This window comes from Zobellella iuensis (assembly GCF_016746085.1).
Classification (GTDB): domain Bacteria; phylum Pseudomonadota; class Gammaproteobacteria; order Enterobacterales; family Aeromonadaceae; genus Oceanimonas; species Oceanimonas iuensis.
Genome location: NZ_JAERTZ010000011.1, coordinates 1 through 51,467, shown reverse-complemented (window position 1 = coordinate 51,467; position 51,467 = coordinate 1). Strand labels below are relative to the sequence as shown.

General features: G+C 63.6%; 32 protein-coding genes, 1 pseudogene and 1 CRISPR repeat array. Of the genes and pseudogenes, 25 read left to right on the top strand and 8 right to left on the bottom strand.

Annotated features, from left to right (window positions below; genetic code table 11):
- Positions 1 to 284: 284 nt before the first annotated feature.
- Positions 285 to 1,550: an adenosylmethionine--8-amino-7-oxononanoate transaminase gene (bioA, locus tag JKV55_RS03735; protein WP_202082407.1), complete on the bottom strand. Its 1,266-nt coding sequence runs from the start codon at positions 1,548 to 1,550 to the stop codon at positions 285 to 287.
- Between the two features lie 108 nt (positions 1,551 to 1,658).
- Between bioA and bioB the strand changes: the two genes are divergently transcribed.
- The 15 genes from bioB to JKV55_RS03660 all read left to right on the top strand — a co-directional run bounded on the left by bioB (position 1,659) and on the right by JKV55_RS03660 (position 27,297).
- Complete coding sequence (gene bioB / locus JKV55_RS03730) at positions 1,659 to 2,690, top strand: biotin synthase BioB (protein ID WP_202082406.1); 1,032 nt, start codon at positions 1,659 to 1,661, stop codon at positions 2,688 to 2,690.
- A gap of 270 nt (positions 2,691 to 2,960) precedes the next feature.
- Positions 2,961 to 4,112 carry an 8-amino-7-oxononanoate synthase gene (gene bioF / locus JKV55_RS03725; RefSeq protein ID WP_202082405.1) on the top strand — a complete coding sequence of 384 codons (1,152 nt, stop codon included), beginning with the start codon at positions 2,961 to 2,963 and terminating at the stop codon, positions 4,110 to 4,112.
- Positions 4,109 to 4,867 (top strand): malonyl-ACP O-methyltransferase BioC, encoded by a 759-nt coding sequence (gene bioC, locus JKV55_RS03720; protein WP_237332650.1) that lies wholly within the window; start codon positions 4,109 to 4,111, stop codon positions 4,865 to 4,867. The genes bioF and bioC overlap by 4 nt, the downstream gene beginning before the upstream one ends.
- The gene (bioD, locus tag JKV55_RS03715) at positions 4,860 to 5,543 is read left to right on the top strand and encodes a dethiobiotin synthase (protein WP_202082404.1); all 684 of its coding nucleotides are present in this window, start codon (positions 4,860 to 4,862) and stop codon (positions 5,541 to 5,543) included. The genes bioC and bioD overlap by 8 nt, the downstream gene beginning before the upstream one ends.
- An 85-nt stretch (positions 5,544 to 5,628) precedes the next feature.
- The gene (gene htpX, locus JKV55_RS03710; protein WP_202082403.1) at positions 5,629 to 6,501 is read left to right on the top strand and encodes a protease HtpX; all 873 of its coding nucleotides are present in this window, start codon (positions 5,629 to 5,631) and stop codon (positions 6,499 to 6,501) included.
- Positions 6,502 to 6,649: 148 nt separating this feature from the next.
- A complete protein-coding gene (locus JKV55_RS03705) occupies positions 6,650 to 7,486 on the top strand; it encodes a BrxR family helix-turn-helix transcriptional regulator (protein ID WP_202082402.1) in 837 nt (278 codons plus the stop codon).
- Between the two features lie 94 nt (positions 7,487 to 7,580).
- A complete protein-coding gene (gene cas3, locus JKV55_RS03700) occupies positions 7,581 to 10,301 on the top strand; it encodes a CRISPR-associated helicase Cas3' (RefSeq protein ID WP_202082401.1) in 2,721 nt (906 codons plus the stop codon).
- A 332-nt stretch (positions 10,302 to 10,633) separates the two neighbouring features.
- Complete coding sequence (gene casA, locus JKV55_RS03695; RefSeq protein WP_202082400.1) at positions 10,634 to 12,229, top strand: type I-E CRISPR-associated protein Cse1/CasA; 1,596 nt, start codon at positions 10,634 to 10,636, stop codon at positions 12,227 to 12,229.
- Positions 12,226 to 12,837: a type I-E CRISPR-associated protein Cse2/CasB gene (gene casB, locus JKV55_RS03690; RefSeq protein WP_202082399.1), complete on the top strand. Its 612-nt coding sequence runs from the start codon at positions 12,226 to 12,228 to the stop codon at positions 12,835 to 12,837. Before casA ends, casB begins: the two co-directional genes overlap by 4 nt.
- Positions 12,838 to 12,852: 15 nt before the next feature.
- Entirely contained in the window at positions 12,853 to 13,887 is a 1,035-nt protein-coding gene (gene cas7e, locus JKV55_RS03685; RefSeq protein WP_202082398.1) for a type I-E CRISPR-associated protein Cas7/Cse4/CasC, read from the top strand.
- 9 nt (positions 13,888 to 13,896) lie between these two features.
- Positions 13,897 to 14,631, top strand: a complete 735-nt coding sequence (gene cas5e, locus JKV55_RS03680) for a type I-E CRISPR-associated protein Cas5/CasD (RefSeq protein ID WP_202082397.1) — start codon at positions 13,897 to 13,899, stop codon at positions 14,629 to 14,631.
- Position 14,632: 1 nt separating this feature from the next.
- Positions 14,633 to 15,460, top strand: a complete 828-nt coding sequence (gene cas6e, locus JKV55_RS03675; RefSeq protein ID WP_202082396.1) for a type I-E CRISPR-associated protein Cas6/Cse3/CasE — start codon at positions 14,633 to 14,635, stop codon at positions 15,458 to 15,460.
- Positions 15,461 to 15,489: 29 nt separating this feature from the next.
- A complete protein-coding gene (gene cas1e / locus JKV55_RS03670) occupies positions 15,490 to 16,407 on the top strand; it encodes a type I-E CRISPR-associated endonuclease Cas1e (protein ID WP_202082395.1) in 918 nt (305 codons plus the stop codon).
- A gap of 2 nt (positions 16,408 to 16,409) precedes the next feature.
- Entirely contained in the window at positions 16,410 to 16,703 is a 294-nt protein-coding gene (gene cas2e, locus JKV55_RS03665) for a type I-E CRISPR-associated endoribonuclease Cas2e (RefSeq protein WP_202082394.1), read from the top strand.
- Between the two features lie 84 nt (positions 16,704 to 16,787).
- Positions 16,788 to 26,775: direct repeats of the CRISPR family, unit length 29 nt; unit sequence CCGTTCCCCGCAGGCGCGGGGATAAACCG.
- Between the two features lie 273 nt (positions 26,776 to 27,048).
- A complete protein-coding gene (locus JKV55_RS03660) occupies positions 27,049 to 27,297 on the top strand; it encodes a PA2433 domain-containing protein (protein ID WP_202082393.1) in 249 nt (82 codons plus the stop codon).
- Between the two features lie 70 nt (positions 27,298 to 27,367).
- On the opposite strand, the gene JKV55_RS03655 is transcribed toward JKV55_RS03660, so the two are convergent.
- Positions 27,368 to 27,934 carry a hypothetical protein gene (locus JKV55_RS03655; protein ID WP_202082392.1) on the bottom strand — a complete coding sequence of 189 codons (567 nt, stop codon included), beginning with the start codon at positions 27,932 to 27,934 and terminating at the stop codon, positions 27,368 to 27,370.
- A 141-nt stretch (positions 27,935 to 28,075) separates the two neighbouring features.
- Between JKV55_RS03655 and JKV55_RS03650 the strand changes: the two genes are divergently transcribed.
- Together JKV55_RS03650 and JKV55_RS03645 are read left to right on the top strand one after the other, a co-directional pair.
- The gene (locus JKV55_RS03650; RefSeq protein ID WP_202082391.1) at positions 28,076 to 28,417 is read left to right on the top strand and encodes a DUF4144 family protein; all 342 of its coding nucleotides are present in this window, start codon (positions 28,076 to 28,078) and stop codon (positions 28,415 to 28,417) included.
- Positions 28,418 to 28,436: 19 nt separating this feature from the next.
- Complete coding sequence (locus JKV55_RS03645) at positions 28,437 to 28,832, top strand: septal ring lytic transglycosylase RlpA family protein (protein ID WP_369409617.1); 396 nt, start codon at positions 28,437 to 28,439, stop codon at positions 28,830 to 28,832.
- A gap of 40 nt (positions 28,833 to 28,872) precedes the next feature.
- Here the strand turns inward: JKV55_RS03645 and JKV55_RS03640 are convergent, their stop codons facing one another.
- The 4 genes from JKV55_RS03640 to JKV55_RS20070 all read right to left on the bottom strand — a co-directional run bounded on the left by JKV55_RS03640 (position 28,873) and on the right by JKV55_RS20070 (position 36,220).
- Positions 28,873 to 31,995, bottom strand: a complete 3,123-nt coding sequence (locus JKV55_RS03640) for a transglycosylase domain-containing protein (protein ID WP_202082390.1) — start codon at positions 31,993 to 31,995, stop codon at positions 28,873 to 28,875.
- 253 nt (positions 31,996 to 32,248) lie between these two features.
- Positions 32,249 to 34,027: an ABC transporter ATP-binding protein gene (locus JKV55_RS03635; protein ID WP_202082389.1), complete on the bottom strand. Its 1,779-nt coding sequence runs from the start codon at positions 34,025 to 34,027 to the stop codon at positions 32,249 to 32,251.
- Positions 34,017 to 35,750: an ABC transporter ATP-binding protein gene (locus tag JKV55_RS03630; protein WP_202082388.1), complete on the bottom strand. Its 1,734-nt coding sequence runs from the start codon at positions 35,748 to 35,750 to the stop codon at positions 34,017 to 34,019. Before JKV55_RS03630 ends, JKV55_RS03635 begins: the two co-directional genes overlap by 11 nt.
- 344 nt (positions 35,751 to 36,094) lie before the next feature.
- A complete protein-coding gene (locus JKV55_RS20070; RefSeq protein WP_255511236.1) occupies positions 36,095 to 36,220 on the bottom strand; it encodes a hypothetical protein in 126 nt (41 codons plus the stop codon).
- A gap of 252 nt (positions 36,221 to 36,472) precedes the next feature.
- On the opposite strand from JKV55_RS20070, the gene JKV55_RS03625 reads away from it, so the two are divergent.
- The gene (locus JKV55_RS03625; RefSeq protein ID WP_237332648.1) at positions 36,473 to 37,042 is read left to right on the top strand and encodes a peptide-methionine (S)-S-oxide reductase; all 570 of its coding nucleotides are present in this window, start codon (positions 36,473 to 36,475) and stop codon (positions 37,040 to 37,042) included.
- Here JKV55_RS03625 and mobB read toward each other — a convergent pair.
- The gene (gene mobB, locus JKV55_RS03620; protein WP_202082387.1) at positions 36,993 to 37,538 is read right to left on the bottom strand and encodes a molybdopterin-guanine dinucleotide biosynthesis protein B; all 546 of its coding nucleotides are present in this window, start codon (positions 37,536 to 37,538) and stop codon (positions 36,993 to 36,995) included. The genes JKV55_RS03625 and mobB overlap by 50 nt on opposite strands.
- A gap of 151 nt (positions 37,539 to 37,689) precedes the next feature.
- Here mobB and tamA point away from each other — a divergent pair, with 151 nt between their 5' ends.
- The 3 genes from tamA to JKV55_RS03605 all read left to right on the top strand — a co-directional run bounded on the left by tamA (position 37,690) and on the right by JKV55_RS03605 (position 45,140).
- Positions 37,690 to 39,405, top strand: a complete 1,716-nt coding sequence (gene tamA / locus JKV55_RS03615) for an autotransporter assembly complex protein TamA (RefSeq protein ID WP_202082386.1) — start codon at positions 37,690 to 37,692, stop codon at positions 39,403 to 39,405.
- Positions 39,402 to 43,088, top strand: a complete 3,687-nt coding sequence (gene tamB / locus JKV55_RS03610) for an autotransporter assembly complex protein TamB (protein ID WP_237332647.1) — start codon at positions 39,402 to 39,404, stop codon at positions 43,086 to 43,088. Before tamA ends, tamB begins: the two co-directional genes overlap by 4 nt.
- Positions 43,089 to 43,325: 237 nt before the next feature.
- Entirely contained in the window at positions 43,326 to 45,140 is a 1,815-nt protein-coding gene (locus tag JKV55_RS03605; RefSeq protein ID WP_202082385.1) for a PglL family O-oligosaccharyltransferase, read from the top strand.
- A gap of 86 nt (positions 45,141 to 45,226) precedes the next feature.
- On the opposite strand, the gene JKV55_RS03600 is transcribed toward JKV55_RS03605, so the two are convergent.
- Positions 45,227 to 47,212 carry a HAMP domain-containing methyl-accepting chemotaxis protein gene (locus JKV55_RS03600; RefSeq protein ID WP_202082384.1) on the bottom strand — a complete coding sequence of 662 codons (1,986 nt, stop codon included), beginning with the start codon at positions 47,210 to 47,212 and terminating at the stop codon, positions 45,227 to 45,229.
- A gap of 355 nt (positions 47,213 to 47,567) precedes the next feature.
- On the opposite strand from JKV55_RS03600, the gene JKV55_RS03595 reads away from it, so the two are divergent.
- From JKV55_RS03595 to JKV55_RS03580, 4 genes and pseudogenes are all read left to right on the top strand, one after another.
- Complete coding sequence (locus JKV55_RS03595) at positions 47,568 to 48,506, top strand: PfkB family carbohydrate kinase (RefSeq protein ID WP_202082383.1); 939 nt, start codon at positions 47,568 to 47,570, stop codon at positions 48,504 to 48,506.
- 15 nt (positions 48,507 to 48,521) lie between these two features.
- The gene (locus tag JKV55_RS03590; RefSeq protein WP_202082382.1) at positions 48,522 to 49,631 is read left to right on the top strand and encodes a carbohydrate porin; all 1,110 of its coding nucleotides are present in this window, start codon (positions 48,522 to 48,524) and stop codon (positions 49,629 to 49,631) included.
- Positions 49,632 to 49,688: 57 nt separating this feature from the next.
- On the top strand, positions 49,689 to 51,053 hold the full coding sequence (locus JKV55_RS03585; RefSeq protein ID WP_202082381.1) for a sucrose-specific PTS transporter subunit IIBC: 1,365 nt from the start codon (positions 49,689 to 49,691) through the stop codon (positions 51,051 to 51,053).
- 169 nt (positions 51,054 to 51,222) lie between these two features.
- A pseudogene (locus tag JKV55_RS03580) lies at positions 51,223 to 51,467 on the top strand (glycosyl hydrolase family 32); the annotation flags it as partial.

Sequence of the window (51,467 nt, the reverse complement as noted above, 5' to 3'; positions counted from 1 at the left end):
ATGGGCCTGCATGCAGACTGAAACGGCGTTCGATTCCGCTTTGCTGTTCAGTGAAGAGCACATGAAATCTTGATTTTAAACAGAGTATCTACGGCCAACCCGGCGTCCGTCGTAGGGTCGAATTTATTCGACCAAACCCCGGCGCCGTGGCCGGGTAGTCCATTGAAATGGACCCTTGTTAGAAATACCGGCGAGCCGCCTGCGCTCCGGGGAATGGCGTGCGCCTTAAATGCCGGAGTATTGCACCTATTTTAGTGGACCACCTCCCAGCGGTGCGCCGGCACCTACTGCCCGGCGATGACCTTCATGGCGCTGGTCAGCCGGCTGAGCTCGTCGGGTTTTATGATGTAGGGCGGCATAACGTAGAACAGCTTGCCGAAGGGGCGGATCCACACGCCCAGCTCCACCAGTTGCTTTTGCACCTCGGCGACGTTGAGGGAGTCTTTCATCTCGATCACGCCGATGGCGCCCAGCACCCGCACCTCCGCCACCCGGGGTAGCTCCCGCGCCGGTGCCAGTTCGCGTTTGAGCTGGGCTTCGATGGCCTGGATGCGCTCTTGCCAGGGGGAGGCGAGCAGCAGTTCCAGGCTTGCCAGGGCCACGGCGCAGGCCAGGGGATTGGCCATAAAGGTGGGGCCATGCATCAGCACCCCGGCCGGGCCGTTGCAGATGGTGTCGGCCACCGCTTGCGTGGTGATGGTGGCCGCCATGGTCATGTAGCCGCCGGTGAGCGCCTTGCCGATGCACATGATGTCCGGCCTGATGCCGGCCCACTCGCAGGCGAACAGCTTGCCGGTGCGGCCGAAGCCGGTGGCGATTTCGTCGGCGATCAGCAGCACCTCGTAACGGTCGCACAGCTCCCGCGCGCCTTTCAGATAATCCGGATGATAGAAGCGCATGCCGCCGGCGCCCTGTACCACCGGCTCCAGGATAAGGGCCGCCAGCTCCCGGTGGTGTTCGGCCAGCACCGCTTCCAGCGCCTGCAGATCGGCCGGATCCGGCTCGCCGTCGAAGGGGCTTTGGGGGGTGGGCACGAAAATATGTTCCGGCAAAAAGCCCTTGTACAGGCTGTGCATGCCGCCGTTGGGGTCGCACACGCTCATGGCGCCGAAGGTGTCGCCGTGGTAGCCGCGGCTGAGCGCGGCGAAGCGGGTTTTGGGCGTGCCCCGGCCGTGCCAGTACTGGATGGCCATTTTCAGCGCCACCTCCACCGACACCGAGCCCGAGTCCGCCAGGAAGAAGCGATCCAGCCCCGCCGGCAGCACCTGGCCCAGCGCCCGGCACAGTTGGATGGCGGGATCGTGGGTGAGGCCGCCGAACATCACATGGGACATCTTCGCCAGCTGCCCGGTGGCGGCGGCGTTCAGCTCCGGCACATTGTAGCCGTGCAGGCAGGCCCACCAGGACGACATGCCGTCTATCAGCTTGCGGCCGTCCGCCAGCTCCAGGTAAACGCCGCCGGCGCGCTCGACCCGGTAACAGGGCAGGGGTTGGGTGAGGGAGGTGTAGGGGTGCCAGAGGTGGTGCAGATCGAATTCTTGATTGGTCATAATTTAGTCAAATGTAAACTTGTTATGATCTTGATGGTTGACAGGCTAGCATCCGTCCTTACACTAGCCAAGCAAAACACCTCTTGAATTTAAGGATATAGGGTGACCATGAGCCGCCAGAACTGGACCCGCGAGCAGGTGCTCGCCTTGTTTGAACGCCCCTTCTTCGATCTGTTGTTTGAAGCCCAGCAGGTGCACCGAGCCCACTTCGACCCCAACGAGGTGCAGGTGAGCACCCTGCTCTCCATCAAGACCGGCGCCTGCCCGGAAGACTGCAAATACTGCCCCCAGAGCGCCCGTTACCACACCGGGCTGGAAACCGAGCGGCTGATGGAAGTGGAAAAGGTGCTGGAACGGGCGCGGGAGGCCAAGGCCAACGGCTCCAGCCGCTTCTGCATGGGCGCCGCCTGGCGCAACCCCAAGGAGCGGGACATGCCCTACCTGCTGAAGATGGTGCAGGAGGTGAAGTCGCTGGGGATGGAAACCTGCATGACCCTGGGCATGCTGGATTCTTCCCAGGCCGACCGCCTGGCCGAGGCGGGGCTGGACTACTACAACCACAACCTGGACACCAGCCCGGAATTTTACGGCGACATCATCACCACCCGCACCTATGCCGACCGGCTCAACACCCTGGAAAACGTGCGCGGCGCCGGCATGAAGGTGTGCTCCGGCGGCATCGTCGGCCTGGGTGAAAGCCCGGAAGACCGCGCCGGCCTGCTGCTGGCCCTGGCCAACCTGCCGCGCCAGCCCGAAAGCGTGCCCATCAACATGCTGGTGAAGGTAAAAGGCACCCCGCTCGAAAACCAGGAAGACCTGGACGACTTCGACTTTATCCGCACCATCGCCGTGGCCCGCATCCTGATGCCCCAAAGCCATGTGCGCCTGTCCGCCGGGCGGGAAAAGATGAACGATCAGATGCAGGCCCTGTGCTTTATGGCCGGCGCCAACTCCATCTTCTACGGCTGCAAGCTGCTTACCACCCCCAACCCGGACGAGAACAGCGACATGCAGCTGTTCAAACGCCTGGGGCTGCGCCCCAGCGGCGTGAGCCAGAAACCGGACGAGATGACCGAAATCGAACTGCACGAGCAACTGGCCGCCCAGAGCGCGCCCAAGCCGCTGTATTACGAAGCGTAAAAGACAGCTGGAAGCCAGAAGCCGGAAGCTTGAAGCCGTTGCCGGGGCGATGATACAGGCTGCGGGTGTGAGTGGACTCCCGCCTGCGCGGGAGTGACGGGATATGGGACCGCCCCTGTGTTTTGTGTGTCGCCCCTGTGGCTTGCCCGTGACTCCTGCGCTTTGCCGTCACCTCGGCGTCTTTTCAGTCATCCCCGCGAAGGCGGGGATCCAGGGGCTGACGGCTCTATGTAAAGCGGGTTTTATTTCGGTATTTTTTAGGAGAGCCGCATGCCCTTTCACTTAAGCCTGGCCGGCCGCGAAGCGGCGGGGCTGAAACGCAGCCTGCCCCTTATCGACAAGGTGGCGGGCCGGCTGCTGTGGTCCGCCGGCCGCGCTTACCTCAACTTTGCCGGCAACGACTACCTGGGCTTAAGCCAGGCGCCGGAATTGCGTGAGGCCGCCGACCGGGCGGCGCGGGAATTCGGCGCGGGCGCCGTGGCCTCGCCGCTGGTGGTGGGGCACCAGGCCGTGCACCGGGAGCTGGAGGCGGAGCTGTGCGACTGGCTGGGGCTGGAGGCGGTGCTGCTGTTCAGCTCCGGGTTTTCCGCCAACCAGGCGGTGATCAAAGCCCTGCTCGGCAAGGAGCACCTGCTGTGGCAGGACCGGCTCAACCACGCCTCTTTGCAGGAGGCGGGCCTGCTCAGCCCGGCGCGCATGCTGCGCTTTGCCCACAACGACATGGCCGCGCTGGAGGCCAGGCTCAAGCCGGAAGCGGGCCTTATCGTCTCCGAAGGGGTGTTCAGCATGGACGGCGATCTGGGCGACTGGCCGGGGCTGGCGCGCCTGGCCGGGCAGAGCGGCAACTGGCTGATGATAGACGACGCCCACGGCCTGGGCGTGCTCGGCCGGGAGGGCAGGGGCACCCTGGATGAGCTGGGGGTGGCGCCGGAACAGGTGCAGATCTTTATGGGCACCTTCGGCAAGGCGCTGGGGGTAAGCGGCGCCTTTGTCGGCGGCAGCCGCGCGCTGGTGGACTACCTGCTCAATTTTGGCCGCGGCTATGTGTACAGCACCCACCTGCCGCCACCCCAGGCCGCCGCCGTGCTGGCCGCCGTCCGCCTGGCGCGCCGGGCCGACGACCGGCGTGCGCAGTTGAACCAGCTGGTGCGGCAGTTCCGCGCCGGTGTGCAAGCCTTGCCGTTCGAACTGCTGCCCTCCGCCACCGCCATCCAGCCCCTGGTGATCGGCGACGAGGCCCGCACCCTGGCCCTGGCGGCGCGGCTGAAGGAACGCGGCATCTGGGTGGGCGCCATCCGCCCGCCCACGGTGCCGGTGGGCGGCGCCCGGCTGCGCATTACCCTGAGCGCCGCCCACACCCAGGAGGACATCGGGGCCCTGCTCAAGGCCCTGGCCGAGGCCGCCGAGGGAGAACACCCATGATAGAGCTTATCGACAAGCAGAAAGTGGCCGAAGCCTTCGGCCGGGCCGCCCACAGTTACGAGCGGCACAACGAGCTGCAGCGCCGCAGCGGCGAGGATCTGCTGGCCCTGCTGCCGGCCCGCGCCGGCACCGGCCTGGATCTGGGCTGCGGCAGCGGCTGGTTCCTGCCCGCGCTTAAGCAACGGGCCGAGCGGCTGCTGGCGCTGGATCTGTCGCCGGCCATGCTGCAACAGGCGGCGGCCAAGGCACAAGTGGAGCCCATCTGCGCCGACATGGACCGGCCGCCGCTGCCCGAACGCAGCCTGGACTTTATCTTCGCCAACCTCTGCCTGCAGTGGAGTGCCGATCCGGCCGCCTGGCTCGCCCAGTGGAGCGCCCGGCTCAAGCCCGGCGGCGTGATGGTGTTTTCCACCCTGCTGGCGGGCAGCCTGCACGAGCTGGAAGCCGCCTGGCAACAGGTGGACAATCATGCCCATATCAACCGCTTTATCGAGCAGGAACGGCTGGCGGCCCACCTGGCCGCCACCGGCCGGCGCTGGCGCCTGGAGCGGGCCGATATCCGCCTGGCCTATCCCGAGCTGAAGGGGCTGCTGCTGGATCTGAAAGGCATCGGCGCCAACCGCATCAACGGCAATCGCCGCCCCGGCCTGCTCGGCAAAGAGGCCTGGCAGCGACTCAATCTGGCCTATGCTAAAGACCGGCAAGGACAATCTGTGGCCAGCTATCACCTGGCCTATGGAGTGATTTATGGCTAAGACGTTTTTTGTGACCGGCACCGACACCGAGGTGGGCAAGACCTTCGTGACCCGTGCCCTGATGCGGGCGGCCAGGCAGGCCGGCAAAAAGGTGCTGGGCTACAAGCCGGTGGCCTCCGGCTGCGACTGGGTGGACGGCCAGCTCAAGAACAGCGATGCCCTGGGGCTGCAGGCCGAGTCCAGCATTCCGCTGCCCTACGCCATGCACAACCCCTATGCCTTCGCCCCGGCCATCGCCCCCCATATCGCCGCGCGGGAGGCCAGTGAACTCATCAGCATTGCCCGCATCGGCGAGGGCCTGGCCCGGTTGAAGGAAACCGCCGCCGACTGGATTTTTGCGGAAGGGGCGGGGGGCTGGCGGCTGCCGCTGGACGAGCGGCACTTCCTGTCGGACTGGGTGAAGAAGGAGCACCTGCCGGTGATCCTGGTGGTGGGCGCCCGGCTGGGCTGCATCAACCACGCCCTGCTCACCCTGGAGGCCATCCGCCACGACGGCCTGGTGGTGGCCGGCTGGGTGCTGAACCGGGTGGATCCGCACATGAGCCACTACCGGGATAACGCCAATACCCTTAAGCAATTGATTTCCGCGCCCTTGTTGGGTGAAATACCCTGGCTGGAAGAAGACGGGGCCGAGGGCGCCGACGGCTTTATCGATCTGTCGCCCTTATTGAAATAGGTTGAAATAATTCGCCGGTCTTGTCTTGAAATTTGCTTATTCGGACATATTATGTCGACAGACTTCTTTGTTTAAGGAAAACCCTATGAAACGCATTCTGCTGTTTATTGCCACCAACCTGGCCGTGGTAGTGGTGCTGGGGGTGGTGCTGAACATCCTCTTCTCCGTACTGGGCATTGATCGCAGCAGCATCGGCGGGTTGCTGGTGTTCTGTGCCGTGTTCGGCTTTGGCGGTGCCACCATCTCCCTGTTTATGTCCAAGTGGATGGCCAAGCGTGCCTACGGGGTGCAGGTGATCACCCAGCCCCGCAACGAAATGGAACACTGGCTGGTGAGCACCGTCGCCCGCCAGGCCCAGCAGGCCGGCATCGGCATGCCCGAGGTGGGGGTTTACAACTCGCCCGACATGAACGCCTTCGCCACCGGCGCCCGCCGTAACGATTCTTTGGTGGCGGTGTCTTCCGGCCTGATGTACAGCATGAGCCGGGACGAGGCCGAAGCCGTGCTGGCCCACGAGGTAAGCCACATCGCCAACGGCGACATGGTGACCCTGACCCTGATCCAGGGCGTGGTGAACACCTTCGTGATGTTTTTCGCCCGCATCGTGGCCAACATCATCAGTAGCTTCCTCAGCCGCGGCGACGAAGAAGGCGGCGGCCTGGGCGGCCTGGCCTACTTCGGGGTGGTGATAGTGCTGGAAATCCTCTTCGGCATCTTGGCCTCCATCATCGTGATGTGGTTCAGCCGCCAGCGCGAATACCGCGCCGACGAAGGCGCCGCCCGCATGGTGGGCAAAGAGAAGATGATCGCCGCCCTCGAGCGCCTGCGCCGCGGCCCGGAAACCGAGCTGGAAGGCTCGCTCGCCGCCTTCGGCATCAACGGCAAGCGCCACAGCGAGCTGTTTATGAGCCACCCGCCCATCGAAAAACGCATCCAGAGCCTGCGCGAACTGCGTTAATCCTCTTGTAGTTTGGTCTCTGTTTACCCCGGCCTGGCCGGGGTTTTTTTATGTCCGGGATCAATAAACGGTGGATTGTCAAAAATATGCGATTGCTGTCTGTGCCGCTTTCTGTCTTTAATGGCAAAAAACAAAAAGCACGGACCGCATGATAAAAACCGAACCCCACCGCCGTTACTGGCTGATGGAGCTGATCGTCTATTGGGAAGGGCGGCTCACCGCCAACCATTTGCAGCAGTTCTTCGGCCTGAGCCGGCAACAGGCCAGCAAGGACATCAACCAGTATCTGCAGGATAATACCGGGCAGCTTTATTACTGTGCTTCCCGCAAGGGCCATTTGCCCGCCCCGGCCTTCAAGCCCGCCTTTATTTCCGGCGACGTAGCCGAATACCTGAACTGGATGACAGGCCAGCGCGCTCATGCCATGCCCTCTGATCCCGGCTACCGACTGGAACATGCCATTCTCACCCCGCCACCGCGCAACGTCAGCCCCTGGGTGATACGGCCGCTGGTACATGCCTTGCGCCAGCACCACCGGCTGGAAGTAGACTACGGTGCCGTCAGCAAGCCGGATCGCGACGGCCGTATCATAGTGCCGATCCGTTTCGTCAACACCGGCCGGCGTTGGCACCTGCGTGCCTGGTGCGAAAAGGCCCAGGGCTACCGCGACCTGGTGCTGAGCCGCTTCCACGGCGAGCCGATGCCGGAAGGCCCGCAACAGGCCCCCTTGCCCCCCGACGCCGCCTGGAACACCACCATCACCCTAATACTCAAGCCCGATCCTCGACTCAATCCCGAACAGCAGCAAGCCCTGACCTACGACTACGGCATGACCGGGGGAGAACTGCACCTGCCCACTCGCGCCGCCCTGGCCCAGTACCTGCTCAACGAAATGCAGGTAAGCGTAAAAATGCTCGACGGCAACCCCGCCGCCCAGCAACTGATCCTGGCCAACCACGACGAGGTTAAGCCGTGGCTGTTCTGACCTGTAAACCCAGGCGACATGTGTTTTTGCACAGCATTGGCGGGGGAGGGTAAATGGGCAAGAGTAGGGGCAGAACAAGAAAAAGGAGCAAGGAATGAGAGCCAGCTATTTCCAGTATTGGGGCAAAGCCAGGAAAGACGAACAGCAGCCTGGAGAGGACTACCATCTGCTACCGTATCATTGTTTGGATGTGGCGGCGGTGGGCTGGTGGTTGCTGGATGAAGACAGGCCGCTAACCAGAAATCTGGCCAGTTTTCTGAATATCTCGCCCGGTCAGCTGAGGTTGATATTTACCTTTTCATTGATGTTGCACGATCTCGGAAAATTTGCGTCGGCCTTTCAACATTTGGCCGAATTTACCGGCAGTTCATTGGTCCGTCATCAACCCAAGGCCGGTTATAACAGTCGCCAGGCCCGCCATGATCGACTGGGATATTTTTTCTGGTTGCAGGCCAGTCGTGGTCGTCATCTCGCAGGATCTGATATAGGCCTCAAACAAACCGATCTTGCTCGGGTGAACCCGGCTCTCGATAGCCTCAATACGTTATTCGACGTGGTATTTGGTCATCATGGCTACCCCATCGATTGGGGCAGCCAGCCGAAAATGATGAAGGATTATTGCCACGAGTCGGATATAGACGCTGTCTGTGAATTTATCCGCGATTGTGCGGCGCTGCTGGATGTTGAGTGGCCAGAGCAGAACATGGCCGACAGGGAGTGGCTGGCTCGCTTGCGCCAGATAAGCTGGCATTTGTCCGGTCTCGCCATTTTAAGCGATTGGATTGGTTCGGATACGACGTTTTTTGAATATCAAACGGGTGGCTACACGCTTACAGAGTATTGGCTGCAGGCTAAAGACAAGGCTCAACGAGCCCTGGCAGCAACAGAGCTGAGCAAGCCGGTCAATGTACAGCCGTTTGCATCGGTGCAAACCCATTTTGGTTTCTCGCCTACCCCTCTACAGGCCTGGGCTGAGTCGGTCCCCCTGGCTCCGGGTCCGCAGTTGTTCATTCTTGAGGATGTGACCGGAGCCGGCAAGACGGAAGCGGCCTTGACCCTGACACATCGTCTTTTACAGCAGGGTGAAGCCGATGGCTTCTATTTCGGTTTGCCCACTATGGCAACGTCCAATGCCATGTTTTCCCGAGTGGCTGGCCATTATCGGCAGATGTTGTCGGTGGATGGCGGTTGTCCCAGTATCGTCCTGGCGCACGGTGCCAGGGAAATGAACGAGCATTTTCGTGAAGCGCTCACGCCGACCGAAACTGTCGATACCGCTTATGCGGAAGGTGACGATACCGCCAGCCTTTATTGCAACCACTGGCTGGCCGATTCCCGCAAGAAGGCGTTGTTGGCAACGGTAGGGGTGGGCACCATTGATCAGGCATTGATGGCCGTCTTGCCGCGTAAACATCAACCCCTGCGTCTGCTGGGTTTGCACCGGAAGATCCTGATTTTTGATGAGGTGCATGCGGCGGACACTTTTATGTTTGAGCTGCTCGACGATCTGCTGCGGGTCCATTTACGCCAGGGGGGAAGCGCCATTCTGCTGACCGCAACGCTGGCTCAACGTCAGCGGGAACGGTTGTGCCGGATCTGGCAGCAGGCTGCCGGGGTGACGCCGATGTTATTGCCGGAGAAAAACGACTTCCCGCTGGCAACGCGGGTCAGTATCGAACGGGGGCTGGAAGAAACCCCTGTTGCTACCCGGGAGGCCGTTAGCCGTGAACTGGCGGTGGTTTTTGTTCATAGCGAACAGGATTGTGTGGCACGGATCCTGGCTGCCCGGAAGCGGGGTGATTGCGTGGTGTGGATCCGCAACTCGGTGGATGATGCCATTCGTGCCTATCAAATGCTGGCAACGCAGCTGGGATCTGCCGAAGCCCTGACGCTGTTTCACAGCCGTTTTACCCTAAAGGATCGCAAGGCCATTGAGGATAAGGTTCTGGCTATCTTTGGTAAGCAAGGCGGACAAGCCGAGCGCCATGGCCAGGTTTTGATTGCCACCCAGGTTTTTCAGGAGAGCCTGGATGCGGATGCCGACCTGATGATCTCCGATCTTTGCCCCATTGACGATCTTATCCAGCGTGCCGGCCGCCTGCATCGGCATATACGGGATCAGGCAGGAAATCGCACCGATAAAGCGCAGGATGAGCGCCCGGCGCCCATGCTGCTTGTTCATGCTCCCGAGTGGCAGGAACAGCCCGACGCGGACTGGCTGCTCAGTCAGTTACCCAACACCGAACATGTCTATCGTTCTCCCGGGCGGCTATGGCTGGGGATGCAGGTATTACGGCGATTGGGCGCTATTCGCATGCCTGGCGAGGCAAGAACATTGATAGAAGCCGTTTACGGCGGGGAGGCTCTTGATCGGATGCCGGAGACACTCCAGAAGAAAGAAGGTCACTATTTCGGAGAAATGCGTGGTCAGGCCGCCCAAGCGAAGAGCCAGTTGATCGAGTGGAGCAAGGGCTATAACCAGACCAGCGCCCGTGCCTGGCACGATGACAATATCGAGATCAGCACCCGCTATGCTGACAGGGAAATCGTTCAGGTGCTGATACTGAAACTTGACCCGCAAGGACGGCTGCAACTGTGGGCGGAGGGGGAGCCCTATGCTCTTCAAAACAGCATAGTGAAACTGGCCAAGCATCGTTTTGCCGACAAGTTGACGCCTTTGCCCAGCCAACTGACAGCTGCCTTTGACGCGATCTCGCAACGATACCGACAGGCAAAATTTCTCCAGCCGTGGTTGCCCGAGTCAGATACTCAGTTTGGTTATAGCACCGAGCTGGGTGTGGTACAGGAGCAGTAATCCCCGCTGACGCGGGGAACCTTATTACTGAGTCATGTCAGCACTATTTCAAACGGGTTTATCTCCAGAGTCCTGGAGAACCGCGAAAGGGTACTTGAAAGTGATCGCTATATCTAGACAAGTAATTTATGGACACTTAGGTATTTAGATGTCCAGATGGCTTAATATTTGGGTTTTATGCTTAAACACTATTTCAAACCTTTTGATTTGATGTCTTGGTCTGGGTGTGCTCTACTTGAGTCCGATCCAGCCTCTGGAGAGTCGGAGTCATCAAGGCCGCCCTCTGTTCTATTTGCACTTTTAGTGAAAGATTGCCTTAAGGAGTCAAATTTATGAATTTGATAACCGCTCCCTGGCTGAGCTACCGCTTCAGGGATGGCAGTGAGCGGCAGTCGCCGATCTCCGCCATTGTCGACCCGGAGGTGGTGGACTTTGCCTTGCCCAGGGCTGATTTTCATGGGGCGGCGTACCAGTTTGCCATCGGCCTGCTGCAAACGGTGATGGCGCCCAAGGACAAATATGACTGGCACGAACGCTATCAATCGCCACCCAGCAAGGACGCTCTGGCTGCCAGCCTGGCGCAGGTGGCGCATGCCTTTGAACTGGATGGGGACGGCCCGCGTTTTATGCAGGATCTGGATCCGCTGGACGGTACCAGCCCTGGTCCTGTCTCAGGCCTGCTGATCGAAGCCCCGGGGGGGAATACCCTCAAATTGAACACGGATCATTTTATCAAGCGTGGCATGGCCGAGGTTCTGTCGCCGGAAATGGCTGCGCTGGCCCTTTTTACCCTGCAGATTAATGCGCCTTCTGGTGGTCAGGGGCACAGGACCGGTTTGCGAGGTGGCGGACCATTGACCACCTTGGTGCTGCCTCATGGGGACGATGCCAGTTTGTGGCAAAAACTCTGGTTGAACATACAGAGCCGGGAGTCCTGGGAATACGATGATCCAGACTACCAGAGCGCAGCGCTGTTTCCCTGGCTGGGGCCGACCCGCATCAGCAAAGCCAAGGGCAGCGATATTTATGCCGACGATGTGCATCCGCTTGCCATGTTCTGGGCGATGCCCCGGCGAATTCGCTTGCTGTTCGAGGACCAGGAAAGCATTTGCCAACTGAACCTGAAGTCCAGCCCCCGCCTTTGCCGACAGTACCGCACCAGCAATTACGGTAATAACTATGTGGGTAGCTGGGAGCATCCGCTGACCCACTACCGCTTTAATCCCAAAAAGCCGGATGAAGACTATCTGTCCACCAAGGGACAGCCCGGCGGAATTCAGTACAAGCAGTGGCATAGCCTGAGCTTTGTCGATAGGGAGGAAGGCAGCCTTCCGGCCAAGGTGGTGCAGGATTTTGTACGGGAAAAATCCGCCTTCTTCGATTTCGACTGGGGGGAGGCGCCCAGGCTGTGGGCCTTTGGTTTTGATATGGACAATATGAAGGCCAGGGGCTGGTATAACAGCGAATTTCCGCTGATCCGCCTGGAGCCTGAGCTAAGGGACGTTCTGCTGAGCGAGATTAAAGCCATGCAAAGCCTGGCGCAAGAGGTGCTGTGGCATTGCCGAACCCAGATCAAGGCCGCCTGGTTCGATAAGCCAGCCGATGCCAAGGGTGACACCAGCCATATCGATTTACAGTTTTGGCAACGGACCCAGGGGGATTTTTTCCATATGGTCAAAGCCCTGCTGAATACAACGGATGGCAGGTTAACGCCGGAGACGGCCAGTCATTGGCTCCGGGCACTATCATTCCAGGCCAGGGAGTTGTTTGATGAATTGGCGCTTTCCAACCTTTATCCCGATCGGGACATGTATAAAAAAATCCGCGCCCGGCGTCAGCTCTGTGGCTGGTTGGCGGGCAGTAAACGTATCAAGCAATTTAGCAACGATTATCGACTCGATACCTTAACCAGGGAGCAGGCGTTATGACAGCAACTGAACAACCCGCAACGGTGAAGCCATCCTTTGCCGGTGAAGTGGCATTGATGCGCTGGTGGCAAGCCATGATGTTGCCCGAGCAGGAATTGGCGGCCCTGAATATCCGGCCGGCCCCCACCGTCTATCGGGCAGAGTTGAAACGGGCCGAGACCCCGGAGGCGGTGCTGATGACCCAGGGTTTCAGGGCCCTGTGGCTGGGGTTGCCGGAGTCGGTACGGGAGCGTAAGCCCTGGTCCATGCTCGCCTGGGCCACCCTGGCCGGCGTATTGAGTCACGTCAGGCAGCAGGATGGCGGCCAGAGCTTTGCGGCTTCCCTGGGGAAAATCGATCCCGACACCGACAAGCCGAAGGTCAGTGAGTTGCGTTTTCAACAATTGCAGGGGGCCAGAACAGCGGAGGAGTTTTATCGCCGGCTGCACAGGTTGATAAAGCAGGTAAACGGACAGACCCGGGTGGTCTCATTGGCCAAGGGGATACTGGATTGGTTCGATGAGCACTATGGTCAGGCCGCACTGCGGCCCGACAAGAAGATCGCCGTACGCTGGGCGATGGATTATTACCAGGCCGCCGAGTCAGGGCTGGCAAAAAATAAAGATTAATCAAGGAGAATCACCGTGAGTAAATTTATCCAACTGCACCTGCTGACCTCTTACGCACCTTCCAACCTGAACCGTGATGATCTGGGGCGCCCCAAGACTGCCCGGATGGGGGGGACCGAACGGTTAAGGGTCAGCTCGCAGAGCCTTAAGCGTAATTGGCGTATTTCCGAGCTATTTGAGCAGGCACTGGGCGAGCATATCGGTACCCGTACCAAGCGGCTGGGAATTGAAGTATTCAATCAGCTGACTGAGCTTGGCGTTGCCGAGAAGCAGGCCAAGGCTTGGTCCGCGGAGATTGCGGGGGTGTTTGGCAAGAACAAAAAAGACAGCCTGGAGATTGAACAGCTTGCCCATATCAGCCCAGAAGAGATGCAGGCGGTTAACCAGTTGGTTAAGACGTTGGCCGAAGAAAACAGGGCGCCGGAAAAAGAAGATCTGGCTTTGCTGCGCCGTAATGCAACGGCGGTAGACATTGCCATGTTTGGCCGAATGCTGGCCTCTTCCCCCGAGTTCAATTGTGAAGCCGCCTGCCAGGTCGCGCATGCCATCAGTGTGCACGGGGTGGCGGTAGAGGAGGATTACTTCACCGCGGTCGACGATCTTAACCGGGGTGATACGGATCTGGGTGCCTCCCATATCGGTGAAGCCGCTTTCGCCGCCGCCTTGTTCTACAGCTACATCTGTATTGATAAAGAGCTGTTGGTCAACAACCTGGGCGGTGACCTGGCGTTGGCCGACAAGGCGATTGCAGCACTGGTGGAAGCCTCGGTGAAAGTGTCACCCAAGGGCAAGCAAAACAGTTTTGCTTCTCGGGCCTACTCCTCTTATGTACTGGCAGAAAAAGGCGAGCAGCAACCTCGCTCCCTGTCCGTTGCCTTCTTGAAACCGATTGCCGGAGAAAACCAGGCCGAGGACGCAGTGCGGGCACTGCAACGGCAGGTCGAGAATTTCGACAAGGTCTATGGTGCCTGCGCCGATGCCCGTTATGCCGTTAATGCTCTGGAAGGCGAGGGAAGCTTCGAGCAACTCAAGGCGTTTGTCGCCGACTGAGGAGGCGTTATGCAATATCTGGTTTTTCGTCTTTATGGACCCATGGCCAGTTGGGGTGAAGCGGCAGTAGGTGGAGACAGGCCTTCGGGTCTGGCTCCCAGTCGCTCGGCGGTATTGGGTTTACTGGGAGCCGCATTGGGCATCAAACGCGATGATGCCAGCCGTCTTGATGCGTTACGTGCCAGTATTGGGATTGCCATCAAAGCCTACTCATCCGGCGGTCTGATGCGGGATTATCATACGGCTCAGGTGCCGTCGCAGGAAAAAAAACGCACCTTTTATACCCGTAAAGATGAACTGGGCACGGACAAGGATAAGCTGAATACGGTGTTATCCAGCCGGGATTATCGCAGCGATGACTACTGGGTGGTTGCCGTATGGCAACAGCAAGAAAGTGAGGTCACGCTGGAAGCTCTGGCAAGGGCGTTAACAAAACCGGCATTTATCCCCTATCTGGGTCGTAAGGCATGTCCACTGGCTGCCCCGGTGGCCCCTCTATTGATTGAAGCAGAGCTAAAAGCAGCGCTCGATTCGTCGTTTCCCCCCATATTGGGCAGTTTTGAGCAAGATCGGCGCTGGTTGGACTTGGGCTCAACGGTGACCTATCTGTGGCAGGGCATGGCCGATGATCTGGGGGCGTACGATGGGGTGCAGAGTCGTAATGTATGGGATGAGCCGATAAGCCGAATGCCTTGGCAATTTGCCGCTCGTCAGGAACATCAGCTGATCTTGGTGGAGGAATGACATGTATCTATCCCGAATAACACTGGGTAACAGCCAGGCAGCCAGAGCCGAACTGGTAAAAGCTATGGGCAAGGGGGTTTACGGCCATCATCAGTTGCTTTGGCATCTTTTTACCAGTGAGAAAAAACGCGGTTTTTTATTTCGTCATGAACAGAGCGACGGACGCTTGGCACCATCGGGGGAGCCACTGTTTTATGTGCTTTCCAAGGAAAAGCCGGACAATACAGAGCAGTTGTTTCAGGTGGAAAGCCGGTCATTTTCACCCCAATTAAAGCCGGGTGATGAATTGGGCTTCCAACTCAGGGTAAACCCTACCGTGTGCCGCCAGGGTAAACGTCACGATGTCTTGATGGATGCCCAGCAGCACTGGCTATTCAAGGAGGCAAAACAGCTTTCCCTATCGGCGGTGGGAACCAAGAAGCAGTTGAAGCACCAGTTGCTCGACCTGGCATCTGATGAGGATATTAATCGTTGGAAAACAGTGATTGAAGGCGGCGGCTACCGTGGTGAGCTGGCATCCCGCTTGGGCAGACAGGTAACCATTGATCTGGCGTTAAAAACCATATCCGAGCAAGCATTGCTTGCCTGGTGGCAGCAGCGCAGCAGGCAGATGGGGATCCGATGCCTGGAAAATGACGATAGATTACAAGCCGATGGCTATATGCAGCATGATATTAAAGGGAAGCAGGCAGGGGCTATGTTCAGCTCTGTTAACCTCTGCGGTACCCTCGTGGTGGATGAGCCGGATGTGTTTCTTGCAAGCCTCTATCAAGGCGTGGGTCGGGCCAAGGCATTTGGCTGCGGATTGATGATGATCCGGCGGGTTTAGCCCGCCGTTATTATTCAGGAGCCGACACCATGGCCTTTATTCCCCTAAAGCCCATACCACTCAAAGACAGGGTATCCATGATCTTTTTGCAGTATGGGCAAATCGATGTGCTCGACGGTGCCTTTGTGCTGATCGACAAGAGCGGTGTGCGTACTCATATTCCCGTGGGCTCGGTGGCTTGCATCATGCTGGAGCCCGGTACCCGGGTATCTCACGCTGCCGCCAAGTTGGCGGCGACCGTGGGCACCTTGCTGGTATGGGTGGGCGAGGCGGGCGTCAGACTCTACGCCAGTGGTCAGCCGGGAGGAGCCCGTTCCGACAAGCTGCTCTATCAGGCCAAACTGGCTCTGGATGAAGAGCTGCGCCTAAAGGTAGTGCGCAAGATGTTCGAGCTGCGCTTTGGCGAAGAAGCACCAAGTCGCCGTTCGGTAGATCAGCTAAGGGGAATTGAAGGCAGCCGGGTACGGGCCACTTACGCCATGCTGGCCAAACAGTATGGGGTGAAGTGGAACGGCCGGCGCTACGATCCCAAGGACTGGGCCAAAGGGGATAAGGTCAACCAGTGCATCAGCGCCGCCACCGCCTGTCTCTATGGCATAACCGAGGCAGCCATTCTGGCGGCGGGATATGCGCCGGCCATCGGTTTTATCCACACCGGCAAGCCCCTGTCCTTTGTTTACGATATCGCCGACATCATCAAGTTCGAGACCGTCGTTCCCAAGGCCTTTGAAATAGCGCGCAAACACCCGGCCGAACCCGATCGGGAAGTACGCGTTGCCTGCCGGGACATTTTTCGTAGCAGTAATACCTTGGCGAAGCTGATCCCCCTTGTTGAAGAGGTACTGGCCGCAGGGGGTATCGAGCCGCCACCGCCGCCAAAGGATGCTCAGCCCATCGCCATCCCGGAACCCAAGCCCCTGGGCGAAGACGGACACAGGAGTGGCTGACAATGAGCATGCTGGTGGTCGTGACCGAAAATGTACCGCCCCGCCTGAGAGGGCGCCTGGCGGTGTGGCTGCTGGAAGTGCGGGCCGGGGTTTATGTGGGGGATGTATCCAAGCGTATCAGGGAGATGATTTGGGAGCAGACCACCGAACTGGCCGAGCAGGGCAATGTGGTGATGGCCTGGGCGACCAATACCGAGTCCGGTTTTGAGTTCCAGACCCATGGCGAAAACCGGCGTATGCCGGTGGACCTGGATGGCCTGCGGCTGGTCTCATTTTACCCTGTTGAAAATCAATAAGTTAGAGTTCTTTAACAAAGTGGAATTATTGGTGGCTTTTTCTCGCCTGGAAAAGGTCTGCCAAATCAGTTATATACGTTTAGTCCGTTCCCCGCAGGCGCGGGGATAAACCGGGGTCACAGACTGGACATAAAAACCAGCACCACCGTTCCCCGCAGGCGCGGGGATAAACCGAGAACTCACATGTCTACCATCACCATCTACTGCCGTTCCCCGCAGGCGCGGGGATAAACCGGCTTCACCAGCCAAGATTCTCGCTGGACATAACCGTTCCCCGCAGGCGCGGGGATAAACCGCGGCGGCGTCCACGGCGTACCTGGGCCATGGGCCGTTCCCCGCAGGCGCGGGGATAAACCGGAGCAAATATGGGTGGTGGTGGCAAGGGTGGCCCGTTCCCCGCAGGCGCGGGGATAAACCGGTCGTCCAGTAGCGACTGCGTTTGCTCTACACCCGTTCCCCGCAGGCGCGGGGATAAACCGGAGTTGATCGACCAGGGGTTTCTAACGCCCCCCCGTTCCCCGCAGGCGCGGGGATAAACCGGAGCGGGCCGAGTTCTACCACTACGCCATCACCCGTTCCCCGCAGGCGCGGGGATAAACCGTACATCTCGGAATCCATCACCCATACGGCCTGCCGTTCCCCGCAGGCGCGGGGATAAACCGCCATCGAGGCCTGGGCGCGCTTTATGCCCAGCCCGTTCCCCGCAGGCGCGGGGATAAACCGGGTGTTGTTTGCCGCCTCAAACCGCTGCATGGCCGTTCCCCGCAGGCGCGGGGATAAACCGTTGATTATGATGATCTTCCAGGACCGCGAATACCGTTCCCCGCAGGCGCGGGGATAAACCGGTGCACGGCCTGCTGGTGGCCCGCCGGGGCCACCGTTCCCCGCAGGCGCGGGGATAAACCGTCAACGGTAGTCAGCGCCAGCGCCTTACGCACCCGTTCCCCGCAGGCGCGGGGATAAACCGCCGAGCCAGTTGCGCAAGAAGTGAGCGAAGCACCGTTCCCCGCAGGCGCGGGGATAAACCGCTGACACCCATTCAGAAAGGCGGTCATAGATACCGTTCCCCGCAGGCGCGGGGATAAACCGCTGCGTCAGGCAGCTGTACCGATCATATATGGCCGTTCCCCGCAGGCGCGGGGATAAACCGCCCAGCGCAGCGAATCCCTGGTCAATATGCTGCCGTTCCCCGCAGGCGCGGGGATAAACCGACCACGACGGCCATCGAGAGCAGCTGGAGCTGCCGTTCCCCGCAGGCGCGGGGATAAACCGCACGATATCCGCGAACTGCATAACCTGCGCAACCGTTCCCCGCAGGCGCGGGGATAAACCGCTGATCGCCGGCAGCCTGCAGGACTTTATGCGATGCGCCGTTCCCCGCAGGCGCGGGGATAAACCGTTTGGCAAATGCTGGTCTCGGTCATGCTGCCGCCGTTCCCCGCAGGCGCGGGGATAAACCAATAGAGTCAAAAACTAGCGGGGGCGCAGGCACCCGTTCCCCGCAGGCGCGGGGATAAACCGGTTTCTTCGGCCCGGCGCAGTTTTTCAGTGAGCCGTTCCCCGCAGGCGCGGGGATAAACCGTGCTGGAGAGCGAAATTTATGACGGCATTGCTCCGTTCCCCGCAGGCGCGGGGATAAACCGTTCCGGATGCTGCGTTCGTCCAGCCCCAAATGCCGTTCCCCGCAGGCGCGGGGATAAACCGGAGAACCGGCTGGAAGATGCCAACCGACTGCTCCGTTCCCCGCAGGCGCGGGGATAAACCGCCGATGGCGCCGGCGGCACCCGCACCCACGGCCCGTTCCCCGCAGGCGCGGGGATAAACCGCTGGAGGCCATGCGGCAGGCCTGGGAGGCCTGCCGTTCCCCGCAGGCGCGGGGATAAACCGCCCTTGCCCCGGGTGTGCCGGCCCTGGCTGTGCCGTTCCCCGCAGGCGCGGGGATAAACCGGCCGGAGTCAGTTAAGACTCCGGCCATGTTGGCCGTTCCCCGCAGGCGCGGGGATAAACCGCAAGAATGCCAGCACCAGCTTTTCCGGCTGATCCGTTCCCCGCAGGCGCGGGGATAAACCGCACCAGCAAAATGAGCATCAGGACGCAACAGACCGTTCCCCGCAGGCGCGGGGATAAACCTTACATGCCGCGTCATTCCTGGGTTTCATGCTCCCGTTCCCCGCAGGCGCGGGGATAAACCGCCGGCCCGGCTGGCGCTGAACTTGGCATCTTTCCGTTCCCCGCAGGCGCGGGGATAAACCGACCGTAGCCACCAGCCACGCATATCATTGTGGCCGTTCCCCGCAGGCGCGGGGATAAACCGCTCAAAATATTCAGTAATCATCCTGCTTTCTACCGTTCCCCGCAGGCGCGGGGATAAACCGCGTGCCAACCCCGCCTTGGATTGCCTGCAAATCCGTTCCCCGCAGGCGCGGGGATAAACCGTCGTTCACATTCGCCAAAATGGCTGCGATATGCCGTTCCCCGCAGGCGCGGGGATAAACCGGCGGCCGAATGGCTCAGAAAACCGATATCCTGCCGTTCCCCGCAGGCGCGGGGATAAACCGGGTTTGGTGGCCGCCCTGACCGCCCTGGATAACCGTTCCCCGCAGGCGCGGGGATAAACCGCCGTTGATGCCATCCCGCGCCCGTTGGCTGTAACCGTTCCCCGCAGGCGCGGGGATAAACCGCGAAATCTGCCTTTTTCTCATAGTCATAAAATCCGTTCCCCGCAGGCGCGGGGATAAACCGGTGCGGCAGGTTGACTGCAGCAAACCGCGCATCCGTTCCCCGCAGGCGCGGGGATAAACCGGCACCACTATCACCGGCAACATCCGCATCAACCCGTTCCCCGCAGGCGCGGGGATAAACCGTTACGCTGCACCGTCTTAGCCATTTTTTGGATCCGTTCCCCGCAGGCGCGGGGATAAACCGCAGGAGTGCTGGGAGCTATATCTGGTAACCGTCCGTTCCCCGCAGGCGCGGGGATAAACCGTACAGCATGTCGTCACCGGACGAGGCGCAGCACCGTTCCCCGCAGGCGCGGGGATAAACCGGCTGGCACGTAGAGAGGGGCGTGATTCCAGATCCGTTCCCCGCAGGCGCGGGGATAAACCGGTCAGGCCCACTTCCTGCTCCCAGCGGGACAGCCGTTCCCCGCAGGCGCGGGGATAAACCGAAATTGCCGACGCTACCGGCACTGGCCGTCCTCCGTTCCCCGCAGGCGCGGGGATAAACCGTGTCCTGTTCGTCCCACCAATGAGCACTGACCCCGTTCCCCGCAGGCGCGGGGATAAACCGGCCCAGGGCTTCCTCGGCGAGCAGGCCAAGCTCCGTTCCCCGCAGGCGCGGGGATAAACCGAGATTCAGGCTATGGCTTCAAATTCATCCGCCGCCCGTTCCCCGCAGGCGCGGGGATAAACCGGCCGATGGGGACAATGAAACCCTCCGCCGGATCCGTTCCCCGCAGGCGCGGGGATAAACCGTTCCAGCTGCGCCGAGCGACGACAGTATGTTTCCGTTCCCCGCAGGCGCGGGGATAAACCGGTTTACCAGGCTTACAAGACGGCCTGCCTCAACCGTTCCCCGCAGGCGCGGGGATAAACCGACCGGGTTGCCTATGTGGCCAACGACTACCGGCCGTTCCCCGCAGGCGCGGGGATAAACCGTTTTCCCACGAATCAATGGGTTCTACGCGGAGCCGTTCCCCGCAGGCGCGGGGATAAACCGCCGCCCATGGGAAAGCTGCCAGTGCCCTTGGTCCGTTCCCCGCAGGCGCGGGGATAAACCGGAGATCAGCAATGAAAAAACAATGGGTCAGTGACCGTTCCCCGCAGGCGCGGGGATAAACCGCAAAAATTTGACCGCCTCGTCAGTCTCGTCTACCGTTCCCCGCAGGCGCGGGGATAAACCGTCTATCAATCTTCCTGCGAGCATCGAGGGCTGCCGTTCCCCGCAGGCGCGGGGATAAACCGTGTACTCGCTGGACGGCAAGTGGGCAACATAACCGTTCCCCGCAGGCGCGGGGATAAACCGGCGATGATGTTGGCCACGACACGGTATTTACGCCGTTCCCCGCAGGCGCGGGGATAAACCGGCATGGTCCGCCACACTCGACAGCAAAACCCGCCGTTCCCCGCAGGCGCGGGGATAAACCGTTGCCGTCCTCGTCCCGGTCGATCTTGACCAGCCGTTCCCCGCAGGCGCGGGGATAAACCGAGTGGATAAGCCAAAAAGGCAACGTGACGCTGCCGTTCCCCGCAGGCGCGGGGATAAACCGTGTGATGCGATTCACGGTTTTGTTCTGTGAGTCCGTTCCCCGCAGGCGCGGGGATAAACCGCGCTGCCAGGATGCCGGGCTGTCTGCTCTGGTCCGTTCCCCGCAGGCGCGGGGATAAACCGCGCTTTGTCGACGCTGGCGCCACCGCCCTGCACCGTTCCCCGCAGGCGCGGGGATAAACCGTTGTTGAATTGACAGATTCATATGCTCTCCTTCCGTTCCCCGCAGGCGCGGGGATAAACCGCGCAGGCCGACCACCGCCGAGTTGGGGTAGGTCCGTTCCCCGCAGGCGCGGGGATAAACCGCCACCGCCGCCCAGATCAAGAACCGCCCGTGGCCGTTCCCCGCAGGCGCGGGGATAAACCGCGGGTGAGATCCTGCACCGATGCCTGGCTGATCCGTTCCCCGCAGGCGCGGGGATAAACCGGTGATTGACGCCCACTATATCTCGCCTGCTCACCGTTCCCCGCAGGCGCGGGGATAAACCAGATGACACTGGTGGCCGGCACCTGGTTGCTGACCCGTTCCCCGCAGGCGCGGGGATAAACCGATTTCCCTCAACCGAAAACCCTATGTATATCCCCGTTCCCCGCAGGCGCGGGGATAAACCGCCAGATAACCGTTACACTGGCAGGCATGGCGCCCGTTCCCCGCAGGCGCGGGGATAAACCGGTGATCAAGGAAGAACGAGATACGGAGCGCCACCGTTCCCCGCAGGCGCGGGGATAAACCGGTATGCTCCGCATCCTGGCTGGCGCGTGGGGGCCGTTCCCCGCAGGCGCGGGGATAAACCGTTACGTGATGAACATGCGGGCAGAGCTGCAAGCCGTTCCCCGCAGGCGCGGGGATAAACCGCCCGTATGAGGCTGCTGCAGATGGACACCGTCCCGTTCCCCGCAGGCGCGGGGATAAACCGGCTGGCGCAGAGAGGCTCGACGATCCAGAAACCCGTTCCCCGCAGGCGCGGGGATAAACCGAGCTGGTGAAAGAGGGCAGGATTGACAATATCCCGTTCCCCGCAGGCGCGGGGATAAACCGTTCTCCACCTCGTCGAAATCGTCGATGTCGTCCCGTTCCCCGCAGGCGCGGGGATAAACCGCCATAGCCGCCGTGGAGGCTTGGCTATCGTGGCCGTTCCCCGCAGGCGCGGGGATAAACCGAAAAATACTGCTTGGGAAACTTCCAAGGCGTACCGTTCCCCGCAGGCGCGGGGATAAACCGCGCCGCGACACCATGAGCGGCGGGCGGATCGCCCGTTCCCCGCAGGCGCGGGGATAAACCGGTTGGCGTTTGGGTCTATCAGTTGGCATTGGCCCGTTCCCCGCAGGCGCGGGATAAACCGGGTTGCTTGATGCTGCCACTGAGGAGGCTGGCCCGTTCCCCGCAGGCGCGGGGATAAACCGCAGCGAGACAGTAACGGCATCTGGCGAGTTGCCCGTTCCCCGCAGGCGCGGGGATAAACCGTGCGCTGATGATAATTGCATCGGTGTCAATGACCGTTCCCCGCAGGCGCGGGGATAAACCGCCCCTTGGCGGCGTTGCGGATTTCTTCGGTGTCCGTTCCCCGCAGGCGCGGGGATAAACCGCTCAGTGATGTCGGAATAATAATCTTTTATTACCGTTCCCCGCAGGCGCGGGGATAAACCGGCGGCCGCCAGCGGGCAGGGCGGCGGTGACAGCCGTTCCCCGCAGGCGCGGGGATAAACCGGAGGTGCCGATGAACGCCATCCCCCTGCCACTCCGTTCCCCGCAGGCGCGGGGATAAACCGTGATCTCTTCGTCGTCTTCCAGGTAGTGGATACCGTTCCCCGCAGGCGCGGGGATAAACCGTGCATAAAACCATTACCCTTGGAGCGCTCGGGCCGTTCCCCGCAGGCGCGGGGATAAACCGCCGAACCCGATACGTCATCACCAGCAAGGGCCCCGTTCCCCGCAGGCGCGGGGATAAACCGGACACCAGACAACCACCGTTTTCCGCGCCCCACCGTTCCCCGCAGGCGCGGGGATAAACCGGCGGCGGGCCCGTGGTGGTCCCGGACCGGAGCCCGTTCCCCGCAGGCGCGGGGATAAACCGCCGATTGTTTGAATATTGTGCTAGCCATATCACCGTTCCCCGCAGGCGCGGGGATAAACCGCAATTGCTGAGAGCAAAAACAACAAGCCCCCACCGTTCCCCGCAGGCGCGGGGATAAACCGGTCAGAAGATTAAGGTCTGGACTGAGCAAGAGCCGTTCCCCGCAGGCGCGGGGATAAACCGGTGGTATTGCTTTCAGGGCTTATAGATCATTGCCCGTTCCCCGCAGGCGCGGGGATAAACCGGAGATCGTTGGCGACCTGCTGACCGTTGGGCGCCGTTCCCCGCAGGCGCGGGGATAAACCGCTGATCTTTCAGGTTTGCTATGCGCTCCATCGCCCGTTCCCCGCAGGCGCGGGGATAAACCGCGCTTGATCACCACCTCCATGCCGCCAGCTTCCCGTTCCCCGCAGGCGCGGGGATAAACCGATAGTGGATGCCACGGAGAATGGCGTTACTGCCCGTTCCCCGCAGGCGCGGGGATAAACCGGTGCCGTCCCAAATACCGGCGTAGGTGCGCTCCCGTTCCCCGCAGGCGCGGGGATAAACCGCGTGGACCTTACGCTACCGCGCGGGCTTTTTACCGTTCCCCGCAGGCGCGGGGATAAACCGATGAAAATTGCCTGCCCGGATCTGTCTCCCGACCGTTCCCCGCAGGCGCGGGGATAAACCGGATTTCACTTCCCCCAGCACCCGGTCCATCTCCCGTTCCCCGCAGGCGCGGGGATAAACCGCAAGAAGTCGATTCCCGTGTTGATGGAATCCTCCGTTCCCCGCAGGCGCGGGGATAAACCGCGGTACCGGTCCCCTCCAAATCGGGTTAGGTCCCCGTTCCCCGCAGGCGCGGGGATAAACCGATCGGCATCCACGCGGTTGGCGATCAGGTTATCCGTTCCCCGCAGGCGCGGGGATAAACCGGAGCAGCAGGCCCCGGCCGGTTTCGCCCTGGACCGTTCCCCGCAGGCGCGGGGATAAACCGCTCACCATGGCTCAGCAGCGGGCCATCCATTGCCGTTCCCCGCAGGCGCGGGGATAAACCGGCGGAGAAAACCTGGCACAACAACTGGTCGCCCCCGTTCCCCGCAGGCGCGGGGATAAACCGGTTCTGCATGACTATCTTTCCTTCACCTGGTCCCGTTCCCCGCAGGCGCGGGGATAAACCGACACCGACACGGCACCGAACACGGTTTCCTGCCCGTTCCCCGCAGGCGCGGGGATAAACCGGCAGCCGCCGAGCGACAAACCGGAGTTTAAGCCCGTTCCCCGCAGGCGCGGGGATAAACCGTTACACACGGCTGTTCCGCCAGCGTTGCCGTTCCGTTCCCCGCAGGCGCGGGGATAAACCGCCTCTGACCTACATGGCAACTTTTGCGGGGTGCCGTTCCCCGCAGGCGCGGGGATAAACCGGCGACCGAGGTTTTTTGGCCAGCATCAACGAACCGTTCCCCGCAGGCGCGGGGATAAACCGCTGCATTACCCCGGTGTGACTGTGCTCGCGCTCCGTTCCCCGCAGGCGCGGGGATAAACCGCTCACTTTTAACATCATTCACAGAACGCTGAACCGTTCCCCGCAGGCGCGGGGATAAACCGCCGTGGGTGATCAGTTCAACCAGTTGGCTGGCCCGTTCCCCGCAGGCGCGGGGATAAACCGCTGGCCCAGATGTTGCGGCACTTGTTGATGGCCCGTTCCCCGCAGGCGCGGGGATAAACCGGCAGGATTGACAACATCAGCCACAAAATGGACCCGTTCCCCGCAGGCGCGGGGATAAACCGCAGATGGCCCAGGCGCAGATGGTGATAGCCGACCGTTCCCCGCAGGCGCGGGGATAAACCGCCACTTGGTAAGAGCATACAAAATATGGTGAGCCGTTCCCCGCAGGCGCGGGGATAAACCGAGGCTAGCGAGGAGGTACCGAGCAGTGAAGATCCGTTCCCCGCAGGCGCGGGGATAAACCGTCGCTGCTGCCGGGGGCGGTCAGCTATCCGGATCGTTCCCCGCAGGCGCGGGGATAAACCGCATGCACACCGGCAGCCAGACCCGCTCATACACCGTTCCCCGCAGGCGCGGGGATAAACCGGGGGGCTTAAACTCCCCGGGAACCTGGCCGAGCCGTTCCCCGCAGGCGCGGGGATAAACCGGGTCTACCCTGGGCAATGTGTTTCTCGATGCCCCGTTCCCCGCAGGCGCGGGGATAAACCGGCCGCCCCACCCTATCTGCCGGGCGAAACTCTCCGTTCCCCGCAGGCGCGGGGATAAACCGACGAGCCGGGTAGGCTTGCGGGTAGAGGACAACCGTTCCCCGCAGGCGCGGGGATAAACCGACAAGAGGTAATCATGGCATCGCGCTCCCTGGCCGTTCCCCGCAGGCGCGGGGATAAACCGGACATGAGCGAGGAAGACCAAGACCTCCATGACCGTTCCCCGCAGGCGCGGGGATAAACCGTCTTGCCTTCACTCGGAGACGCTGGGACTTATCCGTTCCCCGCAGGCGCGGGGATAAACCGGGATTCGAGTTCAACATGATCCGGGATTTCCAGCCGTTCCCCGCAGGCGCGGGGATAAACCGAATGGAGGCTTTGTAGCGACCGTCCTCACCCACCGTTCCCCGCAGGCGCGGGGATAAACCGTGTATTTCCCGCTATTAATGTAATTTATTATTCCGTTCCCCGCAGGCGCGGGGATAAACCGCGTGACCAGCTCATAGTCGAGGCGATGTGGCGCCGTTCCCCGCAGGCGCGGGGATAAACCGGCGCTGGGCCATGCGCAGCATCAGGTTCTTGTCCGTTCCCCGCAGGCGCGGGGATAAACCGCTCGCCCTGTCTGGCCAGCACCAGCGCCGACACCGTTCCCCGCAGGCGCGGGGATAAACCGTCTCCAATGGACGCCACTACGGCGCCAAAATCCCGTTCCCCGCAGGCGCGGGGATAAACCGAACTCTTGCGCTTCATCGACAATAATCACCGACCGTTCCCCGCAGGCGCGGGGATAAACCGGAAATATGGGGCACCACCCCCACCAACGCCGGCCCGTTCCCCGCAGGCGCGGGGATAAACCGGTCTTGGGGTCGCGCTCGTCGTAGGTGTAGGCCCGTTCCCCGCAGGCGCGGGGATAAACCGAAAACGACTGGCACGACCTGAAACCACTAATTCCGTTCCCCGCAGGCGCGGGGATAAACCGCACAATCCCTCTGCCGTCAAACCGCAAAACGGCCGTTCCCCGCAGGCGCGGGGATAAACCGGTGAACGACGCAGCCTATCAGCGGCGCGGGGACCGTTCCCCGCAGGCGCGGGGATAAACCGCCATTGTCGAGTTCTTGCAGTGCCATCCGGAGCCGTTCCCCGCAGGCGCGGGGATAAACCGACGACTCGATATGTGCAGCCATGGCGAGTTAGCCCGTTCCCCGCAGGCGCGGGGATAAACCGCAACCTGCCGGGCTGGCGCTGATCTATGCCAACCGTTCCCCGCAGGCGCGGGGATAAACCGTTTGCCCGCTGGGTTTGCGACGACAGCCCCAACCGTTCCCCGCAGGCGCGGGGATAAACCGTCCCAGCTGATCGAACGGGAAGCCGAACTTCACCGTTCCCCGCAGGCGCGGGGATAAACCGCGTAGCGTGCCCTATGGGGTGTGGCGGCGCTTCCGTTCCCCGCAGGCGCGGGGATGAACCGCTCTTGCCGCACAGCACCAGGGTGGCGGAGAACCGTTCCCCTCAGGCACGGGGATAAAACGACCGAATCTTGTCGCATGGCGCGCGGGTCTTGCCCTCCGCCGGGAGGTGCACATGGCATGCTTGTCTTCCGCAGGGAACGGCCCGTCTGCATGATGGTCTACCCCATGTTTCCCGCTGCGCGGGAAGGCAGGCGGGCCGCCTGCGCTCCACCAGGAAGGCGCAAACCATGTAAAGGCGGTAGTTAGGGTGGCAGGAGTGTGGCGCGGGGCGAATTCTGGATTCTTGATACTGCACTACCCTTAAGGGGCGATAAGTCATTGGAGGAAGTAAACATGCGTTCCTTGATTTCCACCTTGCTGGCCGGGGTATTGCTGTTGGCGAGCGGGGCGGCCTTGGCCCATGGTTGCCCCGGGCTGATGCGGGCGATCGATGCCAAGCTGGAAGAGATGCCGATGCTGTCGGCGGAAGATGCGGCCAGGGTGGCCGAGCTCAGGGCCGAGGGCGAGGCCCGGCATAACGCGGGGGATCACGATGAGTCGATGCGCCTGTTGTCCGAGGCCAAGAAGATACTAGGTATTTAACGAGATACAGGGCAAACAAGCCCCGCGAGTGCCTGTGCCCGCGGGGCTTTTTTATGGTTATTCCGCCGGCTCAGGGGGTATGGGGCGGCATGGGGGCCATGATATGGACGTAGGGGGTGTCACGCCACATCACCCAGGGGCCGCCGTTGTCGTGCTGGTGGGGCAGGGCGTCGAGCATGGCGGCATCGGGTACCAGTATCATCAGGTGGGGTACCGCCTCGGTGATCCATTCGTTGTCGTCGGCGGGGCCGGTGGCGTAAGGATCGGTGTTGCTTTCGGGGGTACCGCCCTGCAACATGTAGCCAAAACCCACCTTGTCTATTTGGGGCTGGGTCTTGGTCATCCAGGCGTGCAGCCAGCCCATCCATACCTCGTCCAGGCACATGGGATCATTACCGGGGGTGGCGGGCATGTCCGGCAGGCAAATCCAGCCGTTGCTGCCGGGGCGCAGCTCGGGCATGGGGTCGGCCATGTTGTCCGGCCAGTCGAGGATGGTGGCCATGGCACTGATGGAGGCGGGGGCCGCGCTCATGGCGCTGGCGATTTTTTCTTCTGCGGTGGCACTCAGGGCCGGGCCGCACAGGGCCGTCAGCACCAGGCCGAGGCCTAGCCGGGGCAGAGAGGGTGAGAGGTTCATCATCAGCTCCTTGGGGAGAGGGCTGCAGGTGCCGGCCAGGGCGGCCGGCTCGGTGGGCGTGCAGCACTTTAGGTATAGTGGCCGGCAACGGCCCTGGCAACCGTCGCGGATGGGGCGGCAGACAGCCGTGAGGAGTTGAAAATGAACGATGTTTATCAAGCCGTTCCCATCGCCTGGCCGGCGATCATCGAGTTTGCGGACGGCCACGGCTATGCCTGGGTGGCCAACGCGGACGACTGCGAGGCCCATCACCCCCACGCGGGGGACGGGCTGATCGACGGCGAGGGCTGGCCGCACCTTTTGTCGCAGCGGGAAGACGGCAGCCTGTACTGGCAACGGCAACAGCGGTTAATATCCGTCCCAGCCCTGAACGAGAGCCTGCGCGCCTATGCCGCCCGGCTCGGTATCTGCTGCATTCCCAAGCTGAGGGTAGCGAGCCCCGCCGAGGCGGTGGCGCTGGTGGCCTGGCTGGAGCAGCAATAACGAACAATGAGGTACAGTGGTGAAAGCAATATATCTGCGCTGGCTGTGGTGGCTGCCGGTGGTGCTGCTGGTGCAGGCCTGTAGCAGCGATCCCGAGCCGGTGTCCGCGCCGCCCGAGCCGCGTTACATCGCCGAGGGCCAGGCTTCCTTTTACGGCCAGCGCCACCATGGCCGCAAAACCGCCAACGGCGAACGTTTCGACAAGAACGCCCTCACCGCCGCCCACAAGACGCTGCCTTTCGGCAGCCGGGTGCGGGTGACCAACCTCAACAACCAGCGCTCGGTGGTGGTGCGCATCAACGATCGGGGCCCCTATACCCGGGGGCGGGTGATCGATCTGTCGGAGCAGGCGGCGCGCGAGCTCAATATGCTGCGGGCCGGGGTGGCGCCGGTGCGGCTGGAGGTGTTGGAATAACGCTCAGGGCCTCACGCCTTACCCCTTACGCTCACACCCCTCAGGTCTCACCCTTCTCCTCCTTCGGCTCGGGGCTGGCGGCCAGTTGCTGCTGGCACTGGCTCCGGGCGCCCGGCTGCAGGTAGGGCCGCAGTATCGGCTCCATGCCTTTCAGCACCTGCACCGGCAGGGCCGAGGTAAAGCGGAACTTGTCCGATTCCCGGCCCGGCACATAGGCGGTGAGGGTGCCGAAATGGTTGTCGCCCAGGAAGAACACGAAGGTGGCGGTGCGGTTGCGGGCCTGGGAGCTCAGTACCTGGCCGCCGCGGCCCACGGTTTCGATGCGGTTGTCGCCGGTGCCGGTCTTGCCGCCCAGCACCAGCGGGGTGCCGTCTTCCAGCCGGAAGCTGCCCTGCAGCCGGCGGGCGGTACCCCCTTCCACCACCAGGGAAAGGGCGTTGCGCAGGGCCGCCGCCACTTCCTTGTTCATTACCCGTTTGCCCTGGCCGGGAACTCGCCCCAGGCGGGCCTCGTAGGGGGTGTGGGCGGCAAAGTGCAGCTGGTCGATACGTACCGTGGGCAGGCGCACGCCGTCGTTGAGGATGATGCCGATCAGCTCCGCCAGGGCGGCGGGCTTGTCGCCCGAGCTGCCGATGGCGGTGGCCAGCGAGGGCACCAGGTGATCGAAGGGAAAGCCCAGCCGATGCCAGCGCTGGTGGATGTCGGAAAAGGCCTCCACCTCCAGCATGATGCGCAGCCGGCTGTCCCGGGCGCTGCGGTGGCGGGTCTTGAACAGCCAGCCGTATACCTCCTGGCGCTCGTCTTTGCTGGCTTCGGCCGCGTCGGCGAAGGTCGCCGCGGGCGAGGCCTGCAAATAGCTCAGCAGCCAGAGTTCCAGCGGGTGCACCCGGGCGATATAGCCCTGGTCCGGCAGGCTGTAGGCGCCGGGCCCGTAGCGGGTGTAGAGTTCGTCCAGGCGTTTTTCGGTCAGCCGCTCGTTGGGCAGCCGGGCCTGCAGGAAGGCGGCAAACTCCTCCGGGCTGGCCTCGGGCATCAGGTAGCGGTGCACCGCCGCCAGCCGTACCGCCGTGGGGCGCAGGCCGTCGAAGAAGGTGTCCAGCCGCTCTTCGGTGGTCTTGCTCTGGTACTTGCGCCAGAAGCGCAGCAGGAACACCCGGCCTTCCCGGTCGGCAAACTGGCTCAGGTATTCCTGGCGGCGCGGATCCTTGTCGTCTTCCAGCAGTTGGGTGCGGTTTTCGCTCTGGTGGATGCTGTAGCGCACTATGTCCCGCATCAGCCGCACAAAGGGCAGGTTGATGGACTCGCGCAGCGACTCCACCAGGGTGGGGTTGCGGCCGTTGTCCTCCCGGCGGAAGTTGCCGAAGGTGTGCATGCCGCCGCCGGTAAAGAAGCGCTCGCCGGTACTGGCGGAGTAGCGCCGCTCCAGGGCGGCGTTGAGCATGGTGGGCAGGCTGCGATCCGGGGTGCGGATCAGGTAGTCGATGGCCCAGCGGCTGAGCAGATCCTGCCGGTCGGGGTTGAGCTGGCGCAGGCTATCGACCGACTTGCTGCCGTAGTGCTGATGCAGCTCGGCGATGATTTCCAGGTAGGTGGCCAGCACCCTGAGCTTGGCGGTGGAGCCCAGCTCCAGCTTGCTGCCCTCGTTGATGTCGAACGGCTGGTTGGTGTTGTCGGTTTGCACCCGCACGTCGAAGCTGTCGGCGCCGCGCTCGAACAGGGTAAAGCTGTAGCGCACGTCGGCGGTTTTTTCCGGCGACAGCAGCCGCTCGCCGAACAGGCCGATTTCCCGGGCGAAATCCGGATCCGCCAGCCGGTGCAGGTAGTCGCTTACCTTCTGCTGCAGTTCGGCGTTGAGGGTGGTGCTGGCGGAGAGATCCAGCCGGTCGAGTTCGTAGAGGGAAAGCCCCAGCAGGCTGGCCAGCCGCCCCCGGGTCACCTGCAGGGTCTTGTTGTTGTCGATAAAGACGGTGGCCGGGTCTTCCCGGAAATTGCGGAACACCAGCTTCTGGCCGAGGGCGGCATCGCGCAGGGCCGGGCTGATGATGCCCGCCTGGGCCTGGATGCGCAGGTAGCTGTCGGCCAGGGCATTGAGGTCGTCCCGGCCCCGGAACAGGTAGTAGGAAGGCCGGCGCTGGGCGATCATCAGCGCCAGCACCTGGCGCAGGACCTGGCCCTGCTCGGCCAGGGGGGTGTTCTGGTTCCGGGTGGGGTCCAGCAACTGGTTGACCCGTTCAAGCTCACTGCCGAACCAGATCCACAGGCCGTCGCCCAGGCCGTGCACCTCGCCATGGCCGGGAGCGGCCGCCAGGGGCACCGAGTTGATGTAGTCCAGGGCCACCGCCTTGCGGGCCTCCAGGGTTTCGGGCCCGTGCTGGTAGGCGCGCACGCTGGCGGAGATCATCTGGCGCAGCTTCTCGCTGGCGGAGTGGGTCAGGCCGCCCGGGGAGTGGCGGTATTTTTCGATCTGGGTGGCCAGGGTGCTGCCGCCGGCCGAGTCGTCCTGCATGTCCAGGGCCCGGCCCAGCTGCGACATGGCCGCCTTGGCGAAGCGGGGCCAGTCCACCGCCGGGTTGGCCAGGGGCTGCTCGGTATTGAGCAACTCCCGGTTTTCGATAAACAGCAGGCTGCCTACCACCAGCGGCGGTATCTGGTCGAAGCGCTCGTAGTGGCGCTGGGGATAGCGGTAGTCGTGGATGGATTCGGCCCGGCAGTCGTCGATAAAGAGCCCGGCCTGGGTTTTTTCCTGGTAGGGGGTGAAAAAGCCGCGCTGGGTATATTCCAGCAGGGCCGGGGAAAACTGGGCCTGTTGCTCGATGACGAAGTTGTTCTGTTGCAGCCGGGTGAGCAGTTCCGGCAGCCGGGTGTAGCCCATGCGCTGATCGAAGGGGCCATGGCTGGGGTAGCGTACCGCCTGGGTGGCGCCGGGCTCGAGGGAATAGGTCAGGGTTTGGGCATAACGGGGGATCTCTCGGGCCTGGAGCCAGGAGGTGCGCATTTCATAGCCCACCAGCCCGGCCGAGGCCGTCAGCAACAGCAGCACAAACAGCCACAGCACCAACCGCCAGCGTCGCCGGGTGGGTTTGGGTAGTGGTGTGGTCACCGGCTCTGGCTCCTGCTCTGAGTAGCCAAGAGGAGGATGTTCTGCATGCTGTATTGCGCCCATAAAGGTCCCCTCTGCGCCACTTTCGGTTTCAGGGCTTCTTATATAAAAAGCGTAGCTTGGCGGTGCTACTTGGGGGCCCCGGTTAAAAAAATATTTGCGGCATGGCCGGGTTCATTGCTGGCCGTGCAAACATCGAACACGGTTTTGCCGCTTACCCGCACAGCATTGCGCGAAGCCGGCAGGAAATGCAACGGCCGGCCAGTCTTTTTCTGCCTTGCCCGCTCCGACTGCGGAATTTATCGGCGATTCCGGGTCAGGATTCCTGCTCCGCCAGCGCCACCTGCCGGGCCTGTTGCTGCAGCCGGTACATGGCCCGGTAGCGGCCCTGGGGCAGGGCCATCAGCTCGGCGTGGCTGCCTTGCTCCACCAGCTCGCCGTGGGCCATCACCAGGATGCGGTCGGCCTGGCTGACGGTGGAAAGCCGGTGCGCCACCACTATCAGGGTCACCTTGCCGTGCAGGGCCTTCAGCGCCCGCTGCACCACCTGCTCGGTTTCGCTGTCCACGTTGGCGGTGGCTTCGTCCAGCAGCAGTATCCGGGGCGAGGCGGCCAGGGCCCGGGCGATCACCAGTTGCTGGCGCTGGCCGGTGGACAGCCGGGTGCCGCGCTCCCCCAGGCGGGTGTCCAGGCCCTGCTCCAGGCCCGTTATCAGCTCCAGCAGGTGGGCCTGGCGGGCGGCCTCTTCCACCTGCCGGCGGGGCAGGCCCCGGCCCATGTCGATATTGTCGTAGATGCTGCCGGCCAGGATAAAGGGCTCCTGGGGGATAAGACCGATGCCCCGGCGCAGAGCTTCCCGGCTATAGTCGGCCAGGGGCCGGCCGTCGAGACGGATCTCGCCGCCGCCGGGGGGATAGAAGTTGAGCAGCAGGTTGAGCAGGGTGCTCTTGCCGCTGCCGGTGTGGCCCACCACCCCGATAAAGGCACCGGCGGGAATGTCCAGGCTCAGGCCGCGGAACACCGGCTTGTCGGGCCGGTAGGCGAAGTCCACTCCATTGAAGCCGACCGCGCCTTCGGGGATGCTGTCGAGTGCCCGGCCGTAGTGCTGCACCGGCTGGTGCATCAGCTGGTAGACCCGGTCTCCGGCCACCATGGCCTGCTGGTAGAGGTTGAAGCGCTGGGTGATCTCGGCCAGGGGCTCGGTGAAGCGGCCCATAAAGTTGAGGAAGGCGTACAGCACCCCCACCTCGGCCACGCCGTTGACCACCTGCCAGCCGAACACCTGCAGGATGCCGAGCAGGGCCAGCACGCTGAGCAGATCGATGGCCGGGCGCAGCAGGGCGGCGCCGACCTTGATGGTGCGCATGCGGGCGGCGTAATAACGCTGGTTGAGCTGCTCGAAACGCTCGGTGGCGGCCTGCTGGCGGCCGCAGGCCTGCAGTACCGCCATGCCGGCGATGGACTCGCTGATGTCGCTGTTGATCTCCGAGCGCAACTGGCGGCTGTCGGCCACCGCCTGGCCGCTCAACTTCTGGTACAGGTAGATGACCCCCACCACCGCCGGGATCAGCAGCAGCGCCACCAGCATCAGTTGGGGGTTGAGCCAGGCCATGGCGATGATGATGCCCACCAGCAGCACCAGGTTGGTCAGCACCACCGACAAGAACTGCACATAGAGATCCTTGATCGCCTCGGTGTCGTTGGTGACCCGGCTCACCAGCCGGCCGGTCATGGCCCGGTCGAAAAAGGCCATGGGCAGTTGCTGCACATGGGCGAACACCTTCTGGCGTATGTCCAGCACCGCCGCCAGCGCCATCTCGGTGAAGCGCAGGGTCTGCTGGTACCTGAGCCAGGCGGCGGCCACCTGGGCCAGCACATAGGTCGCCGCCAGCCCCGCCACCGGCCAGAGGGGCAGGTGGCCCGCCAGCAGGTAGTCGTCGATGAACACCTTGGCCAGCAGGGGGCCGGCCACGTCGGCCGCGGTGGCCAGCAGCAACAGCAGCAGGGCCTTCACCAGCAGGCGCTTGTCCCGGTAAACGTAATCCAGCAGCAGGCCGAAGGTGCCCTTGCCCTGGGGGAGATGATCAGGCTTCATCCAGTACCGCCTCCAGCTGTTGATAGGCCCACATCCGGCTGTACCAGCCGTCTTCCACGATCAGTTGCTCGTGGCGGCCGGATTGCTGCCGCCGGCCGTGGTTGAGCACCAGTATCTGGTCGGCGTGCTCCAGCGCCGACAGCCGGTGGCTGACGATGATGCAGCCCTGGTCCCGGCGGCCGCGCAACTGGTGCAGTATCTGCTGCTCGGTGTGCACGTCCACCGCCGACAGGGCGTCGTCCAGCACCAGTATCGGCGCCCGGCCGAGCAGGGCGCGGGCGATGGCCAGGCGCTGGCGCTGGCCGCCGGACAGGGTCATGCCGCGCTCGCCCACCTGGGTGTCGTAGCCCTTGGGCAGGGCGGCGATGTCGTCGTGCACGCAGGCCTGGCGGGCGGCGTCCATCACCTCTTCCCGGCTCGCCTCGGGGCGGCCCAGGCGGATATTGTCGGCGATGCTGGCGCTGAACAGGAAGGCGTCCTGGGGTACATAGGCGAACAGGCGGCGCAGGGCGTCGAGGCGGCAGTCGGCGATGGGATGCCCGCCGACGCTGATCTGCCCCGGTTCGGTTTCCCAGTAGCGCATCAGCAACTGCAGCAGGGTGCTCTTGCCGGCGCCGGTGGGGCCGGCCAGGCCCAGCACCCGGCCCGGGGCCAGCTCGACGCTCAGCCCGCTCAGGGCCGGCTGGCGCTGCTCGGGGTAGTGGAAGCCGAGCTCCCGCACCCGTATATGGGCGTTCTCCGGCACCTGCCGGCCCCGGTCGGGCACGCTGTCGGGCACCGCCAGCAGGGCCTCGACCCGGGTCAGGGCGGCGCTGCCGCGCTCGACGATATTGAGCAGCCAGCCGAAGGCGAACATGGGCCAGATCAGCTGGGCCAGATAGAGGGTGAAGCTGGTGAGCTGGCCCACGCTCAGCTGCTCATGCCAGATAAGCCAGGCGCCAAAGCCCAGGGTCAGCAGCAGGGCGGCGGACATGGACAGGAACACCACCGGCTCGTACAGGGCCTCGGCCCGGGCCACCTGGTAGTTGCGCTCGGCGGCCGCCTCGGCGATGGCGCCGAACTGGCGGCTTTCTATCTCTTCCCGGCCCATGGACTTGACCAGCCGCACTCCGGCGATGGCCTCCTGGGCCTTGTCGTTGAGCACCGAAAACTGCTCCAGCGCCACCTTGAAATGATGGTGGATGCGGTTGGAAATACGGTAGAAGGCCAGCCCCATCAGCGGGAAGGGCAACAGCGCCACCAGCGACAGCCGCCAGTCGAGCACCCCGAAGATGATCACCAGCACCAGCAGCAGGGTGAGCAGGCCGTCGAAGCCGGACAGCACCCCTTCACCGGCGGCCACTTCGATGGCGTCGATGTCGTTGGTGGCCCGGGCCATCAGATCGCCGGTGTTATGCCGGCCGTAGAAGGCCTGGCCCTGGCGGGTGAGCAGCTCGAAGAAGCGGCGGCGCAGCAGGTTGCCGAGGCGGTAGGAGGTGCCGAACAGGATCCAGCGCCAGCCCAGGCGCAGGGCGTAGATGGCGACCCCCAGCAGCAGGATAAGCACCAGAAGCCGGCCCTCGGCCTCGCCGGTGGGGGAGGCGATCAGGCTGTCCACCGCCTGGCCGATCAGGTAGGGGATGCTCATGTTCATCATCGCCACCGTGGCCAGCATCAGCAGTGCCAGGCTGTAGGTGCGCCAGTGGGCCTTGAAGAACCAGGCCAGTTGCCTGAACAGTTTCATGTTTTTTCCTGCTTTATATCCCGATATCAGAGACCGGTGGGTGCTATGCCCAAGCCCGCCATCACTCCGTTATGCTCCCCGCCATGCCCGATCCCCCCGCCATGTCCGATCCCCCCGTCATCCCCGCCCCCTATACCGTCATCCCCGCGAAGGCGGGGATCCATAACGCCAACACCACATCGGCGCCCAACACCTGGACTCCCGCCTTCGCGGGAGTGACGAGAGGCGCGCGGGCGTGACGAGAGGGCCGCGGGAGTGACGAGAAGGGCCGCGGGCGTGACGAGAAGGGACGCGGAAGTCACAGCTACGTCATGCTACGGCTTGTCGGCAGCTTGCCGCTTCGCTCAATACCACAGATCGAAGCCCAGTTTGCCGATAATGGCGACTATCATCACCAGAGTCAGCCATTTTATCCACTTCACTCCGTTGGCGCCGATGCTGAGCCTGGCGCCGAACCGGGCGCCGAGCATGCTGCCTACGGCCAGCAACAGCAGGATTTAGATTGGGGTCATTAGGGTCTCGCCAGGGTGCCATCCGTGCCGGCAAGGGAACTTGCCCGGGGAATGGACGTCGATAGGACTCATTATGCCCTAATTTGGGGCGGTGAGGGAGAAAGCAATGGCGGGGTGCTGAGCGCTTGAAACCGAGCCCGCAGTTAAAAAATGTTTCCATCTGCTTTCAATCGATTAGCATAATCCGGGGATTGGTGATGGGGTAAGCGAATGACTGGAAACATCCTGCTGCTGCTGGGGCTGTTGTTGCTGGCGCCCAAGGCCTGGGCCACCCAGGCGGTGTTCGCCGGCGGCAGCTTCTGGGTGATGGAGTCGCTGTTTGCGGACAGGCCCGGCATAGAGCGCATCGAGGCCGGCTGGATGCAGAGCGGCAGCCAGCACCAGCGCCGCCAGGTGGTGCGGGTGGACTACGATGACAACCTGATCGGTTACGGCGATTTGCTGACCCTGTACTGGGCGGCGGTGGATGCCTTCGACAAGGAAGGGCAGTTTTGCGATCGGGGCGCTGAGTTCAGCCCGGCGCTTTACGTGCAGAGCTCGCTGCAGCAGAAATGGGCCCAGCAGAGCCGGGCCAAACTGGAGCTGGAAAGCGGCCGCGAGATCGGCGTACGCATACTGCCGGTGGGCGCCTTCGCGCTGGGGCTGCCACGGCATCAGCAGTATGCCAAGCGCAGCCCCTTGCTCTATGCCGCCTATCGCCGTGCCTGCGGCTATCCGGCGGGGGAAGGGCTCAAGCCCGACGAGCTTGCAGGCGTCCTGCCGCCCGCCATTGTTCGATAAGGGTGGCGATGGCTTCGGGGTCGTTCAGATCCAGCAGCGGCACCGGGGCATCCAGCCCGGCATCGTCGGTGGCCACCGCCAGGATATGGGGGTCGTGCCGGCACAGCAGCGGTTTGCCGTGGGCGGGTCTGTGCACCTCCAGTTTGGGAATGGGGGCCTCGCGAAACCCTTCGACCAGTACCAGGTCGAGCTGGTCCAGGCTGAGCCGTGAAAGGGATTCGTTTAAATCAGGCTCCTGTACCTTGGTGTTCTCATAGGTCAGAATACTACGATGAGGTCCGGCCAGCAGGCACTGACGGGCGCCGGCGTGGCGCAGCTCGTAGCTGTCCTTGCCCGGGGTGTCCTGCTCCACGTCGTGGTGGCTGTGCTTGATAATGCCAATACGCAATTGGCGCCGGTTCAGCAGCGCAACCAGTTGGCGCAGCAGGGTGGTCTTGCCGCTGCCGCTGAAGCCGGCGAAGCCCAGCAGGGCATGGTGGTTGTCTGGTCGGGACATAAGGGATTCCTGTAGGCGAACAAGAGCTGCAGTGTGCCACGCCTGCTGGGCCGGACCGAACGACAAGATCAATAAAAATCGACGTTGTGCCGAAAGTCGCCGACTTGCGGCAAAAATTGTCCAATACAACAACGAGTAAACGGGTTGCGCTATGAGCAAAGCTGTATGGGGAATACTTATCCTGGTGCTGCTCAGCCCGGGGGCCCGGGCCGAGGAGATCAGCTTCCGCCTGTCGGGCCTGCGCGGCGAGCTGGCGGACAATACCCGGGCCTACCTGAACCAGCTGCCGGCCATCCAGGCCGAGCAGTTGCCCCGTTTCCACAAGGACATAGTGACGGCGGTGGAAGACAGCCTGCAGGCGCTGGGGTATTACAGTCCGCAGATTGAGGTGGCGGCGGACCCGCGCAATCCGGCCCGGGTCAATGTGCGGGTGGAGGCCGGCGAGCCGGTGCGCATCCGCCGGCTCGAGGTGCTGCTGCAGGGCGACGCGGCCTCGGATCCGCTGTTCGAGGAGCGGGTCGGCGAGCTGGGCCTGAACGAGGGCGATATCCTCAACCACGAAAGCTACGAAAGCGCCAAGACCGGCCTGCTCAGCCTGGCCCTGGCCCGCGGCTATTTCGACGCCCGCTACCGGCGCAGCCAGGTGCTGGTGCATCCCTGGGAAAATGCCGCCGACGTCATACTGTCGTTCGACTCCGGCCCCCGCTTCAGGTTCGGGGAGCTCAGGGTGGATACCGATCGCCCGGTGGATCGGCTGCTCAGGCCCCTGGTCAACGTCCAGCCGGGCGAGCCCTACCTGGCCAGCCGGGTGGCCGAGCTCAGCCGCTCGCTCTCTTCCACCCGCTATTTCCGCCAGGTGGAAGTGCTGCCCCTGGTGGGCGAGGCGGACGAAGACCACCATATCCCGCTGTCGGTGTTGCTGCGCGCCAAGGCCGACAACGAGGTGGAGCTGGGCGTGGGCTTCTCCACCGACGAGGGCCCCCGCACCTCGGTCGGCTGGGAAAAACCCTGGATCAACAACCTGGGGCACAGCTTCAACACCAGCCTCAAGCTGTCGGCGCCCAAGCAGGACATCACCTTCGTTTACAAGATCCCCCGCGGCCATCCGCTCGACAACTACTACACCCTGCAGGGCGGCTACCAGCGCCTGGATCAGCGGGACACCCAGAGCGACCGCCTGGTGGCCTCGGTGCACCGCTGGGACAAGAATGACTACGGCTGGACCCGGGACGTCTTTATCCGCTCGGAATACGAGTCCTATACCCAGGGTGAGCAGAAGGACGACAGCTTCCTGCTGATCCCCGGGGTGTCCTACAGCCGGACCCGGTCGCGCGGCGGCCTGGATCCCGACTGGGGCGACTCCCAGCGCATCACCCTGGAGCTGTCCGAACCCTGGTGGGGCTCCGATACCCGCTTTATCCGGACCTGGGGCCGCAGCAAGTGGCTGCGTTCCCTGTCCGACAACCAACGCGTCATCGCCCGCGCCGAGCAGGGCGCGGTCTGGGTGGACGAAGTCGAGAGCCTGCCGCCGTCGCTGCGTTTCTTCACCGGTGGCGACCTCACGGTGCGGGGCTTCGGCTACGAGACCATCAGCCCCCGCGACGAGAACGGCGACCGCACCGGGGCCAAGTACACCACGGCCCTGAGCCTGGAATACGACTACAAGGTGGCGGAAAAATGGCGGCTGGCCACCTTCGTCGATACCGGTACCGCCACCAACGACTACAGCGACCCCTGGAAAGTGGGCACCGGCGTGGGGGTACGCTGGCTGACCCCGGTGGGCTCGGTACGCCTCGATCTGGCGTTCGGGGTGTCCGAGGAGGATACTCCCTGGCGGCTGCACTTCACCCTGGGGCCTGAATTATGATCTGGTTGAAACGAAGCCTGTTCGGCGCCATCGCCGCCATTGCCCTGCTCTCGATGCTGCTGGTCAGCCTGTTGTTTACCCATACCGGCAACCAGTGGCTGTGGGAGCTGGCCAAGCGCCAGGTGCCGGGGCTGGACGGCACCCTGGTGGCCGGCCAGCTGGGCACCGGCTGGCGGTTTTCCGAGCTGAGCTACCAGCAGGACTCGCTGGCGTTTTCCGCCAGCACTGTCACTATCGACTGGCAGCTCGGCAAGCTGCTCGATGGCCGCTTCTGGCTGCAGCGGCTGGATGCGGCCGACATACTGGTGCGTATCGAGAGCCTGCCCGAGGGGAGTGACGACGAAGAGGCCGCCGAGCCGCTGCTGGAGCTGACGCCGCCGCTGCGCATCGATCTGGACGAGATCCGCGCCGATCGGGTGCGCATCGAGCTGCCCGGGCAAACCGTTGCCTGGGACAGCCTGCTGGTGGCGGCGCGCTGGGACGACGACGGCATGGTGATCACCGGCCCGGAGATGGCGGGGCTCACCATCACCTTGCTGCCGGCCGGCGAGGCATCCGGGGCGGAAACCGAAGCCCCCACGGCAGCGAGACCGCCGCTGGTGCTGCCGGAAATCGTGCTGCCCTTTCCCCTGCGGCTCGAACAGCTCAGCCTGACCGACAGCCGGCTGGTGCAGGGCGACGAGGTGCAGGCCCTGCACCGCCTGCAACTGGCGCTGGAAGGCGAGGGCAGCCGGCTCGAGATCCAGCGCTTCGAGTTGGCCCATGAGTGGGCGGACGTCCGGCTTGGCGGTCATATCACCCTGAGCGACGATTACCCGCTCGAGCTCGCGTTGGCGGCCACCCTGCACCAGCCCCTGCTGGAAGGGCAACTGGCGGGCCAGGCCCTGGCGCTGCAGCTGCGCCAGAGCCTGGCCGAGCTGTCCGCCGAGCTCAGCCTGGAGGGAGTCATCGCCGCCCAGGCCCGGCTGCAGGCCAGGCCGCTGGATCCGAACCTGCCCTTCGAGCTCGCCCTCGACTGGCAGCGGCTGGGCTGGCCCCTAATCGCGCCGGAATGGCGGCTGGAGCAGGGCCAACTGACCCTGAACGGCACCCTCGAAGACTATCGGCTGCGGCTCGCCGCCGAGGGCCGGGGTCCCGAGTTGCCGCCCATCGGCATCGAACTGGCGGCCCGGGGCAACCCGCAGGGCCTGGAGCTGGCGCCGCTGGAGCTGCGCCTGCCCCAGGGCGAAGTCAAGGTGGAAGGCCGGCTGGGCTGGCAGGAGGGCATCGACTGGCAGGGAATACTGACGCTCGCCGACGTGGATCCGGAGGCCTTTGTGGCCGGGCTGGATGGCCGCCTCAACGGCGAGCTCGATACCCGCTTTATGCTCAGGGGGGAGCAATGGCAGCTCGAGGCCAGCCCCGATATCCACGGCCGGCTGCGGGATTATCCGCTGTCGCTCAAGGGCGGGATCGATCTCAACCAGGATCTGCAGGGCACCCTCAGCGAGCTGGTGCTCAACAACGGCAACAACCGGCTGACGGTCAACGGCACCATCGCCGAACGCTGGCAACTGGACGCCGAGCTGCAGGCGCCCGAACTGGCGGTCTACGCCCCCGGCCTGTTCGGTGAGCTGGCCGGCAGCATACGGGTGCGGGGCGAGCTCGCCGCCCCCGAGATCCAGGCCAGCCTGCGGGGCGGCCGCGCCGGTTTCAACGAGATGCTGGCGCAAGAGCTGTCACTGGAAGCCGAAGCGACGCTGGGCGAGGACATCAGCGGAGACATCCGGCTAAGGGTCGCCAGTATCAATGCCGGCGAGTTCGCGTTCAGCGATTTGCGGCTCACCGCGACGGGTAACGAGGCGGCCCACCGGCTGGAGTTCGCCGTGGCCGGCGAGCCGCTTGCCGCCGAACTGCTGCTCACCGGCAGCCTGGGCCCGCAGGGCTGGCAGGGCAACCTGGGCCGGGCCTGGCTGGATACCCCGCTGGAACGCTGGGCCCTGCAGCAGGAGCTGGCCCTGTCCTGGCGCGAGCAACGGCTGCGGGCCAGCGCCCACTGCTGGAGCTCGAACGGGGCCAGCCTCTGCTTCGACCCCCTGGTGGCCGGCGCCGAAGAGGGCCAGGCCGGGGTCGATATCCGCGAGTTCAACCTGGCCCGGCTGGCGCCCTTCCTGCCCGAGCAATTCTCCTGGGAAGCCATGCTCGGCGGCCGGGTGGAGCTGCGCTGGCAGGGAGACAGCCCCCGCCTCAATGCCGACATCTCCACCCCTCCCGGTACCTTCGTCAGCGGCGCCACCCGGCTCGACTACCAGCGCCTGCAACTGCGGGTCGACATGGCCGGCGACCGGCTGCAGTCGTCCCTGCTGTTTGACTCCGAGGTGCTGGGCAACCTCTCCCTCGACGCCAATGTGGCGGAGCCGAGCGGGCGTCGGGCGCTGTCCGGCAATCTCGTTATCCGCGAGCTCAAGCTCGACTGGCTGGCGCCGCTGTTGCCGGAAGTGGCCCGGCTGCAGGGCACCCTGGCCGGCCAGGCCCGGCTGGACGGCACCCTGGACGCGCCCCTGTTGTTCGGCGATATCAATCTGACCGGCGGCGAGGTGGACACCTACTCGGACATGGTGCTGGTGCGGGATTTCAGCACCCGGCTGAGCGTGAACGGCAACGCCGCCGTTATCGACGGCCGGCTGCGGGTGGGCGAGGGGCCGCTCAACATCAGCGGCGAGCTGAGCTGGCAGCAGTTGCCGGTGAGCGGCGAAATTCGCCTGCAGGGCCGCGAGCTGGAAGCCGGCTACCCGGGCATGGGCCGGGTGCGGGTCAGCCCGGATCTGCAGATCAGCCTGGGCGAGCAGGCCCGGGTGCGCGGCGACATCGTCATCCCCTGGGCGCGCATCGAGGTGAAGGAGCTGCCGGAAAGCGCCGTGTCCAAGTCGTCCGACGTGGTCATAGTGCAGCCCTCCGGCATCATCCCCGAGACGACCCCCAGCCTGCCCCTGGATATCCGCGTCCAGGTGCGGCTGGCGGAGGACGTACGGCTGTCCGCCTTCGGCCTTAATACCCGGCTGGCAGGCCAGCTGCGCATCACCCAGCCGCCGGGGCGGCCGATGCGCGGCAGCGGCGAGATCCGGCTGGTGGACGGCAACTTCCGTGCCTATGGCCAGAACCTGCTGATCCGCGAGGGCAGCATACTGTTCAGCGGCCCCTTGGATCAGCCCAACCTCTCGGTCGAGGCCATCCGCAATCCGGCCACCATGGCCGACCGCAGCATCACTGTGGGGGTCAGGGTCACGGGCAGCGCCAACCAGCCGGAGTTTGCGGTGTTCTCCGAGCCGCAGATGCCCCAGGTGGAACAGCTGTCCTACCTGCTGCGCGGGCGGGGCATGGAAGGGGGCGAGAGTGACGGCAACGCCCTGGTGCAGTCCATGCTGCTCGGGGCCGGGGTGGGCCAGTTTGGCGGCATCGTCACCGGCCTGGGGGAGGCCCTCGGCTTCCAGGATGTGTCGGTGGACACCGTCGGCTCCGGCGACAGTACCGAGGTCAATATCAGCGCCTACGTATTGCCCGGCCTGCAGATCGGTTACGGGGTGGGGGTGTTCTCGGCCATCGGCGAACTGCGACTGCGCTACGAGCTGCTGCCCAGGCTCTACCTGCAGGCCACCAGCGGCCTGAGCCAGGCGATAGACCTGTTCTACACGTTCGAGTTCTAGCGCGTCTTGCAGCTGGAGCGCAGGCGGCCCGCCTGCCTTCGCGCGCAGCGCGAACCCTCGGACTGGCCTACCACACCGTGCCGTGGCCGGGGGTTAAACGAGAGGGCGCTTCGGTCGGCGGAGGCGGGAAGCGACGGAAATCTTCCGACAGTCGGTTCCCCGCTTTCAGCTTGAGGCTTCTAGCTGGTAAAGTAGAGGCTTGTTGATGGCTCCCGGCCCGTGAGTTTCCGCCTTATTATGATGTATCAGCCCCTGCTGCAACAGGAACGCCTGGCCAAGATCATGCTGGTCTGCGTGGCGTGTTACGCCCTGTTCGGCATGCACCTCTACCTGCCCCACCTGTTCGGTATCGGCTTGCAGCTGCCCTTCAACGTGGCGGGCTGGTTCTTTGTCGGACTGATGACGGCCATCGGCCTCTGGCAGTGGCATCGCCGGCGTCTGCTCACCAGCCGCTTCTGGCTGGGCGTGGTGGTGGCCAGTGCCGTGCTGTGGCTGCCGTTTCTCTATCCGCACAACAATTCGGTGGCCGGCCATGCCTTGCCGCGGATGCTGGGGCTGACCGGGGGGCTGCTGTTCTACCTGGCCCTGCAGCAGTGCCGCTTCAATGGCCGGGGCCGGCGCTACCTGCTGTATTGCCTGCTGCTGGCGGTGAGCGTGGAAATCCTGCTGGGCATGGTGCAGTTCTTCCTGCTGGAGCCGGGCAACCGGTTCGGCTACAACACCGAGGTGCGCTCCCCCTACGGCATTTTCCAGCACCGCAACGTCATGGCCAGCTTCGTGGTCACCGGCATGGTGCTGGCGGTGTACCTGTGGCTGAACGAGGCCAAGTCGCCCTGGCGGCCCTTTCTGCTGAAGTCGGCCTGGTTTGCCGCCGTGCTGGGGGCGGGGGCGGTGCTGGTGGTGCTGCTGCAGTCCCGGGCCGGGCAGCTCGGCCTGCTGCTGGGGCTGGGGCTGATGTTGCCGCTGGTATGGCAGACCCTGATCAAGACCCGCTCCAAGCGGCTGCTGGCCAGCCTGGCCCTGATCCCGCTCGGCATACTGGCGGGGGTGTTCGGGCTGGAGGCGTTCGAGATGAGCAAGCGCAGCCTGAACATCTACACCCAGGCCGACGGCCGTTTCGACATCTATGCCCACGGCCTGCGCATGTGGCTGGACAAGCCCTGGTTCGGCCATGGCTACGGCGGCTTCGAGTCCGCCTTCTACCAGACCTACGCCCAGTGGCGGGAGCAGAACGGGGCCGAAGCCCTGTTCACCGAGATGGGCCACCCCCACAACGAGTTCCTGTTCTGGGCCATCGAAGGCGGCCTGGTGCCGCTGCTGGGGCTGGTGCTGATCACCGTTCTGGTGTTGCGTCTGCTGCACCGGGTGCCCTTCGCCCAGGCCCTGGCCTGGGTCGGCATACTGACGCCCATCTTCATCCACAGCCAGACCGAGTTTCCCTTCTACCACTCGCTGCCGCACTGGTTTATGGTGCTGGTGCTGATCTTCGTGATCGATGCGGAATACGGCCAGCGCCGGCTGTTGCCAGCGCCCCCGGCCTGGAGCCGCTGGCCGGTGCGGGCCTGGGGTATCGGCCTGATGCTGTTTATGGCCAGCGGCCTCTATGCCGGCCAGCAACTGACCCGCTACGCCCAGCACGAGGGCCGGGCAGAAGCCGAGCTGAAGGCGGTGGTCAATCCGTTGATCTGGCATGACAGGGTGGCCTTCTACCGCCATCACTGGCAGCTGAAAAAGGCGCTGCTGGCATCGGATCGGGCGCAGCTGCTGGATTATGCCGGCTGGGCCCGCCGCTTCCTGACCCACACGCCCCGGGCGGGCGTCTACTACAACGCCTACCTGGCGTTGACGGCGGCCCGGGCGCCGGAGCAGGCCGAGCAGCTGCTGGCCGAGGCCCGCCGCCTTTACCCCAATGTGCAGCTGCTGCGCCCCTCCAGCATCAAGCGGGCCCGGGAGCGGCTGGAGCAGGTGAGCGCGGAGATGCTCCCGGCCGAACTGAACGACTTTATTCCCCTCTACGACAACCTGCGGCCGGCCATCGGCGGAGCCTACTGAAGCTGGAAGCTTGAAGCAGACCGAGCCGTAGGTAGACTCGGCTTCCCGCTTCCCGCTTCCCGCTTCCCGCTTCCAGCTTCCCGCCCTCAGGCCAGCTTGAAGCGGGCGATCTGCTCCTGCAGCTCGCCGCCGAGGCGGGCCAGGCTGACGCTGGTGGCGGCGGTTTCCTCGGTGGCGGCGGCGGACTGCTCGGCCACGTCGCGGATATTGGACACGCTGCGGTTGATCTCCTCCGCCACCGAGGTCTGCTCTTCGGCGGCGGTGGCGATCTGCTGGCTCATCTGCTGGATGCTCGACACCGAGCCGTTGATCTCGTCCAGGGAGGCGCCGGCCTGGCGGGCCGCCGCCACCGTGCTGTCGGCCAGCTGACGGCTGGCGTCCATGGTGGCAACGGCGCCCTGGGCCCCCTGTTGCAGGGTGCCGATAAGCCCTTCTATCTCCACGGTGGATTCCTGGGTGCGCCTGGCCAGGGCCCGCACTTCGTCCGCCACCACCGCGAAGCCCCGCCCGGCATCGCCGGCCCGGGCCGCCTCGATGGCCGCATTGAGGGCCAGCAGGTTGGTCTGCTCGGCGATGCCCTTGATCACGTCCAGCACTGTGCTGATATTGCCGCTGTCCTGCCTCAGTCGCCCGATGGCGTCGGCCGAGGCTTCGATTGACTGGGCCAGGCTTTCGATACGGCCGATCGCCTGCTGCACCACCAGGGTGCCCTGCCGGGCCTGACCGTCCGCTTCCTGGGCGGAGCCGGCGGCGGCCTCGGCGCTGCGGGCCACTTCCAGCACGGTGGCGGTCATCTGGTTCATGGCGGTGGCCACCTGCTCGGTGTCCATCTTCTGCTGGCTGACGCCGGCGCTGGTCTGCTCGGTGACGGCGGACATCTCCTCGGTGGCGGTGGCCAGTTGTTCGATGCCGGAAGTCAGTCGAGTGAGCAGGTCGCGCAGGTTTTCGGTCATGTGCTGCATGGCCTGCATCAGCTGGCCCAGCTCGTCCCGGCGATCGCTTCGGATATTGTGGGACAGGTCTCCGGCGGCGATGGTGCGGGACAGCGCCACCACCTGGTGCAGCGGCGCCACTATGCTCTGGGTGATCAGCAGGGCGATCAGGATGCCGGCGGCGAAGGCCACGCCGGTGGACACCAGCATGATCAGCCGGGCCTCATCGCCGTTTTGCAGCAGTATGCCGACCTGCAGTTCCGCCGCTTTTGAGGCCGAGGCCATCATCTCGCGCGCATGCTCCGTCATCCCGGCTTCGGTGCCGAGCAACTGCTCATAGCCCTGCTGCAGCCGCTCGAAGCTCTGCCGGTAGCGGCCCAGCTCGGCCAGGGCGGCGTCGACCAGGGCGGCGGCATCACTGGCGCCGAGGCGCTGGCTCAGGTTGCGGCCCTGGTAGTTGTTCTTGAGCACATCGGCCTTGGTGGCCAGATCCTGCAGCTGCTTGAACAGCTCGTCGGCGTAGAGCGGGTTGCGGCTGCTGACATAGTTCTTTTCCGCCTGGCGCACCATGAGTACCGCCTTGCTCAGCATATTGGCCTGGCCGGCCACGTCCAGCATTCTCAGGCCGTTGGTCTCGCCGATGCTCCTGAGCTGGCGGATGGCTTCGCTGCTCAGCCTGAACTCCAGCTCCTCGAACCGCTCCATGGCCTGGCGGGCGCTGCTTTCCAGCTGCTGCTGGGCGTCGACCGCGGCCTGCTGGTGCCGGCGCAGGCTGGCCAGGCTGTCCCGATAACTGCCGAGGCGCTGCTGTAACGCCGCTACCTGGTCTCTGATCTCGGGGTAGTGCAGGAGCTTCAAGGTGTCGGCGCTCTGGTCCGCGGCTTGCTGGGTCAGGGCAAGTGCCTGCTCGATATATTGTTCGTCGTGGCGCAGCAGGTAGTTCTTTTCATTCATCCGGGCGTCGACCACCAGGGCCTCGATTTCACCGACTTTCACCAGGCGTTCGATCAGGTGCTGGATAGTCTGCATCCGCCCGTAACTGAGCCAGGCGCTGATCAGGGAAACCAGCAGTACCACCCCGAACCCGAAGATCAGCTTTTTACGTACGCTCATATCGACGATAAAACCTAAAGCATTCATGAAGATATCCTCAAAAAGCGGGGGTGGTGGCAAGAGGGCGGCCCAGGGTCCGGCCGCGGTTGTGTCGCGGAGTTGCAAGGGTGGGGGCGTTATTCATCGGGCTTCCTTCCAGGGTGTTTTTTGCGTGATATGCGCCGGTGACGCCTGTACGTCACTCGAGTCGATACTGATCCATCAACCATATCGGCCCGCCCCGGAGAAAGCTTAGTTTTTTATCATCAACAGTCTCATATAGCACCTTTTGAGCCCGCTTTTTTAAGCTGGATCACAAAGCTGAAACGTTTTAGCAGGAAGTCATTGTTTGGCTAAATCGGTTTAGCTATGGTGCTCCCATCAAGTGCGAACGGAGAAGACGATGTCTGTGATTTATTGCCTGGGTGATGGTGTGATGGACTTGCTGCCGGCCGAAGGCGGCCAGTTGCTGCCCTGTGTGGGCGGAGCACCGGCCAACGTGGCCGTGGGTATCCGCCGGCTGGGCGTGTCCTCCGCCTTTGTCGGCCGGCTGGGCCGGGATCCCTTCGGCGACATGATCATCGACACCCTGGGGCGTGAAGGCGTTGTCACCAACTGGGTGCGGCAGGACGCGCGGCTGCCCACCAGTTCCACCCTGGTGGCGCTGGATGCCCGGGGCGAACGCAGCTTTTTCTTCCTGGCCCGGCAGTCGGCGGACCAGCTGCTGGAGCCGGCCGACCTGCCCACCTTCGAGGCCGGCGACTGGCTGCACCTTTGCTCCCTGGCGCTGACCGCCGAGCCGGCGCGGGGCACCACCCTGATGGCGGTGCGTCGCATCCGCCAGGCCGGCGGCTTCGTCAGCTTCGATGCCAATATCCGCCTGAGCCGCTGGCCGGACGAAGCCAGCCTCAAGGCGTCGCTGGAACGCATCATCCCGGACGTGGACCTGCTCAAGCTGTCCGGCGAGGAAGCCGAACTGCTTACCGGCCACGCCGATCCCAACCTGGCCATGACGGCCCTGGAAAACGAATACCGGTTGCCTTTCGTGCTTATTTCCCTGGGCGCGGAAGGGGTACTGGCCTCCCTCAAGGGGGAGCGACTGTGGCAGCCCGCCTTCGCGGTGGAAGCTGTCGACACCACGGGGGCGGGGGACGCCTTTATGGCCGGCCTGCTGGCGGGCCTGGCCACCTACCCCCAAGCCGATAAGGCGCAATTCGCCACCGTTCTGACCCAGGCCCAGGCCTGTGGCGCCCAGTGTTGCCTACGACTGGGGGCCATGGCGGCCCTGCCGGACACGGCGGCGATGGAGGCCTTTATCGCCCATAACCTCACTCTCGTTTAATTGCAGGAGAAGAAAATGACAAGGAAAGCATTATTGTTGGGTTTACTGGTGGCAGGGACCGCGGCCACCGCCAATGCCGAAGTGACCTGGGAAGGCAACAAGGGCCGCCTGAGCCTGGGCGGCGACGTGGAATTCGATATCAACGCCGCCAACAAGCAGGAAGACAGCAACCTGTATATGAACGACGGCCGCAACGACCGCTGGGATCAGACCGGCCGGCTGCTGCTCGACGTCTCCGGGGAGCGGGTTGCCGACTCCGGCGCCTATGCCAAGTTCAAGGCCCAGCCCACCCTGGGCAGCAGCGGCGGCGTGGGCTCGGACGATGCCTGGTTCGCCTTCGGCCGCAATGACGTGGGCGAGATGAAGATCGGCCGCTTCGAGGCGCTGGATCTCTTCCCCCTGGGCCAGGACGTGTTCGTGGAGCACTCCGGCGACACCTCCTCCGGCCTCTACACCGACGGCTCCGCCTACCTGTACATGGCCAAGGAAGCCCGCGGCCGCGCCGGCGACGCCGGTCACGTCATGGTCAGCCGCCAGCTGGGCGATCTTTACCTGGAGCTGGCCACGCTGTTCGGCAACCGCCTCGACTTGTTCAACGGTGCCCAGTACCACGGCCATGAACTGACCAAGAAAAAGGACTCCATCGTGGTGCGGCCGGCGATGCGCTGGCAGCTGGGCGACTTCAGCTGGGCGCTGGGTGCCGAGCACAACCTGGTGGACGACGCCATTATCGACGACGAAGGCCGCAAGGTGGCCCGCCGCACCGGTTACGGCACCACCTTCGGCTGGCAGTCGGGCGTCATCAAGGCCAACCTCAACGCCGCCTACCTGGATGCGCTGAACGAAGAGAACCTGACCCTGGGCGCCAACGTGCTGTTCAACCAGTTCGGCCTGGGCTATATCTACGGCCGCAACAAGATAGACGAGGCCGCCGCCGGTTTTGAGTACCTGGAAGGCACCCAGAAGAGCAACACCGTCTATACCTCCTACCGGTTCGACAACGTGCTGGATCTGGACAACTTCGGCATCCTGCTCGGCGCCTACTGGTCCGATTTCGATGTGGCCGAGTCCACCACCGCCACCGACCGTTACGGCGCCCGGGTGCGCTTTAAGTACGTGTTCTAATCTTTATGGGGACGGCTCTCGTCCCCATCCTTGTTTTTGTAATGGGAACTCGCTGTTATGAATATTGAAGCCATTGCCAAAGGACTGCTGCCGTTGCTGGGCGGCAAGGAAAATCTCGTCAGTGCCGCCCATTGCGCCACCCGGCTGCGGCTGGTGCTGAGCGACGACAGCCTGGTCGACAAGGCCGCCATCCAGGAGCTGGAGGGGGTGAAGGGCTGCTTCGCCAACGCCGGCCAGCTGCAGGTGATCTTCGGCACTGGCCTGGTCAACAAGGTGTACGCGGAGTTCACCAAGGTCGCCGGCCTGGGTGAAACCAGCAAGGCGGAGCTGGTGGACGCGGCCGCCGCCAAACTCAATCCGGCCCAGCGCCTGGCCCGGACCCTGTCCAATATTTTCGTGCCCATCATCCCGGCCATCGTTTCCGCCGGTTTGCTGATGGGCCTGCTCGGCATGGTGCGCTCCTACGGCTGGGTGTCTCCCGAGAGCGCCCTGTTCATCATGCTCGACATGTTCAGCTCGGCCGCCTTTATCATACTGCCGGTGCTGATCGGCTTTACCGCCGCCCGCGAGTTCGGCGGCAACCCCTACCTGGGTGCCACACTGGGCGGCATCCTGACCCACCCGGCCCTGACCAACGCCTGGACGGTGGCCGACGGCTTCAAGACCATGGAATTCCTCGGTATGGAAGTGGGCATGGTCGGCTACCAGGGCACCGTGTTTCCCATGCTGCTGGCGGTGTGGGTGATGAGCCAGGTGGAAAAACGCCTGCGCAAGGTGGTGCCCAACGCCCTGGATCTGATCGTCACCCCCTTCCTCACCCTGCTGATCGCCGGCTTCGTGGCGCTGCTGTTCGTGGGTCCCATCGGCCGCGGCCTGGGTGACGGTATCTCCCTGCTGCTCAGCACCCTCTACGATCACGCCGGCTGGCTGGCGGGCCTGGTGTTCGGCGGCACCTACTCGGCCATCGTCGTCACCGGTATCCACCACAGCTTCCACGCCATCGAAACCGGGCTGCTGACCAACCCGGCCATCGCCGTCAACTTCCTGCTGCCGATCTGGGCCATGTCCAACGTGGCCCAGGGCGGCGCCTGCCTGGCGGTGTACTTCAAGACCAAGGACGCCAAGCTCAAGGCCATTACGGTGCCGGCCGGTGCCTCCTGCCTGCTGGGCATCACCGAAGCGGCCATCTTCGGGGTCAACCTGCGCTACGGCAAGCCCTTCCTGGCCGGCCTGTTCGGCGGTGCCCTGGGCGGCGCCTATGTGGTGGCCTCCAAGGTGGGCATGACCGCCGTGGGCCTGACCGGCCTGCCGGGCCTGGCCATAGTGCAGCCCGCCTCGCTGCTGAACTATGGCATCGGCATGGTCATCGCCTTCGGCGCGGCCTTCACCGCCTCCACCCTGCTGAAGTACAAGCTGGATTGATGGAAATCAGGTAGCTGACAAACCTTCGGCTTACTCCGTTGTCACTCCCGCGAAGGCGGGAGTCCACTGCCAACTGTCATGGACCTCCGCCTTCGCGGAGGTGACGACGAGATGCGGAGGTGACAACGAGATAATGGAGTTTGTCATCAAACTGCAAGGAGATATGGCAATGACCGAACAGCAGTGGCTGAACAGGCTGAGCGAAGCCTTGCTCGGGGGGCTGAACCGGGCCGAGGGGGATCCCCACCGGCCCGGTTGGCATATCGCCGCCCCGGTGGGCCTGCTCAACGATCCCAACGGCTTTATCCAGTTCGACGGCCGCTTCCGGCTGTTCTACCAGTGGAACCCGCTGGCCTGCGCCCACGGCGCCAAAGCCTGGGGACAGCTGGTGTCGGACGATCTGGTGCACTGGCG

What these genes read in the sequence shown, in the direction of transcription:
- bioA (WP_202082407.1), bottom strand. Translation starts at nt 1,550, where the DNA reads ATGACCAATCAAGAATTCGATCTGCACCACCTCTGGCACCCCTACACC.
- bioB (WP_202082406.1), top strand. Translation starts at nt 1,659, where the DNA reads ATGAGCCGCCAGAACTGGACCCGCGAGCAGGTGCTCGCCTTGTTTGAA.
- bioF (WP_202082405.1), top strand. Translation starts at nt 2,961, where the DNA reads ATGCCCTTTCACTTAAGCCTGGCCGGCCGCGAAGCGGCGGGGCTGAAA.
- bioC (WP_237332650.1), top strand. Translation starts at nt 4,109, where the DNA reads ATGATAGAGCTTATCGACAAGCAGAAAGTGGCCGAAGCCTTCGGCCGG.
- bioD (WP_202082404.1), top strand. Translation starts at nt 4,860, where the DNA reads ATGGCTAAGACGTTTTTTGTGACCGGCACCGACACCGAGGTGGGCAAG.
- htpX (WP_202082403.1), top strand. Translation starts at nt 5,629, where the DNA reads ATGAAACGCATTCTGCTGTTTATTGCCACCAACCTGGCCGTGGTAGTG.
- JKV55_RS03705 (WP_202082402.1), top strand. Translation starts at nt 6,650, where the DNA reads ATGATAAAAACCGAACCCCACCGCCGTTACTGGCTGATGGAGCTGATC.
- cas3 (WP_202082401.1), top strand. Translation starts at nt 7,581, where the DNA reads ATGAGAGCCAGCTATTTCCAGTATTGGGGCAAAGCCAGGAAAGACGAA.
- casA (WP_202082400.1), top strand. Translation starts at nt 10,634, where the DNA reads ATGAATTTGATAACCGCTCCCTGGCTGAGCTACCGCTTCAGGGATGGC.
- casB (WP_202082399.1), top strand. Translation starts at nt 12,226, where the DNA reads ATGACAGCAACTGAACAACCCGCAACGGTGAAGCCATCCTTTGCCGGT.
- cas5e (WP_202082397.1), top strand. Translation starts at nt 13,897, where the DNA reads ATGCAATATCTGGTTTTTCGTCTTTATGGACCCATGGCCAGTTGGGGT.
- cas6e (WP_202082396.1), top strand. Translation starts at nt 14,633, where the DNA reads ATGTATCTATCCCGAATAACACTGGGTAACAGCCAGGCAGCCAGAGCC.
- cas1e (WP_202082395.1), top strand. Translation starts at nt 15,490, where the DNA reads ATGGCCTTTATTCCCCTAAAGCCCATACCACTCAAAGACAGGGTATCC.
- cas2e (WP_202082394.1), top strand. Translation starts at nt 16,410, where the DNA reads ATGAGCATGCTGGTGGTCGTGACCGAAAATGTACCGCCCCGCCTGAGA.
- JKV55_RS03660 (WP_202082393.1), top strand. Translation starts at nt 27,049, where the DNA reads ATGCGTTCCTTGATTTCCACCTTGCTGGCCGGGGTATTGCTGTTGGCG.
- JKV55_RS03655 (WP_202082392.1), bottom strand. Translation starts at nt 27,934, where the DNA reads ATGAACCTCTCACCCTCTCTGCCCCGGCTAGGCCTCGGCCTGGTGCTG.
- JKV55_RS03650 (WP_202082391.1), top strand. Translation starts at nt 28,076, where the DNA reads ATGAACGATGTTTATCAAGCCGTTCCCATCGCCTGGCCGGCGATCATC.
- JKV55_RS03640 (WP_202082390.1), bottom strand. Translation starts at nt 31,995, where the DNA reads ATGGGCGCAATACAGCATGCAGAACATCCTCCTCTTGGCTACTCAGAG.
- JKV55_RS03635 (WP_202082389.1), bottom strand. Translation starts at nt 34,027, where the DNA reads ATGAAGCCTGATCATCTCCCCCAGGGCAAGGGCACCTTCGGCCTGCTG.
- JKV55_RS03630 (WP_202082388.1), bottom strand. Translation starts at nt 35,750, where the DNA reads ATGAAACTGTTCAGGCAACTGGCCTGGTTCTTCAAGGCCCACTGGCGC.
- JKV55_RS20070 (WP_255511236.1), bottom strand. Translation starts at nt 36,220, where the DNA reads ATGCTCGGCGCCCGGTTCGGCGCCAGGCTCAGCATCGGCGCCAACGGA.
- JKV55_RS03625 (WP_237332648.1), top strand. Translation starts at nt 36,473, where the DNA reads ATGACTGGAAACATCCTGCTGCTGCTGGGGCTGTTGTTGCTGGCGCCC.
- mobB (WP_202082387.1), bottom strand. Translation starts at nt 37,538, where the DNA reads ATGTCCCGACCAGACAACCACCATGCCCTGCTGGGCTTCGCCGGCTTC.
- tamA (WP_202082386.1), top strand. Translation starts at nt 37,690, where the DNA reads ATGAGCAAAGCTGTATGGGGAATACTTATCCTGGTGCTGCTCAGCCCG.
- tamB (WP_237332647.1), top strand. Translation starts at nt 39,402, where the DNA reads ATGATCTGGTTGAAACGAAGCCTGTTCGGCGCCATCGCCGCCATTGCC.
- JKV55_RS03605 (WP_202082385.1), top strand. Translation starts at nt 43,326, where the DNA reads ATGATGTATCAGCCCCTGCTGCAACAGGAACGCCTGGCCAAGATCATG.
- JKV55_RS03600 (WP_202082384.1), bottom strand. Translation starts at nt 47,212, where the DNA reads ATGAATGCTTTAGGTTTTATCGTCGATATGAGCGTACGTAAAAAGCTG.
- JKV55_RS03595 (WP_202082383.1), top strand. Translation starts at nt 47,568, where the DNA reads ATGTCTGTGATTTATTGCCTGGGTGATGGTGTGATGGACTTGCTGCCG.
- JKV55_RS03590 (WP_202082382.1), top strand. Translation starts at nt 48,522, where the DNA reads ATGACAAGGAAAGCATTATTGTTGGGTTTACTGGTGGCAGGGACCGCG.
- JKV55_RS03585 (WP_202082381.1), top strand. Translation starts at nt 49,689, where the DNA reads ATGAATATTGAAGCCATTGCCAAAGGACTGCTGCCGTTGCTGGGCGGC.